This is a genomic window from Micromonospora sp. BQ11 (assembly GCF_052068135.1).
In the GTDB taxonomy this organism is placed as follows: Bacteria; Actinomycetota; Actinomycetes; order Mycobacteriales; family Micromonosporaceae; genus Micromonospora.
Genome location: NZ_JBQHDB010000006.1, coordinates 164,889 through 219,644, shown reverse-complemented (window position 1 = coordinate 219,644; position 54,756 = coordinate 164,889). Strand labels below are relative to the sequence as shown.

Annotated in this window: 59 protein-coding genes and 1 pseudogene (2 of these 60 running past the window's edge); 31 read left to right on the top strand and 29 right to left on the bottom strand. The window is 73.1% G+C overall.

Translation table 11 applies throughout. The annotated features are described in order from the left end of the window. Positions 1-375, bottom strand: the beginning of a protein-coding gene (locus ACTMSW_RS15315; RefSeq protein WP_441181277.1) for a redox-sensing transcriptional repressor Rex. Its footprint begins 396 nt before the window's first position; the window shows 375 of its 771 coding nt (coding positions 1-375); its start codon is at positions 373-375; the stop codon falls past the left edge of the window. A 358-nt stretch (positions 376-733) separates the two neighbouring features. On the opposite strand from ACTMSW_RS15315, the gene ACTMSW_RS15310 reads away from it, so the two are divergent. Next, the gene (locus ACTMSW_RS15310; protein WP_441181276.1) at positions 734-2,038 is read left to right on the top strand and encodes a sensor histidine kinase; all 1,305 of its coding nucleotides are present in this window, start codon (positions 734-736) and stop codon (positions 2,036-2,038) included. Between the two features lie 22 nt (positions 2,039-2,060). Beyond that, entirely contained in the window at positions 2,061-2,714 is a 654-nt protein-coding gene (locus ACTMSW_RS15305) for a response regulator transcription factor (protein WP_441181275.1), read from the top strand. Positions 2,715-2,721: 7 nt separating this feature from the next. Here the strand turns inward: ACTMSW_RS15305 and ACTMSW_RS15300 are convergent, their stop codons facing one another. The 3 genes from ACTMSW_RS15300 to ACTMSW_RS15290 form a co-directional block, all read right to left on the bottom strand. Next, the gene (locus ACTMSW_RS15300) at positions 2,722-3,372 is read right to left on the bottom strand and encodes an HAD family hydrolase (protein ID WP_441181274.1); all 651 of its coding nucleotides are present in this window, start codon (positions 3,370-3,372) and stop codon (positions 2,722-2,724) included. A gap of 62 nt (positions 3,373-3,434) precedes the next feature. Continuing rightward, a complete protein-coding gene (locus ACTMSW_RS15295) occupies positions 3,435-3,686 on the bottom strand; it encodes a glutaredoxin family protein (RefSeq protein WP_441181273.1) in 252 nt (83 codons plus the stop codon). A gap of 87 nt (positions 3,687-3,773) precedes the next feature. Further along, positions 3,774-5,369, bottom strand: coding sequence for an AMP-binding protein (locus ACTMSW_RS15290; protein ID WP_441181272.1), 1,596 nt, complete (start codon positions 5,367-5,369; stop codon positions 3,774-3,776). A 577-nt stretch (positions 5,370-5,946) separates the two neighbouring features. Between ACTMSW_RS15290 and ACTMSW_RS15285 the strand changes: the two genes are divergently transcribed. From ACTMSW_RS15285 to ACTMSW_RS15275, 3 genes are all read left to right on the top strand, one after another. After that, positions 5,947-6,906 (top strand): ECF subfamily RNA polymerase sigma factor, BldN family, encoded by a 960-nt coding sequence (locus tag ACTMSW_RS15285; protein WP_441181271.1) that lies wholly within the window; start codon positions 5,947-5,949, stop codon positions 6,904-6,906. 286 nt (positions 6,907-7,192) lie between these two features. After that, positions 7,193-8,071 carry a DUF5667 domain-containing protein gene (locus ACTMSW_RS15280; RefSeq protein ID WP_441181270.1) on the top strand — a complete coding sequence of 293 codons (879 nt, stop codon included), beginning with the start codon at positions 7,193-7,195 and terminating at the stop codon, positions 8,069-8,071. Between the two features lie 123 nt (positions 8,072-8,194). Next, positions 8,195-9,064 (top strand): HAD family hydrolase, encoded by an 870-nt coding sequence (locus ACTMSW_RS15275; protein ID WP_441181269.1) that lies wholly within the window; start codon positions 8,195-8,197, stop codon positions 9,062-9,064. Between the two features lie 15 nt (positions 9,065-9,079). Here ACTMSW_RS15275 and ACTMSW_RS15270 read toward each other — a convergent pair whose 3' ends face one another. The 8 genes from ACTMSW_RS15270 to ACTMSW_RS15235 all read right to left on the bottom strand — a co-directional run bounded on the left by ACTMSW_RS15270 (position 9,080) and on the right by ACTMSW_RS15235 (position 16,979). After that, the gene (locus ACTMSW_RS15270) at positions 9,080-9,937 is read right to left on the bottom strand and encodes a lysophospholipid acyltransferase family protein (protein WP_441181450.1); all 858 of its coding nucleotides are present in this window, start codon (positions 9,935-9,937) and stop codon (positions 9,080-9,082) included. A gap of 266 nt (positions 9,938-10,203) precedes the next feature. Then, the gene (locus tag ACTMSW_RS15265; RefSeq protein WP_441181268.1) at positions 10,204-11,277 is read right to left on the bottom strand and encodes an NAD-dependent epimerase/dehydratase family protein; all 1,074 of its coding nucleotides are present in this window, start codon (positions 11,275-11,277) and stop codon (positions 10,204-10,206) included. A gap of 119 nt (positions 11,278-11,396) precedes the next feature. After that, a complete protein-coding gene (locus ACTMSW_RS15260) occupies positions 11,397-11,498 on the bottom strand; it encodes a 30S ribosomal protein bS22 (protein WP_007465623.1) in 102 nt (33 codons plus the stop codon). A 215-nt stretch (positions 11,499-11,713) separates the two neighbouring features. After that, positions 11,714-11,923 (bottom strand): helix-turn-helix domain-containing protein, encoded by a 210-nt coding sequence (locus ACTMSW_RS15255; protein ID WP_091079691.1) that lies wholly within the window; start codon positions 11,921-11,923, stop codon positions 11,714-11,716. 227 nt (positions 11,924-12,150) lie between these two features. Continuing rightward, positions 12,151-13,335 carry an ABC transporter permease gene (locus tag ACTMSW_RS15250; protein ID WP_441181267.1) on the bottom strand — a complete coding sequence of 395 codons (1,185 nt, stop codon included), beginning with the start codon at positions 13,333-13,335 and terminating at the stop codon, positions 12,151-12,153. After that, the gene (locus ACTMSW_RS15245; RefSeq protein WP_441181266.1) at positions 13,332-14,219 is read right to left on the bottom strand and encodes an ABC transporter ATP-binding protein; all 888 of its coding nucleotides are present in this window, start codon (positions 14,217-14,219) and stop codon (positions 13,332-13,334) included. Before ACTMSW_RS15245 ends, ACTMSW_RS15250 begins: the two co-directional genes overlap by 4 nt. Beyond that, positions 14,216-15,607 carry an efflux RND transporter periplasmic adaptor subunit gene (locus tag ACTMSW_RS15240; protein WP_441181265.1) on the bottom strand — a complete coding sequence of 464 codons (1,392 nt, stop codon included), beginning with the start codon at positions 15,605-15,607 and terminating at the stop codon, positions 14,216-14,218. Before ACTMSW_RS15240 ends, ACTMSW_RS15245 begins: the two co-directional genes overlap by 4 nt. Positions 15,608-15,650: 43 nt before the next feature. Next, a complete protein-coding gene (locus ACTMSW_RS15235; protein ID WP_441181264.1) occupies positions 15,651-16,979 on the bottom strand; it encodes a hypothetical protein in 1,329 nt (442 codons plus the stop codon). A gap of 25 nt (positions 16,980-17,004) precedes the next feature. Between ACTMSW_RS15235 and ACTMSW_RS15230 the strand changes: the two genes are divergently transcribed. Beyond that, positions 17,005-17,133, top strand: a complete 129-nt coding sequence (locus ACTMSW_RS15230) for a hypothetical protein (RefSeq protein ID WP_441181263.1) — start codon at positions 17,005-17,007, stop codon at positions 17,131-17,133. 1,015 nt (positions 17,134-18,148) lie between these two features. On the opposite strand, the gene ACTMSW_RS15225 is transcribed toward ACTMSW_RS15230, so the two are convergent. Continuing rightward, positions 18,149-18,721 (bottom strand): TetR/AcrR family transcriptional regulator, encoded by a 573-nt coding sequence (locus ACTMSW_RS15225; RefSeq protein WP_441181262.1) that lies wholly within the window; start codon positions 18,719-18,721, stop codon positions 18,149-18,151. Then, entirely contained in the window at positions 18,714-19,514 is an 801-nt protein-coding gene (locus tag ACTMSW_RS15220; RefSeq protein ID WP_441181261.1) for an alpha/beta fold hydrolase, read from the bottom strand. The genes ACTMSW_RS15225 and ACTMSW_RS15220 overlap by 8 nt, the downstream gene beginning before the upstream one ends. Positions 19,515-19,595: 81 nt before the next feature. On the opposite strand from ACTMSW_RS15220, the pseudogene ACTMSW_RS15215 reads away from it, so the two are divergent. Next, positions 19,596-19,694 (top strand): annotated as a pseudogene (locus tag ACTMSW_RS15215) (VOC family protein); the annotation flags it as partial. A gap of 34 nt (positions 19,695-19,728) precedes the next feature. Here the strand turns inward: ACTMSW_RS15215 and ACTMSW_RS15210 are convergent. Beyond that, positions 19,729-20,649: a proline dehydrogenase family protein gene (locus tag ACTMSW_RS15210; RefSeq protein ID WP_441181260.1), complete on the bottom strand. Its 921-nt coding sequence runs from the start codon at positions 20,647-20,649 to the stop codon at positions 19,729-19,731. A gap of 173 nt (positions 20,650-20,822) precedes the next feature. On the opposite strand from ACTMSW_RS15210, the gene ACTMSW_RS15205 reads away from it, so the two are divergent. From ACTMSW_RS15205 to ACTMSW_RS15195, 3 genes are read left to right on the top strand one after another with little or no spacing between them, the layout of a single operon-like run. Further along, positions 20,823-21,095 (top strand): hypothetical protein, encoded by a 273-nt coding sequence (locus tag ACTMSW_RS15205; protein ID WP_441181259.1) that lies wholly within the window; start codon positions 20,823-20,825, stop codon positions 21,093-21,095. A 1-nt stretch (position 21,096) separates the two neighbouring features. After that, positions 21,097-22,263, top strand: a complete 1,167-nt coding sequence (locus ACTMSW_RS15200) for a glutathionylspermidine synthase family protein (protein WP_441181258.1) — start codon at positions 21,097-21,099, stop codon at positions 22,261-22,263. A gap of 19 nt (positions 22,264-22,282) precedes the next feature. Beyond that, positions 22,283-22,864 carry a CGNR zinc finger domain-containing protein gene (locus ACTMSW_RS15195; RefSeq protein ID WP_441181257.1) on the top strand — a complete coding sequence of 194 codons (582 nt, stop codon included), beginning with the start codon at positions 22,283-22,285 and terminating at the stop codon, positions 22,862-22,864. A gap of 51 nt (positions 22,865-22,915) precedes the next feature. On the opposite strand, the gene ACTMSW_RS15190 is transcribed toward ACTMSW_RS15195, so the two are convergent. Together ACTMSW_RS15190 and ACTMSW_RS15185 are read right to left on the bottom strand one after the other, a co-directional pair. Further along, on the bottom strand, positions 22,916-23,722 hold the full coding sequence (locus ACTMSW_RS15190; RefSeq protein ID WP_441181256.1) for a sugar phosphate isomerase/epimerase family protein: 807 nt from the start codon (positions 23,720-23,722) through the stop codon (positions 22,916-22,918). Between the two features lie 74 nt (positions 23,723-23,796). Further along, positions 23,797-24,741: a Ppx/GppA phosphatase family protein gene (locus ACTMSW_RS15185; RefSeq protein ID WP_441181255.1), complete on the bottom strand. Its 945-nt coding sequence runs from the start codon at positions 24,739-24,741 to the stop codon at positions 23,797-23,799. A 73-nt stretch (positions 24,742-24,814) separates the two neighbouring features. Here ACTMSW_RS15185 and ACTMSW_RS15180 point away from each other — a divergent pair, with 73 nt between their 5' ends. Continuing rightward, the gene (locus ACTMSW_RS15180; protein WP_441181254.1) at positions 24,815-25,624 is read left to right on the top strand and encodes a hypothetical protein; all 810 of its coding nucleotides are present in this window, start codon (positions 24,815-24,817) and stop codon (positions 25,622-25,624) included. A 512-nt stretch (positions 25,625-26,136) separates the two neighbouring features. On the opposite strand, the gene ACTMSW_RS15175 is transcribed toward ACTMSW_RS15180, so the two are convergent. Next, the gene (locus ACTMSW_RS15175; protein ID WP_441181253.1) at positions 26,137-26,820 is read right to left on the bottom strand and encodes a response regulator; all 684 of its coding nucleotides are present in this window, start codon (positions 26,818-26,820) and stop codon (positions 26,137-26,139) included. A gap of 22 nt (positions 26,821-26,842) precedes the next feature. Continuing rightward, positions 26,843-28,132 (bottom strand): sensor histidine kinase, encoded by a 1,290-nt coding sequence (locus tag ACTMSW_RS15170; protein WP_441181252.1) that lies wholly within the window; start codon positions 28,130-28,132, stop codon positions 26,843-26,845. A gap of 202 nt (positions 28,133-28,334) precedes the next feature. Here ACTMSW_RS15170 and phoU point away from each other — a divergent pair, with 202 nt between their 5' ends. Next, on the top strand, positions 28,335-28,982 hold the full coding sequence (gene phoU, locus ACTMSW_RS15165; RefSeq protein WP_441181251.1) for a phosphate signaling complex protein PhoU: 648 nt from the start codon (positions 28,335-28,337) through the stop codon (positions 28,980-28,982). A gap of 69 nt (positions 28,983-29,051) precedes the next feature. Here the strand turns inward: phoU and ACTMSW_RS15160 are convergent, their stop codons facing one another. Next, positions 29,052-29,819, bottom strand: a complete 768-nt coding sequence (locus tag ACTMSW_RS15160) for a phosphoglyceromutase (protein WP_441181250.1) — start codon at positions 29,817-29,819, stop codon at positions 29,052-29,054. 152 nt (positions 29,820-29,971) lie between these two features. Between ACTMSW_RS15160 and ACTMSW_RS15155 the strand changes: the two genes are divergently transcribed. Both ACTMSW_RS15155 and ACTMSW_RS15150 read left to right on the top strand, forming a co-directional pair. Then, complete coding sequence (locus tag ACTMSW_RS15155; RefSeq protein ID WP_441181249.1) at positions 29,972-31,321, top strand: MDR family MFS transporter; 1,350 nt, start codon at positions 29,972-29,974, stop codon at positions 31,319-31,321. 96 nt (positions 31,322-31,417) lie between these two features. Next, complete coding sequence (locus ACTMSW_RS15150; protein ID WP_441181248.1) at positions 31,418-32,710, top strand: MFS transporter; 1,293 nt, start codon at positions 31,418-31,420, stop codon at positions 32,708-32,710. A gap of 386 nt (positions 32,711-33,096) precedes the next feature. Here ACTMSW_RS15150 and ACTMSW_RS15145 read toward each other — a convergent pair whose 3' ends face one another. The 3 genes from ACTMSW_RS15145 to mshA all read right to left on the bottom strand — a co-directional run bounded on the left by ACTMSW_RS15145 (position 33,097) and on the right by mshA (position 36,123). Beyond that, positions 33,097-34,035 carry a hypothetical protein gene (locus ACTMSW_RS15145; protein WP_441181247.1) on the bottom strand — a complete coding sequence of 313 codons (939 nt, stop codon included), beginning with the start codon at positions 34,033-34,035 and terminating at the stop codon, positions 33,097-33,099. Between the two features lie 79 nt (positions 34,036-34,114). Then, on the bottom strand, positions 34,115-34,642 hold the full coding sequence (locus tag ACTMSW_RS15140; protein ID WP_441181246.1) for a YbjN domain-containing protein: 528 nt from the start codon (positions 34,640-34,642) through the stop codon (positions 34,115-34,117). Between the two features lie 131 nt (positions 34,643-34,773). Further along, on the bottom strand, positions 34,774-36,123 hold the full coding sequence (mshA, locus tag ACTMSW_RS15135; protein ID WP_441181245.1) for a D-inositol-3-phosphate glycosyltransferase: 1,350 nt from the start codon (positions 36,121-36,123) through the stop codon (positions 34,774-34,776). Between the two features lie 170 nt (positions 36,124-36,293). Here mshA and ACTMSW_RS15130 point away from each other — a divergent pair, with 170 nt between their 5' ends. Both ACTMSW_RS15130 and ACTMSW_RS15125 read left to right on the top strand, forming a co-directional pair. Next, positions 36,294-37,058 carry an SDR family NAD(P)-dependent oxidoreductase gene (locus ACTMSW_RS15130; RefSeq protein WP_441181244.1) on the top strand — a complete coding sequence of 255 codons (765 nt, stop codon included), beginning with the start codon at positions 36,294-36,296 and terminating at the stop codon, positions 37,056-37,058. Between the two features lie 25 nt (positions 37,059-37,083). After that, positions 37,084-37,884, top strand: coding sequence for a class I SAM-dependent methyltransferase (locus tag ACTMSW_RS15125; RefSeq protein WP_441181243.1), 801 nt, complete (start codon positions 37,084-37,086; stop codon positions 37,882-37,884). Positions 37,885-37,924: 40 nt separating this feature from the next. Here the strand turns inward: ACTMSW_RS15125 and ACTMSW_RS15120 are convergent, their stop codons facing one another. Beyond that, complete coding sequence (locus ACTMSW_RS15120; protein ID WP_441181242.1) at positions 37,925-38,374, bottom strand: hypothetical protein; 450 nt, start codon at positions 38,372-38,374, stop codon at positions 37,925-37,927. A gap of 19 nt (positions 38,375-38,393) precedes the next feature. On the opposite strand from ACTMSW_RS15120, the gene ACTMSW_RS15115 reads away from it, so the two are divergent. After that, positions 38,394-38,942: a MarR family winged helix-turn-helix transcriptional regulator gene (locus ACTMSW_RS15115; RefSeq protein WP_441181241.1), complete on the top strand. Its 549-nt coding sequence runs from the start codon at positions 38,394-38,396 to the stop codon at positions 38,940-38,942. A gap of 61 nt (positions 38,943-39,003) precedes the next feature. Here the strand turns inward: ACTMSW_RS15115 and ACTMSW_RS15110 are convergent, their stop codons facing one another. Next, on the bottom strand, positions 39,004-40,086 hold the full coding sequence (locus ACTMSW_RS15110; protein WP_441181240.1) for a UDP-N-acetylmuramate dehydrogenase: 1,083 nt from the start codon (positions 40,084-40,086) through the stop codon (positions 39,004-39,006). Between the two features lie 71 nt (positions 40,087-40,157). Here ACTMSW_RS15110 and ACTMSW_RS15105 point away from each other — a divergent pair, with 71 nt between their 5' ends. From ACTMSW_RS15105 to ACTMSW_RS15070, 8 genes are all read left to right on the top strand, one after another. Beyond that, positions 40,158-40,919, top strand: a complete 762-nt coding sequence (locus tag ACTMSW_RS15105) for a maleylpyruvate isomerase family mycothiol-dependent enzyme (protein ID WP_441181239.1) — start codon at positions 40,158-40,160, stop codon at positions 40,917-40,919. A 222-nt stretch (positions 40,920-41,141) separates the two neighbouring features. Beyond that, positions 41,142-42,452 carry an ABC transporter substrate-binding protein gene (locus ACTMSW_RS15100; protein WP_441181238.1) on the top strand — a complete coding sequence of 437 codons (1,311 nt, stop codon included), beginning with the start codon at positions 41,142-41,144 and terminating at the stop codon, positions 42,450-42,452. 91 nt (positions 42,453-42,543) lie between these two features. Next, positions 42,544-43,524 carry a carbohydrate ABC transporter permease gene (locus ACTMSW_RS15095; RefSeq protein WP_441181237.1) on the top strand — a complete coding sequence of 327 codons (981 nt, stop codon included), beginning with the start codon at positions 42,544-42,546 and terminating at the stop codon, positions 43,522-43,524. Next, positions 43,521-44,354: a carbohydrate ABC transporter permease gene (locus ACTMSW_RS15090; protein ID WP_441181236.1), complete on the top strand. Its 834-nt coding sequence runs from the start codon at positions 43,521-43,523 to the stop codon at positions 44,352-44,354. Before ACTMSW_RS15095 ends, ACTMSW_RS15090 begins: the two co-directional genes overlap by 4 nt. Further along, positions 44,351-45,724 carry a GH1 family beta-glucosidase gene (locus tag ACTMSW_RS15085; RefSeq protein ID WP_441181235.1) on the top strand — a complete coding sequence of 458 codons (1,374 nt, stop codon included), beginning with the start codon at positions 44,351-44,353 and terminating at the stop codon, positions 45,722-45,724. The genes ACTMSW_RS15090 and ACTMSW_RS15085 overlap by 4 nt, the downstream gene beginning before the upstream one ends. A gap of 19 nt (positions 45,725-45,743) precedes the next feature. After that, a complete protein-coding gene (locus ACTMSW_RS15080; RefSeq protein ID WP_441181449.1) occupies positions 45,744-46,751 on the top strand; it encodes a LacI family DNA-binding transcriptional regulator in 1,008 nt (335 codons plus the stop codon). A gap of 105 nt (positions 46,752-46,856) precedes the next feature. Next, positions 46,857-47,255, top strand: coding sequence for a RidA family protein (locus ACTMSW_RS15075; RefSeq protein ID WP_441181234.1), 399 nt, complete (start codon positions 46,857-46,859; stop codon positions 47,253-47,255). After that, positions 47,252-48,145: a GNAT family N-acetyltransferase gene (locus ACTMSW_RS15070; RefSeq protein ID WP_441181233.1), complete on the top strand. Its 894-nt coding sequence runs from the start codon at positions 47,252-47,254 to the stop codon at positions 48,143-48,145. Before ACTMSW_RS15075 ends, ACTMSW_RS15070 begins: the two co-directional genes overlap by 4 nt. A 24-nt stretch (positions 48,146-48,169) precedes the next feature. Here the strand turns inward: ACTMSW_RS15070 and ACTMSW_RS15065 are convergent, their stop codons facing one another. Further along, positions 48,170-48,460 carry a hypothetical protein gene (locus ACTMSW_RS15065; protein ID WP_441181232.1) on the bottom strand — a complete coding sequence of 97 codons (291 nt, stop codon included), beginning with the start codon at positions 48,458-48,460 and terminating at the stop codon, positions 48,170-48,172. A 279-nt stretch (positions 48,461-48,739) separates the two neighbouring features. Between ACTMSW_RS15065 and ACTMSW_RS15060 the strand changes: the two genes are divergently transcribed. Continuing rightward, the gene (locus tag ACTMSW_RS15060; RefSeq protein WP_441181231.1) at positions 48,740-49,507 is read left to right on the top strand and encodes a DUF5753 domain-containing protein; all 768 of its coding nucleotides are present in this window, start codon (positions 48,740-48,742) and stop codon (positions 49,505-49,507) included. Continuing rightward, positions 49,498-49,692: a DUF397 domain-containing protein gene (locus tag ACTMSW_RS15055; protein ID WP_441181230.1), complete on the top strand. Its 195-nt coding sequence runs from the start codon at positions 49,498-49,500 to the stop codon at positions 49,690-49,692. Before ACTMSW_RS15060 ends, ACTMSW_RS15055 begins: the two co-directional genes overlap by 10 nt. A 78-nt stretch (positions 49,693-49,770) precedes the next feature. On the opposite strand, the gene ACTMSW_RS15050 is transcribed toward ACTMSW_RS15055, so the two are convergent. Further along, positions 49,771-50,283: an O-acetyl-ADP-ribose deacetylase gene (locus ACTMSW_RS15050; RefSeq protein ID WP_441181229.1), complete on the bottom strand. Its 513-nt coding sequence runs from the start codon at positions 50,281-50,283 to the stop codon at positions 49,771-49,773. Between the two features lies 1 nt (position 50,284). Beyond that, a complete protein-coding gene (locus ACTMSW_RS15045) occupies positions 50,285-51,067 on the bottom strand; it encodes an EI24 domain-containing protein (RefSeq protein WP_441181228.1) in 783 nt (260 codons plus the stop codon). Between the two features lie 188 nt (positions 51,068-51,255). Between ACTMSW_RS15045 and ACTMSW_RS15040 the strand changes: the two genes are divergently transcribed. From ACTMSW_RS15040 to ACTMSW_RS15025, 4 genes are all read left to right on the top strand, one after another. Beyond that, positions 51,256-51,708 carry an ATP-binding cassette domain-containing protein gene (locus ACTMSW_RS15040; protein WP_441181227.1) on the top strand — a complete coding sequence of 151 codons (453 nt, stop codon included), beginning with the start codon at positions 51,256-51,258 and terminating at the stop codon, positions 51,706-51,708. Beyond that, on the top strand, positions 51,705-52,979 hold the full coding sequence (locus tag ACTMSW_RS15035; protein WP_441181226.1) for a sensor histidine kinase: 1,275 nt from the start codon (positions 51,705-51,707) through the stop codon (positions 52,977-52,979). Before ACTMSW_RS15040 ends, ACTMSW_RS15035 begins: the two co-directional genes overlap by 4 nt. After that, on the top strand, positions 52,976-53,617 hold the full coding sequence (locus ACTMSW_RS15030) for a response regulator (protein ID WP_441181225.1): 642 nt from the start codon (positions 52,976-52,978) through the stop codon (positions 53,615-53,617). The genes ACTMSW_RS15035 and ACTMSW_RS15030 overlap by 4 nt, the downstream gene beginning before the upstream one ends. An 89-nt stretch (positions 53,618-53,706) precedes the next feature. Then, positions 53,707-54,708, top strand: coding sequence for a helix-turn-helix transcriptional regulator (locus ACTMSW_RS15025; RefSeq protein ID WP_441181224.1), 1,002 nt, complete (start codon positions 53,707-53,709; stop codon positions 54,706-54,708). Between the two features lie 29 nt (positions 54,709-54,737). Here the strand turns inward: ACTMSW_RS15025 and ACTMSW_RS15020 are convergent, their stop codons facing one another. Then, positions 54,738-54,756, bottom strand: the 3' portion of a protein-coding gene (locus ACTMSW_RS15020; protein ID WP_441181223.1) for an SDR family oxidoreductase. It continues 899 nt past the right edge of the window; the window shows 19 of its 918 coding nt (coding positions 900-918); the start codon falls outside the window, past its right edge — the gene reads right to left on this strand; the stop codon is at positions 54,738-54,740.

Sequence of the window (54,756 nt, the reverse complement as noted above, 5' to 3'; positions counted from 1 at the left end):
GAAGCCGCGGCTGGCGAACCCGTCGTAGCCGGCCAGGGCGTGACCGAGATTACCCACGCCGACCAGGGCGACCGCCCGGCGCTGGGTGAGCCCGAGCACGTACTCGATCTGCTCGATCAGCAGCGCCAGGTCGTACCCGACGCCCCGGGTGCCGTAGGACCCGAGCTGGGAGAGGTCCTTGCGGAGCTTGGCGGAGTTCACCCCGGCGGCACTGGCCAGACCCTCGCTGGACACGGTCTCGTGGCCGCTCTCGGCCAGGTTGTGCAGGGCACGGAGGTACTCGGGGAGACGCGCGACGGTCGCCTCGGGCAGGTCCGGGAGCGCCGGTACGGCACCGGCGCGGCCGGGCGCGCCTGGGTGACGGTGCTGACTCATGAGACTCCGTGCGGTGCGATCCTCGGCCAACTCCGCTGGTCGGCCGCTTAGGGACTCCCGCTGGCGACCGAGATTGCCGGCTGTGCTAGCAGGGCGCGTCGGAACTACAGAGTAGGCGCTTGTGAAGACGTGCACAAATCGCGATCTTGCTGGCCCGCGACGCGGCTCCACCAGGCCCTCCATTCCGCAAGATCGATCGGACACCTCGGGCGGCGCCGCTCGGCAATTATTGCTCAATTAAGACTTCTCTGACCAATCGCGCGACGCGGCTCGCCGAGGAGGGCAGGGCCAGCCCTACGCCGGAGAGACCGGCCGACGGGATGGGTACGGCGGCCGGTGCTTGCCTAGCCTCGTGAACATGACCGCAGTTCCCGCCGCCGAGCCCCTGGGCGAGTCCGACCGGCGGCCCAGCGCCTTCGGGCAACTCCTCGTCGACTCCGGGTACGTGGTGCTCAGCCTCCCCCTCGCGATCGTGTCGTTCGTGATCCTGGTGACCGGGGTCGCACTCGGTCTCGGGCTGCTGGTGGGCGTGGTGGGCCTGCCGATCCTCACCGGCACCCTGTACGCGGCCCGCGGGATCGCCGACATCGAACGCCTGCGCCTGCCGGCGATCCTGCGCCGGCCCCGGATCCGTCCGCGGTACCTGGTCCCCGAGGCCGGCGCGGGGGGCTGGCGGCGGATCTTCCTGCCGATGCGCGACGCCCAGTCCTGGCTGGATCTTGCCCACGGCATCTTCCGGCTGGTGGTGGCCGTGGTCGCCTTCGTGGTCACGCTCACCTGGTGGGCGGTCGCGCTCGCCGGTGTCCTCTACGTCACCTACGACTGGGCGATCCCCTACGGACCGGAGGACGCCGGCCTCAACGACCTCCTCGGCCTCGGTGACTCGCCGGCCGCCCGGATCGCGGTGAACACCGCCATCGGGCTGCTCTTCCTGTTCACGCTGCCGAACGTGGTGCGCGCGTGTGCCCTGCTGGAGGCCTCCCTCGGCCGGGCACTGCTGACCGGGGTGGCCGAGATGCGCAACCGGATCACGGTGCTGGAGGAGCAGAAGCGAGCCGCCGTGTCGGCGGAGGCGACCGCGCTGCGCCGCCTGGAACGGGACATCCACGACGGCCCCCAGCAGCGCCTGGTCCGGCTCGCGATGGACCTGAGCCGGGCCCGGCAGCAACTGGCCACCGACCCGGAGGCGGCCGGCCGGACCCTCGACGAGGCCGTCGGTCAGACCCGGGAGGCCCTCGCCGAGCTACGCGCCCTCTCCCGGGGCATCGCACCGCCGATCCTGGTGGACCGGGGCCTGCCCAGCGCTCTGGCGGCCCTCGCCGGCCGGGGCCTCATCCCGATCGAACTGCGGGTCGACGCGGACCTCGGCGATCCCGCGGGACGGCTCGATCCGGTGACCGAGAACACGGCGTACTTCGTCGTCGCCGAGGCGCTCACCAACGTCGCCAAGCACAGCCGGGCCACCACGTGCCGGGTGAGTGTCTCCCGGGAGGGAGGACGGCTGCGGGTCGTCGTCGACGACGACGGTCAGGGCGGCGCCAACGTCGCCAAGGGCCACGGCCTCGCCGGCATCGCCGACCGCGTCCGGGCGGTCGGGGGCCGGCTCACGGTGGCGAGCCCGACCGGCGGCCCCACCGAGATCGGCGCCGACCTACCGCTCTGAGCCCGGCGTGGTAGACAGCGGCATGCGCATCGTGATCGCGGACGACGCCGTGCTCCTGCGGGAGGGCCTGGTCCGGCTGCTCTCCGAGCAGGGGCATCGGGTGGTGGCCGCCGTCGGGGACGGCGACGCGCTGGTGGAGGCGGTGGTGACGCACCGGCCGGACGTGTCGATCGTGGACGTGCGGATGCCGCCGTCGCACACCGACGAGGGGCTGCGGGCGGCCGTGGAGGCACGGCGGCTGGTGCCCCGTACGCCGATCCTGGTGCTGTCGCAGTACGTGGAGGTGTCCTACGCCGACGACCTCCTGGACACGACCGGGGGCGGCGGGGGCGGGATCGGCTACCTGCTCAAGGACCGGGTGGCCGCCATCGACGAGTTCCTCGACGCGCTGACCCGGGTGGCCGGGGGCGGCACCGTGCTCGACCCGGAGGTGGTGGGGCAGCTCTTCGCCCGCCGGCGCCGCGACGACCCGCTGCGCCACCTGACCCCCCGCGAACGCGAGGTGCTCGCCCTGATGGCCGAGGGCCACTCGAACACGGCCATCGCCCGCACCCTGGTGGTGAGCGACGGCGCGGTCGAGAAGCACGTACGCAACATCTTCACCAAGCTCGACCTCCCGCCGGACACCGAGCAGCACCGGCGGGTGCGCGCCGTCCTGGCCTACCTGCGCGACTGACCCACGGTCAGGGCAGGGTGCGGGCCAGGGTCACCGCCTCGGTCAGGGTGTCGGCGACCGGGTGGCCGGAGGCCCGGAGGCGGACCGGGTCGGTGAAGCCGCCGGTGTAGAGCACGGCGCGCCCGCCGACCTCCACTGCCGCGTCGGCGTCGTCGAGGGAGTCGCCGATCAGCACCACGTCCCGACCGTCGACGTCCAGCTCGGCAAGGTGCCGCCGCAGCGACTCGGCCTTGCGGTCACCGCCGACCGTGGCCCGCAGCCCGTCCACCCGGACGAAACGGCCGGTCAGGCCGTACGTGTGCACGGTCGGGACCAGCTCGGAGTGGAACCACATGGACAGCAGGGACTGGCTGCCCGGCCAGGAGGCCATCGCCACCTGCGCGTCGTGGGCGAGCCGGCAGGTGGTCAGCCCCTCCCGGTACGCGCTGTGGAAGATCGTGTCCAGCCGGCCGAACTCCTCGTCGTCGACCGCCTGACCGAGTACCTCGGCGTAGTAGTCGGCGATCGGACGGCGGAACCGCACCCGGTGCTCGTCGGCGGTGACGGCGGGACCGCCGACGGTGGCGAAGACGGCGTTGGTCGAGGCGACGACCAGATCGAGGTCGTTGAGCAGCGTGCCGTTCCAGTCCCAGACCAGGTGGGGTCGTGCAGCGTCCATCGCCGCACCCTACCGAAGGCGGCCGGACCGGCGCCGTCCCGGCGATCCGGGGCCGGCCCCCCTCAGAGCTGCGGGGTGGTCAGGTCCTTCAGCAGCCGCTCCTCCTCCACCCGCCAGTAGCCGTGCTCCTTGCCGTCGAGCAGGACCACCGGCAGCCGCTCGCCGTACTCGCGCTCCAGTTCGATGTCGCCGGTGACGTCCTTGGAGATCCAGCGGTCCCCGGTGACCGCGACCACCCGGTCTAGGGCCTCCTTCGCGTCCTCGCAGAGGTGGCAGCCGGGCCGGGTGATCAGGGTGATGCGGGGCTCACGCATCGGTGTCCTCCGTGGTGCGGGCGTCGGCCGGGGCCGACGGTCGGGTGGCCGGTGCCGCGTCGGGGCGGCACCGCGGGCGGCGCCGCCTCACGACGACTCCGGCCGGAGCAGGGTCTTACGTACCTTGCCGATCGCCGAGTGCGGCAACTCGTCGACGAACTCGACGGCGGTCGGGCACTTGAACCGGGCCAGGTTCCGGGTGCAGTGGGCGAGCAGGTCCGCACCGGTGACCGGCCGCCCCGGCGCCGGCACCACGTACGCCCGGACAGTCTCTCCGGTCCGGGGGTGCGGCACACCCAGTACCGCCGACTCGGCCACGCCCGGGTGCGCGGAGAGCACCAACTCGACCTCGTGCGGGTACACGTTGAAGCCGTTGACCAGGATCAGCTCGCCGATCCGGTCGACCAGGAAGAGGTCGCCGGAGTCGTCGGCGTACGCGACGTCGCCGGTCGCCCACCAGCCCTCGGCGTCCGGGCCGCCCCGACCGTCCGGCCAGTAACCGGAGAAGAGGTTCGCCCCGCGCACCACGATCTCCCCCGGGTCGCCGCCGAGCGCCGCGTCGGACAGGTCCGGCCCGTCCGGGTCGTCGTCCGGCGCGGTCCCGCCGTCCGGCCACACGTCCGTGCCGTCCGGCCCGACCAGACGCAGCTCGACGCCGGGCAGCGGCCGGCCGATCGAGCCCGCCTTCGGCTCGCCGCCGACCAGGGTGGACGTGAGCACCGGCGCGGTCTCGGTCAGGCCGTACCCGACGTGCACGGGCCGTCCGGCGACCTCGGTGAAGCGCGCCGCGACGGCCGGCTCCAGTGGCGCCGCGCCGCACACCACCACGCGGACCGACGCCAGCGCCGTGGCGACCGTGTCGGCGTCCGTGTCGGACCAGGCCGCGACCATCGACGGTACGCCCACCAGCACGGTGACCCGGCGCCGTGCGATCTCGGCGAGCCCGGCGTCGTCGCCGAGGTCGTCGACGAGCACCCCGGTCGCGCCGTGGTGGACCACCGCGCCGAGCCCCGAGTTGAGCCCGTACGCGTGGAAGAGCGGCAGCGCCAGCAGCAGGGTGTCGTCGGGACCGACCACCGGCGGGTCGATGGCGTCGACCTGGTCGTGGTTGGCGGCCAGCGCCCGGTGCGACAGCATCGCGCCCTTGGGCCGCCCCTCGGTGCCCGACGTGTAGAGCAGTACGGCCAGGTCCTCGCCACCGCGGGCGGGAAAGGCGTCGGTGCCGTCGGCGGCCGGTGGCGCGGTGTGCACCGCGCCGAGCGCGGGCAGCTCGTCGGTGACCGTGGCGATCCGGTCCCGGACCGGCTCGGTGCAGATCAGCACGCCGGCGCCCGAGTCGGCGAGGACGTGCCGGAGCTCCGGCCCCGTGAAGCCGGGGTTGACCGGGACGGCGACCAGTCCGGCGCGCAGCACGCCGAGGTAGCTGACCACGAAGTCCGGCGTGTTGCCCAGGGCGATCGCCACCCGGGGCGGATGCCGGTCCGGCCCGGCGGCCGGCGTCGGCACGGCGGCCGGCGTCGGCACGGCGAGGGCCCGGGCGGTGGCACTCACCGCGGCGTCCAGCTCGGACCACGTCAAAGTCTGCTCGCGCCAGTGCAGCGCGGGAAGGTCGGGGTGGGCGGCGGCCACCCGACGGAGCCGGTCGGCCAGTGTCGACCCGCCGCTTGTGGTTGCGTCCTGCACGGTGGCTGAGTCTGGCACAGCAGAACCCGTGCCGACAGTGGACACCGTCGAGGCCAGCACCCGGGAGAGTCCCGACGACGGGACTGCGTGGCGGCGCGGGCGGCTACGGAGCGCACGCCCACCCGCGACGGACCGGACGGCCGCCGACACACCGGCGACGGCGTCGGCCGACCCGGCCGACTTTCGCCGGCGCACGTGCCGACCAACCCCGCTGACCTGGAAATCCACTCGCGACCAGCGAGTCGCGGCGAAGTCAATCGCACACGACGGACAACCGGTCCGCCATCGGTGCGACGCGCGGGGAAATACTTCGGCCCTGTGTAACGGACTTGCCACGCGCGGGTGACGTTGGCCCTATCATCACTCGGGTCGGGTCACCCCATTTGCCGTGAGTCGACACCCCTCAGCCCGAGGAGGCCCCCGTGCCCGTGAGCGCATTGGACCAGCACCTCAGGGGGATCTGCCGCCCGTCGGCAGACCCCCGACCCGCCCCATCCGGCCACGCCGTACCCGGCCGGGACGCGGTGGCGACACGCCGAACGGCGTACGTCGCCGCCAGCGGGACGGAGGCGGTCCGATGACCACCTTCGGATTCGCCGAACGCCCGACCGGCCTGACCCGCCCGGCGATCCGCGCCACGGTCAACGAGCGCTCCGCCGCCCGGGCCTCCGCCGAGGACACCGGCAACCTCGTCGTCCAGGGCGACGGGTCGAGCCGCACCCGGAACCGGCCGCCGCACCACAACGAGCCTCCTCCCCGTCCCGCCACACCGGGCGGCAACGCCAAGCCGATCGGCGGCCGGGTCGCGTCCCCGGCCCGACCGACGATGCCGGTCCAGGGGCGCCGGTCCGCGGACCCGCCCACGGCGGTCGAGGAGTCGACGACCGAGACGGCGGTGCTGCCGGCGGTGGCCCCGACGCCCGCACCCGCCACGACCTCCACCGGATATCCCAGCAGGCCCGACCCGTCCGACCCGGCCACCGAGGTGTGGAGCCTGGTCGAGCGCGCGCAGGCCGGTGAGGCCGAGGCGTTCGGCCTCATCTACGACCGGTACGTGGACACCGTCTTCCGCTTCGTCTACTTCCGCGTCGGCAACCGTCAGCTCGCCGAGGACCTGACCTCCGACACCTTTCTGCGCGCGTTGAAGCGGATCGGCAGCTTCACCTGGCAGGGCCGGGACCTCGGTGCCTGGCTGGTGACGATCGCCCGCAACCTGGTGGCCGACCACTTCAAGTCCGGCCGGTACCGGCTGGAGGTCACCACCGGCGACGTGCTCGACGCCGACCGGGAGGACCGGGGCCCGGAGGGCAGCCCGGAAGCGGCGGTGGTCGAGCACATCACCAACGTCGCCCTGCTCAGCGCGGTCAAACAGCTCAACCCGGAGCAGCAGGAGTGCATCGTGCTCCGTTTCCTCCAGGGTTTCTCGGTGGCCGAGACCGCGCGCGCGATGGGCAAGAACGAGGGGGCGATCAAGGCTCTCCAGTACCGCGCGGTGCGGGCACTGGCCCGGCTGCTGCCCGACGGTTTCCAACCGTAGTCCCGTCCCGGTGGTGGCCGGCCCGGCCTGCGGACGTACCCGCAGGTCATGGCCGTGCCCCCGGTGACGGCGATCACTTTGCGTGAGTTCGCCCCCGCCGGGCCCGTAACCCATGGCATGCGCGAAGCGTTTCTCCGGGTGCGACCGTTGGCAGCCCCGGCATCCCCCGGGCCCCAGGTCCGGCAGCGTGGCCGGCCACGACCTCCGTCCGTGGTGTGCCGCCGTCACCGGTCGCTGGCGACGACAGCGGCCGACCGGCCGCGACCAGCGAGAGGAGGTGCCTGCGGTGGACAGCGACCTCTTCTCCCGCCGGCGCGCCGAGCGCTTCGCGCAGCTTCTCGACGAGGCCAACGGTGGCCGACGGCACCACGTCCGTTCCCGGGCCGACGACCAGCTCGCCGCGCTCGTCGCGGTCGGACAGCGCCTCCGCGCGGGGGTGCCGAACGTCGACGTGGAGCCGGACTTCCGCACCGGCCTGCGGGCGATGCTGGTCGCCACCGCCGAACGCGAGGGCATCGGCGCTCCGGCGGCCACGCCCGAGCCGGCGGCGCGACGCCTCGCCGGGGCCGTCACCCGGAGCCGGCTGCTGCCGGCGGTCACCGGCCGGCGGGCCCGCGCCCGGGGTGCGATCCTCGTCGGCATCGCGGCCGGCGCCGTCGCCGTCTCCGGGATCTCCGCAGCGAGCGAGAACGCGGTCCCGGGCGACGCCCTGTACGGGATGAAGCGCTCGACGGAACGGGCGCAGCTCGCCCTCGCCAGCTCCGACGTGAGCCGGGGGCAGCTCTTCCTCGACTTCGCCCGTACCCGCCTGGACGAGGCGGCGTCCGTGCGGGGCGACCGGGCCGGCTTCAGCGGCGTCCTCGACGACATGGACGCCGACACCCGGCAGGGCGTACGGCTGCTGACCACCGCCTCGGCGCAGCGCTCCGACCCGGCGGCGCTGGACACGGTCAACACCTTCGTCAGCGGCCAGCGGCGGGCGGTGAGCGGCCTGCTCGACGACGCCACCCGCGCGGAGCAGGACCGCACGCGGCGGTCGCTGGCGCTGCTGGACGCGATCCGGAAGCGGTCCGACGCGCTGCGCGCCGCCATCGCCTGCGACCTACCGGTGCCGACGGTCAGCGACGCCCTCGGCCCGACACCGGTCCGCTGCCCCGGCGACTGACCGGAGCACCACCGGACGAGCCGTCCGCGTCACACGTGACGTGAGTAGCCGGTCCCGCCGCTCCTGGGCGGGCTACCCTCGCTCAGGGACGTACGCCGCGCCGGTCGAGTGGAGGGAGGTCGGGTGGCCCGCAACCGCAAGGTGACGGTCAGCACCGACGTCCACGGCCACACCACCGGTTGGGCGGAGGTCGAGCCGTCGACCCCCGTACGGCCCGACCCGGCCGTGGCGGCCTTCTTCGACGTGGACAACACGATGATGCAGGGCGCCTCGATCTACTGGTTCGCCCGGGGCCTCGCGGCGCGCAACTACTTCACCACCTCGGACCTGGCCCGCTTCGCCTGGCAGCAGCTGCGGTTCCGGGTGCTGGCGACCGAGCACGCGGGCGACATGTCGCAGGCCAAGGAGGCCGCCCTCGCCTTCGTGGAGGGCTGGCGGGTGGACGACGTGGAGCGCCTCGCCGAGGAGATCTTCGACGAGCTGATGGCACCCCGCATCTGGGGCGGCACCCGCCGCCTGGCCCAGCGGCACCTCGATGCCGGCGAGCGGGTGTGGCTGGTCAGCGCCGCCCCCGTGGAGATCGGCCGGGTGATCGCCGCGCGCCTCGGCCTCACCGGTGCGATCGGGACGGTCGCCGAGGTCGTCGACGGCGCCTACACCGGGCGGCTGGTCGGTGACCTGATGCACGGCCCCGCGAAGGCGGACGCGGTCCACCAGCTCGCCGCCGTGGAAGGGCTGAACCTGGCCCGCTGTTCGGCCTACAGCGACTCCGCCAACGACCTGCCGATGCTGAGCGCGGTGGGCCGGGGCGTCGCGGTCAACCCGGACGGCACACTGCTGCGCGAGGCCCGGCAGCGCGGGTGGGAGGTCCGGGACTTCCGTACCGGCCGACGCGCGGTGAAGATCGCCGTACCGTCGACGGCCGCGGCGGGCCTGGTCGCCGGTGCCGTGACCGCCGGCCTGGCGTTGCAGCGGCGCCGTCGCGCCGACTGAGGCCCCGGCCGCCCGCTACGGCCCGAACGGGTCCGGACGGCGTTCCAGCAGCTTGTGCAGGGTCTGTTGGATGGTCTCCCGCACCTGGTCGGCGAGGTTGAACACCACCAGCGGATCGTCGGCGGAGTCGGTCAGGTGCGCGGTGGGGATCGGCGGGCAGAACTCGATCAGCCACTTGCTCGGCAGCGGCACCATTCCGAGCGGACCGAGCCACGGGAAGGTCGGCGTCACCGGGAAGTAGGGCAGCTTCAGCAGCCGCGCCAGCGGCTTGACGTCGGCCAGCATCGGGTACGTCTCCTCGCCGCCGACGATGGCCACCGGCACGATCGGCGTACCGGTGCGCAGGGCCGCCGACACGAAGCCGCCTCGACCGAAGCGCTGCAACTTGTAGCGCTCCGAGTAGAGCTTGCCGATGCCCTTGAAGCCCTCGGGGAAGACGCCGACCACCTCACCGTTGGAGAGCAGCCGCTCCGCGTCCGGGTTGCAGGCGACCGTGCCGCCGGTCTTCCGGGCGATCTCGCTGACCACGGGCATCCGGAAGACCAGGTCGGCACCGAGCAGCCGCAGGAAGCGGTGCGCCGGGTGCCGGTCGTGCAGGACGGCCGAGAGGATCAACGCGTCCAGAGCCACGGTGCCGGAGTGGTTGCCCACCACCAGCCCGGCCCCGTCGGTCGGTACGTGCTCCAGCCCGGAGACCTCGGTGCGGAACCAGTCGCGGTAGAGCAGCCGCAGCAACGGGTGGAAGACCGTCTCGGTGATCTGCGGGTCGAAGCCGAACTCGTCGACCTCGTAGTCGCCGGCGAGCCGGCGGCGCAGGAACGCCAGGCCGTTCGCGACGGTGCGGTCCCAGTGGTCGCCCGGCCGGTCCGGCACCGCCGGCCCGGTCGCCGCCGGGTCCGGCCGGCGGGTCGCGGCCGGCGCGTCCACCACGGCGGGCTCGTCGGTGCGGGCCGGCTCGTCGGTCGCGGCGGTGTCGATCTCGTCGACCGTCGGCCCGACCGTCGCCGGGCCCCGTTGCGCGGCCGTCGCGGTCGGCCGGTGTCCGTTGGACCGCGCCGGCTGTGCGTCCGACTCCGGCACGGTCAGCGGTACGTCGTACCGGCCGCCGCCCTGGGCGCCGTCACGGGGGTGCGGACCGGTCACGACCGCTCCCCGACGGCGGAGCGGACCTGCCGGATGCTCTCCCGGACCAGCCGCTCGGCGGCGGCCAACTGGTCCCGGGTCACCACGGCACCACCGTGGTGGGCGCGGATGAACTCCTCGAAGGCGATCGCCGTCGAGCGGGGCGTGAAGCCGAACTCCCGTTCCAGCCGGCCGGTGTCCACCACCCGGCCGTGCACGAAGAGGTCGACCTGGTCCAGGCCGACCCGCCCGAAGCCGAGGCTGCGGGCCAGTGCGGCGGCACCGGAGAGGCCCGGTTCGAGAACGGGCAGGGCGACCCGCCCGGCCCGCCGGATGGCCTGGGACAGCGCCAGTACGCCGGGACCGGCGACGTTGTAGGTGCCGGGATGGTCCTCGACGATCGAGCGGTGCAGCACCTCCAGCGCGTCGTCGAAGTGCAGGAACTGCAACCTGGGGTCGCGGCCGAAGACGGTGGGCACCACCGGCTGGGAGAAGTAGCGGGTCAGCGTGGTGTCGGCGGTCGACCCGATGAACGGCGCGAAGCGCAGCACGGTGACCGTCGTGTCGGGGCGACGGCGGCGGAAGCCTCGCACGTACCCCTCGATGTCCAGGATGTCGCGGCCGAAACCGCCGCGCGGCACCTCGCGCGGCTCGGTGTCCTCGGTGAAGACGGCCGGATCGCGGAAGGAGGCCCCGTACGCGGCCGTCGACGAACGGACGACCAGCTTGCGCAGCCGGGGCGCCCGCTGGCAGGCGGCGAGGAGCTGCATGGTGCCGATGACGTTCTGGTCCTTCATCCCCGACCGCCCGCCGTGCTGCGGGTCGGGGGCGCTGACCAGGGCGAGGTGCACCACCGCGTCGACGTCCAGGTCGGCGAGGAGGCCGCCGATCGAGCCGGCGTCCACCCGGATCCGCTCGACCCGGTCGAGCAGGTCGGTGAACTCGGCGCCGGGCTCCGGCGGGTCGACGCCGATGACCCGCTCGATGCGGGGGTCGGCGGCGAGCCGGGCGGCGACGTGCGCGCCGAGGTAACGGCTGACCCCGGTCACGACGACGACCCCCGGAGCACCTGGGGTGCCACCGGGGGTCATGTCGTGCACCTACCCTGGCAGGCGGGACCGAGCCGGGACGTCCGCGGCCTGATCACCTGAGCCTCCGAGGATCGACAGTTGGCATGTGACGAGGGGTGCCGGGCCAGGCCCGGCCCCGGTCACTTGCCGAGACGGCGACGCTGGACGCGGGTCTTGCGCAGCAGCTTGCGGTGCTTCTTCTTAGCCATGCGCTTGCGGCGCTTCTTGACCACCGAGCCCATACGACAGCCTTTCGATGCAACGTGCGGGGCGGACCGGAGAACGCCACGAATGGCGTCGGCGACCGCATGCGGACAACGGACCGGACCAGCGGGATGAGCGGCGGGGCGCTCCTGCGGTCACGGTCGGGGTCCAGGGTAGCCGGAGAGCGTCAGCAGGACCAACGCGGCCCCTCGATGCCCGTCACGGGGCCTCCGGCGGACTGCCGGAGGGAGGCTCAGGCGGTCTCCTGAAAGGCGCCGCGCAGGTACTCGTGCACGGCGTGCTCCGGGACGCGGAACGACCGCCCCACCCGCACGGCGGTCAGCTCACCGCTGTGCACCAGGCGGTAGACCGTCATCTTCGACACCCGCATCACCGTCGCCACCTCGGCGACGGTGAGGAATTTGACATCCGACAGCCGACCGTCGGACTGCGACCCGGCCATGGCTCACCGACCCATCCCATGCCCGGCGCGTCCCATCCCGACGGGCTGCTCCCCACCCGGGCCGGCGACGCGCGTGTTACCAGTACCGTAGCGGGGCCGCTGTGACCGGCGCGATCCCTTCGGCGCAACTGACCCCGAAATCGGCCCCGCCCCCACCGGCTTCGACCAGGGCCCTTTCCGACCGCTCGCGGCCTTTGCGACCGGCTGCGCCGGACGTCCGGTCGCGGTCACTCGGCGCGCAGCGCCACCACCGGGTCCAGCCGTCCGGCCCGCTGCGCCGGCACCACGCCGAAGACGATCCCCACCGCTGCCGAGACGCCGAACGCGAGCGCCAGTGACCACCAGGTGATCGCCGCCGGGATCGGTGAGAACGCGTCGACCAGCAGGGCGGTGCCGACGCCCAACGCCATCCCGGTGAGCCCGCCGATCGAGGTGAGCAGCACCGCCTCCAGCAGGAACTGCACGCCGATGTCCCGGGGCCGGGCGCCGACCGCCTTGCGCAGGCCGATCTCCCGGGTCCGTTCGCGGACCGAGACCAGCATGATGTTGGAGACTCCGACGCCGCCGACCAGCAGCGAGATGCCGGCGATCGCGGCGAGCACCCCGGTCAGGATGCCGAGGATGTCGCCGAGTACGCCGAGGATCTGCTCCTGCGTGACCGCGCTGAACTCGGTGCCCGGGTGCCGCCGGGTCAACTCGGCGACGATCCGCTCGCCCAGCTCGTCGATCCGCTCGCGGTCCGGTGCCTTGACCGCGATCCCATCCACGCGCTGGGTGCCGTAGAGGCGTTGGGCTGCGGTGACCGGCACGTGCACCTCGTCGTCGCGGTCCACGCCGAGACTCTGGCCGAGCGGCGCGAACACCCCGATGACCCGGAAACGCACGCCGGAGACGGTGATCTGCTGGCCGACCGGGTCCCGGTCCGGGAAGAGGGCGCGGGCCACCGACGCGCCGAGCACCGCCACCCGGCGGCTGGTGTCCACGTCGGAGCCGGTGAGGTAGCGCCCCCGGGCCAGGTCGCGAGCGAAGACGGTGGGGGTCGTCTCCAGGACGCCCTGCAGGGTACTGAAGTCCGACCGGTTGCCGGCCCGTACGGTCGCGCCGGAGGCCACCGTGACCGCCACCCGGTCCGGATCACCGACCACCCGCGACACGGCGTCCACGTCGTCCAGGGTCAGCGGGGAGACCGCCGGTGCGGCGCCCACGTCGAGCCGGCCGGGCACCACCAGCAGCAGGTTCGAGCCCAACCCCTCGACCTGCTGCTCCACCTGCTGCTTGGTGCCGGTGCCGATGGCCACCAGGATGACCACCGAGGCCACTCCGATGATCACGCCGAGCATGGTGAGCGCACTGCGCAGCCGGTTCGCGCGCAGCGCGTCGAGCGCCACCCGCCAGGCCTCGGCCACCCTCACGAGCCGGCCCCGTCCCGCGTACCCGACCGCGGAAGGCGCCCGGCGGCTCCGGCGGCGCCACCGGAGCCACCGGGCGGTTGCCCCGGTCCGCTTCCGGAAGCGGACCGGGGCTCCGCGCTGGGAGCGGACACCAGTGTCTCAGGTCCGGCAACGGCGCCCGAGGGCGGTCGATCATGAACCGCGCCGACCTGGTCGGAGGCGCTGTCGGCGACCACCACGCCGTCGCGCATCGCGATCCGCCGACGGGCCCGGGCCGCCACCTCCTGGTCGTGGGTGACCATCACCAGCGCCACCCCGGACTCGGCGTTCAGGTGTTCCAGGAGCTCCAAAACGGCCGCGCCGGTCACGCTGTCCAGGTTGCCGGTCGGCTCGTCGGCGAGCAGCACCGTCGGATCGGTGACCAGCGCCCGGGCGATCGCCACCCGCTGCTGCTCGCCGCCGGAGAGCTGGTTGGGCCGGTGGTCCAGCCGGTGTCCGAGGCCGACCCGGCCGAGCATCGCCGCCGCCCGCTCCCGCCGCTGTCGTGCGGACACGCCCCGGTAGACCAGCGGCAACGCGACGTTGTCCACCGCGGACGTCCGCGGCAGCAGGTGGAACGCCTGGAACACGAAGCCGATGGTCTCGTTGCGCAGGGACGCCAGCTCGGGCGCGGACAGCCTGGCCACCTCCCGACCGCCGATCACCAGCCGGCCGCCGGTCGGCCGGTCCAGCCCGCCCAGCAGGTGCATGAGGGTCGACTTGCCGGACCCGGACGGGCCGACCAGCGCCACGTAGTCACCGGGGGCCACGGTCAGCGTCACCCCTCGCAGGGCCGGCACCGAGACCCCGTCCAGCTCGTACGTCCGCGACACGTCGACCGCCTCGATCGCGGCCGGTACGGTCATCCGATCTCCTGGCCGTCGCGGACCTGGTCGGTGCCGCGCACCACGATCCGGTCCCCGGCCTGCACGCCGCTGGTGATCTGCACCAGGTCCTGCCCCTGCACGCCGACGACGACCGGCGCCCGGTCGACCCGCCCGTCCCGGACCACCCAGACCGTGTCCCGCCCGTCGGCCGAGAAGATCGCCGAGGCCGGCACGGTGACCGCGTCGGCGGCCTCCCGCACCCGCAGCCGCACCACCGCGTTCATCCCCGGCCGCGGGGCGGGTGCCGGCTCCGCCTCGCCGAGACGCCCCGGGCCGAGCGCCAGCCGCACCCGGTAGCCGACCCCACCCCGCGCGGAGCTCACCGGGAGCACGTCCACCGACCGGACGGTGGCGTCGTACGTGGCACCGGTCACCGCGTCCAGCTCGACGGTGGCCGTCTGACCGGCCCGCACCAGCAGCACGTCGGTCTCGTCGACCTCGGCGAGCAGCCCGAGCTGACTGGTGTCCACGATGGTCAGGACCGGGGTTCCGGCGGTCACCCGCCCGCCCACCGGTACCGCGACGTCCACGCCCGGCGGGGGGCCGGCCGGTGCCGCGCCGAACACGGACGGGTCGATCCCGGCCGCCGCGCCACCGTTCAGCACGCCGGCCAGCGCGTCGGGGGACACGCCGCCGGTGGCCGTCCCGCCGGGCTGCACGACGCCGGCGATCGGCGCGCGCAGGGTCAACGCGTCCACGGTCGCCTTCGCCAGGTCGTACGCCTGCCGGGCCTGGAGCCGCTGCGCCGTGGACAGCGCGCCGACCGCGGAGTTCAGGTTGCTCACGCCGCGCTGCACCGCGCGCAGCGCCTGGTCCGCGGCGCGGGCGGCGGCGTCGTACCGCTCCTGCGCCGTGCGGACCTGGAGCAGCAGGGCGTCGCGGAGCTGCGGGTCGCTGATCTTGCCGGCGGCGGCGCGGGCGGCCCGGTACGTCTCGTCGGCGGCCCGGTCCGTGCCGCGCAGGCCACCACGCAGGTCTCCCCCACCACCCCGACGTCCGGCCCGCTCGGCGGCTTCGAGCGCCTCCTCCGCCTGCCGGAGCCGGTCCTTCGCGGCCGGGGAGTCGAGCACGGCCAGCACCTGCCCCCGCTTCACCCGCTGCCCGGGTTGGACCCGGAGGCTGACCAGCGTGCCGTCGGTCGGGGCGGTGAGGGTGGCGGCGGAGCGGGCGACGACGGTGGCGGGGGCGTCGATCACCTCGGCGACCGCGGCGCGGGCGGCGGCGGCGAGGGACACCGGGGACTCGTCGTCTCCACAGGAGGCGGCGGTGGTGGCGGTCAGGACGGCGACGGCGATCAGGGCGGTGAGCAGACGGGGCCGCGGGGCTGCGCCCAGCCGCGGCGGGTCGGTGCGGGGCACGCGCCCCATGCTACGACGCGGGTCGACGACCGACGATGCCCCCGCGTGACGGTCAGGCGGCGACGGACCGGGCGTACGCGACGCAGTCGTCGTGCAGGCGCGACCACGGCTCGCCGAACGTCGCCTCGGCGGCCTCGTCCAGGGTCCGGCGCTCGTGCACGACGTCGGCGAAGAAGGCGATCAGCCGCTCCGGGCCGTACCGTTCGACGAGGTGCCGCACGGCGAGGTAGGAGATGCCGTAGCTGCCGCTCACCCGGTCCGCCGGGGCGTCGGCGGCGGGGGTCAGCGAGTCCAGCCGCCCGTTCCAGCCGTTGGCGAGCAGCCGCCGCACGTCGGTCAGCCCCTGGTAGCGACCGACCGGGCGGCCGTCGGCGCCCGCGTACTCGGCCAGCCCCTCCACCAGCCACCACGTCGACTCGCCCGGGTAGCCGCGCTCGGGCAGGGAGGCCGCGTGGGTCAGTTCGTGGCGGAGCAGGTCGTCCACGCCGCTGGTGGCGAGCCCGTCGGCGTTGAGCACCACCTCGTGGTGGCCGCCGCCGACCGTCACCGCGTACCCGCCCGTCCACTTCGGACGGCCACCGCCGTACCAGCGTCGCCACTCGTCGCGACCGGCGTAGAAGATCCGGTACCGGTCGGGGACGCGGCCGCCGACCGCCCAGGCGTCCGCGGTCCGCGCCGCCGCCTCGGCCTGCGCGAGCAGGGCGGGCAGCCTCTTGCGTTGCGCCGGGGTGGTGGCCACGACGGTGCGCTGCCCCACGGCGACCACCAGGTCGCTGATCTCCCACGGCCGGGTGCCGGTCTGCGCCGACCGGGACGGTTCCACCGCGGTCAGCCGGGGCTGCGGCCCGTCACGCCAGCGGGTGGCGGTCAGCACCGGGCTGGTCCGACAGTTCGGCGCCACGAAGCAGTACCGGAACTCGACCAGCAGCCGCCACTCGCCGGGCCGGCCGTCGACCGGGGTCGGCAGGCCGTTCGGCCGGGCCTCCCAGCCGGTCACCCGCAGGGCCCGCAGCGCGGCGAAACGCCGCCGCAGGTCGCCGTGCGCGGCCGGCTCGGCCACCGCGAGCCAGCCCGCGCGGTTGCCGCGCAGCAGGGCCGTCGACTGCCGGTCGAGCTGCGCGGCCATCCGGTCGCCCAGCGCCCGGGCGGCGGCGGTCGCCGGGTCGTCCGCCGGCACCGACGAGGGCCTCCCGGGCGCCTCCGCTCCGGCGTCGCGTACCGCGCCGACCAGCAGCGCCGTCGGCACCCCGCAGGCCAGCAGCGCCGCGACCGCCGCGAGCGCCGTCCACAGTGCCCAGCGCCGTCGTGGCGCACGCTCCGAAGACCCCGGCGGTACGCCCACCGCGTCCGGCCTGCCGTCAGGTACCCGGGGCACGAGCACGGTCGGCGCGTCACCATCGGGACGCGTGTCCCGCTCCACCCTCGGCATGAACGCCGTGGGCGCCTCCCGCGCCGGCCCGACCCTCGGCATGAGGACGGTGGGCGCCTCCTGGTCCGCGCCCCGCGCCGACGGTGCCGACGCGGGCGCGACCTGAGCAGGCGCGGGACCGGGGGGCGCGGGAGTCGTGGCGGGCTCGGGGGTCGCGGCCGGCCTGGAGGTCGGCGGGACCTCGGGGGTCGCGGCCGGCCCGGTGGTCGGTGGGGCCTGGGGCTTCGCGGCCGGTCCTGGGGGCGGCGAGGCCTCGGGCTTTACGGCCGGTCCGGAGGTCGGCGGGGCCGGGGGCTTCGCGGCCGGCCCGGGGGTCGGCGGGGGCTCGGGCTTCGCGACGGGCTCCGGAGTCGCTGCGAGCCCGGAGTGCGCCGTGGGCACGGGGGCCGCTTCCGGCTTGGGGCCGGCGGCCGGCCCGGGGGCGGACGGGGGCTCGGGTGTCGCGGTGGGCTCCGGGGTCACGGGGGCCGACGCGGGCTCGGCGGTCGCGGCCGGCGACGGGGGCGCGCAGGCGGGTGACGTCACCGCGGCCCGGGGCGGGACGGATGCGGCTGGCAGATCGGCAGGCGTGCCGCCCGGGTCGGACTCGGTCGACCCCGTCGGCGGCTCGGCGGATTCCACCGGCTCCGGCCCGACGCCGGTACCGGCCGGGGATACGGCGGTGGCGCGTACGACGGACGCGGCCTCGGGCTCGGCGGGCGGTGCGGCCGTGACGGGCGCGGCCTCGGCGGCCTGCTCGACCGCGGCGGGTGGCACGTCGGAGGTCGGCTCTGTCGTCGGCGTCGACGCGACCGGGGCCGCCGGAACTGTGGACGGTGGCGCCTCCGGGGCCGGGTCCATCGTGGCTTCCCCGGCGCTCGCCGACGGCCCCTCGGTCACCGTTGGGTCGTCCGCCTCGGGCGTGCCGTGTGTCACCCGGCGAAGGTTACGGTCATTCCGTCGATACGGCGAGCACCGCCCACCATCCCATCCCACCGCACGCCCCACCCCACCCACCCTTCGCGACGATCTTGCACTTTCCGTCCCCGCAAAAGGTGTCAATGCCGCGTACCGGCGACCGAAAGTGCAAGATCGCGGGGGCTGGGGCGGGGCGGGGGTGCGGGCCCGGCGGGGTGGGTGGGTCAGTTTTCGCGGGGCCAGGAGCGGTAGGCGGCGTCCAGCCCGTCGACCATACGGTCGAAGGAGCGGTCCACGTCCCGGGGCAGGCCGAACCCGCCCGCCGCCTCCAGCATCACGAAGCCGTGCACGGCTGCGCGGAAGCTACGTACCGCGTCGACGGCCGGCTCGCCGGTCACCCCGTACCCCCGCAGGATGGCGTAGACGACGGTGACCGCCCGCTCCCCCGCGGCCCGGTGCGCGGCGTCGGCCGGGTCCGGCGCGCGCTGGGTCGCCGGGTAGCGGCCGGGGTGCCGGCGGGCGTAGGCCCGGTAGGTGGCGGCGACGGACCGCAGCGCGTCGACGCCGGCCCGGCCGGTGGCGGCCGTGGTCATCTCGTCGGCGATCTCGGCGGTAGCGAGCGCGGAGAGCTGCTGGTGGAGGGCGTCGGCGCCGCGCACGTGCTTGTAGAGGCTGGGCAGCGCGACGCCGAGCCGGGCAGCCACGGCGGCGAGGGTGAGCCGGTCGAGGCCGACTTCGTCGGCGAGGTCGGCCGCCGCACGGACCACGGTCTGGGGGGTGAGGCCGGCCCTAGGCACCGGCGGTCACCGCCAGGAACTCACCGAGCACGGCGGCGGTGGCGGCCGGCTGGTCGGCGTGCGGGTAGTGGCCGGAGTCGGCGATCATGCGGGCCTCGGCGGTGGCGAAGAGGCGCCGCGCGGCACGGGCCTCGGCGCCGGGGTCGGGGAAGTCGGGGTCCTTCGCCCCCATCAGCACCAGCACCGGCTGTCGCACCGCGCGGGTCCGGGCGGTCCAGTGGGGTTCGACCGGCGCGATGACGCCCCGGGTCGCGGCCATCCGGCCGGGTTCGCGCAGCTTGGCGACCATCGCCTTCCGGTACGCGACGTCGTCGGCCGGGCGGGGTCCCGGGAACAGCGAGCGGTGGAACATCCCGAACAGCCGGGGACTGCGCAGCACCGCGAACTGGGCGAGCCGCATGGCCGGTTTCGGCTTCCCCCGCCCGACGAAGGCGCCGACCTGCACGATCCCGGCCACCAGGTCGGGCGCGTCGGCAGCGGCGAAGACCACGCCCGCCGCGCTGGACGAGCTGCCGACCAGGGTCGCCGGCCCGCCGCCGAGGTCGCGGACCACGGCGAGCAGGTCCGCACCGACCTCCGCCGGGGCGTACGACGGCCAACCGGCGCTGGACTCCCCGTGCCCCCGGACGTCCACCGAGGCGACCCGGTAGCCGGCCTCCACCAGCAGGGGAACGAGGTGCCGGAACGACCCCCGGTTCTCCCCCATGCCGTGCGACACGACCACCAGTGGGCCCTGCCCGTGCACCTCGTACGCGATCCGTCCGCCGTCGCGCCCCACGAAGCTAACCGTCATAGCCTTAAAGCTAATGCCATTAGCCGAAACCGTCAAGCGTCCCTTGGCCTGAAGGCGGCGTGAAGGTCCAGCTTCGGTCGCATGTCACTGTCCGGGGCTCACGTACGTATCGCGCGACCGTGCCGCGACCTGGCCGCGGCGGAACGCTTCTGGGTCGGCGGGCTCGGCCTCGACGTGCTTGGCGGGCCACCGCGGGGCTGGTCGAATTCCTGACCTACTTCTTGGAGATCAGGGCCCGACCGAAGAAGACGAGGTTGGCGGGGCGCTCGGCGAGGCGGCGCATGAGGTAGCCGTACCACTCGTCGCCGTACGGGACGTAGGTACGCACGGTGTAGCCCTCGCCCACCAGGCGGGCCTGCTCCTCGGGCCGGATGCCGTACAGCATCTGGAACTCGAAGCTGTCCGGCCCGCGGTCGAACCAGCGGGCCCGGTCCTCGCCGATGGCGATCAGGCGCGGGTCGTGGGTGGCCAGCATCGGGTAGCCCTCGCCGGACATCAGGATGTTCAGGCAACGGACGTACGACTTGTCCACCTCGCGGGCCGACTGGTACGCCACCGACTCGGGCTCCTTGTACGCGCCCTTGCACAGCCGCACGCGGGACCCGACCGTCGCCAGCTCGCGGCAGTCCGACTCGGTGCGCCGCAGGTACGCCTGGAGCACGGCACCGGTCGACGGGAAGTCCTTGCGCAGCTTGGCCAGGATGTCGAGGGTCGAGTCGGTGGTGGTGTGGTCCTCCATGTCCAGGGTGACCGTGGTACCCGCCTCGTCGGCCGCCGCGCAGATCGCCCGAGCGTTGTCGTACGCGAGCTGCTCGTCGAACATCTGCCCGAGCGCGGACAGCTTCACGCTCACCTCCGCGGCGGGGGTCAGACCCGCGCCGGAGAGCTTGGCCAGCAGCCGCAGGTACTCGTCGCGGATGGCGTTGGCCTGGTCAGGGGTGACGGTGTCCTCGCCGAGGTTGTCGAGGGTGACCGCGAGACCGTCGTCGACGAGTTCGCGGGTCGCGCGCAACGCGTCGTCGGTCTTGGCGCCGGCGACGAACCGGCGGACGACGTCCCGGGTGTACGGGGCCGTCGCGACGAGCCGCTCGACCTGGGATGACCGGGAGGCGGCGAGGATGACGGAACGGAGCATGAACCGAGCGTAACGCCCTCCCCGAGCGCTCCGCCGGGCGGCGGCCGGGTCCGGGCGGTGCCCCGGCCCAGTGTTAACAGGGGGCCCTTTCACCACTCCAGACGTTAAGAAGGGGCCCTTCCTTGCACGGGTGGGGGACGCGGGGAATGGCGTTCATCGGTTACAACCAAGTCGTGACCGCACATTCCCACCGCCGGCTCCGGTCGGCCTCCGTGCAGCTCGGCGCCCTCACCGCGCTGGCGCTGGCCCTCTCCGGCTGCAACATGTCCTCCGACGACGACGATGACGACTGCGCGCTCGGCCCGGTGGGGGGCGGCGACACCGTCGCCCTCGCGCTGCGCGAGCCCCCGGTCGCCGTCGCCGCCGGCGTGGACGACCGGTCCGCCGACGCGGCGCTGCCGGACCGTGGCGGCTTCGGGACCCACCTCGCCGCCTGCGGCGGCTGAGGTGCGCCGCGAGACGGTCGGCCCCCGCCCGGACTGGGACGCCACGATCCGCTCCCAGGGCCTGGTGTACGTGGACACCGAGCTGCCCGACGGCGGGATCATGTCGTACTGGGACGAGACCGCGGCGTACGTGTTCGACCTGGACGAGGTGCTCCGGCTCGAGGAGGCCACCGAGGAGCTGCACCGGATGTCGGTGGCCGCTGCCGAGCACGTGGTGGCCCGCGGCCGGTACGCGGAGTTCGGCATCCCGGCCTGGGCCGCCGAGGCGGTCGCCCGGTCGCTGCGGGAGGCGCCGCCGACCCTCTACGGCCGCTTCGACCTCTGGTACGACGGCACCTGGCCGCCGAAGATGCTGGAGTACAACGCCGACACCCCGACCGCGCTGGTCGAGGCGAGCATCGTGCAGTGGTACTGGCTGGAGGACACCCACCCCGAGGCGGACCAGTGGAACAGCATCCACGAGCGCCTGGTGGGCACCTGGGCCAAGATCGGGGCCGGCCTGCACGACCGGCGGGTGCACGTGGTCTGGTCGAGCGAGGAGGAGTCCGGCGAGGACCACATGACCGCCGGTTACCTGGCCGAGACCGCCCGCCAGGCCGGGCTGGACGTGGAGCTGCTGCCGATCCAGGAGGTCGGCTGGGACGGCCGGCGGTTCGTCGACGCGGCGGACGCGCCGGTCACCACCTGCTTCAAGCTCTACCCCTGGGAGTGGATGATCGCCGAGCCGTACGGACGGCCGGCACTGGACCCGGGCACCCCGACCACCTGGATCGAGCCGGCGTGGAAGCTGCTGCTGTCCAACAAGGCGCTGCTCGCGGTGCTCTGGGAGCTGTACCCGGGGCACGAGCTGCTGCTGCCGGCGTACCTGGACTCGCCCCGGGGAATGCCCGAGTACGTGGCCAAGCCGCTGCTCGGTCGGGAGGGCGGGTCGGTGCGGATCGTCACCGGCGGAACGGAGATCGTCAACCCGGGGATCTACGGCGACGAGGGCTGGTGCTACCAGGAGTTCCGGGCCCTGCCCGAGTTCGCCGGCAGCCGCATGGTGCTGGGCAGCTGGATCGTCGACGGTGAGTCGGCGGGTGCCGGGGTGCGGGAGAGCGAAAGCCTCATCACCGACGGCTACGCGCGGTTCCTGCCGCACTACATCGACGCGCCGCGTACGCCGTGAGTCGTCTACCGTTGGGGGCGTGAACTTCGACGCGTACGCCCGGACCGGCGTTGACCTCGTCAATGCCCGCCTGGACGACCTCGACGACCTGCGGGCCCTCTTCCCGGACGCCAGCGAGTGGATGCGGGACGAGGTGTCGGAGCGGGACCTGGCGATCTTCCGGCGGGCGCAGAAGCGCCTGCGTGACGTCTTCGAGTTCGGCACCTCCGGGCGGGACGGCCAGGCGGTGATCGAGCTCAATGCGCTGCTCGAGGCGTTCCCCGTGCAGCCGCGCATCTCCGGGCACGACTCCAGCGACTGGCACATGCACGTGACCAGCCGGGGGGCGTCGGTGAGCGCGGAGTACCTGGCCGGCGCGGTCTGGGGGCTGTCGGTGTGGCTCTGCGAGTACGGCAGCGCCCGGTTCGGCGTCTGCGCCGACGAGCGCTGCGGGAACGTCTACCTGGACACCTCGTCGAACTGCTGCCGCCGGTTCTGCTCGGAGCGCTGTGCCACCCGCTCCCACGTCGCCGCCCACCGCGCCCGCAAGCGGGCCGCCGTCGGCGAGCAGGTCGTCGCCGCGCAGGCCGCTCCGGCGGAGTCCCTCAGCCCGGTCAGCTGACGTCGGTCCCACCCGGTCGGCGCCGGCGGCGTCGACCGGGTCCGTCGTCGGTCAGGCGTCGACCGGGGACGGGGTGCCGAGGTGCTGGCGGGCGAACTCCAACGCCTCCCGCAGGTCCGCCTCGCGAACCGCGCGGCTCTTGGCGCCTCGGGTGGAGACCTCCACGGCGACCGAGCCGGTGAAGCCGCGCCCGGCCAGCGAGCGGAGCAGCTCGGCGCAGGGCTGGTTGCCCCGCCCCGGCACCAGGTGCTCGTCGCGCCCCTCCCCGGTGCCGTCACCGAGGTGCACGTGCGCGAGGCCGGCGCCCATCCGGTCGGCCATGACGATCGAGTCGGTGTGGGACGCCGCACAGTGCGACAGGTCCAGCGTGTACGAGGCGTAACCGGCCTCGGTCGGATCCCACCCGGGGACGTACGGCACGAACTGCCGGCCGGCCATCCGGACCGGGTACATGTTCTCCACCGGGAAGCGCAGCCCGTCGAAGCGTTCCTCGGCCTCCGCCAGCCCTTCCGAGAAGGTGCGGGCGTAGTCCCGCTGCCAGGTGAAGGGCGGATGCACCACGACGGTCGGGGCGCCCAGCGTCTCGGCCATCTCGGCCGAGCGGCGCAGCCGCTCCCAGGGGTCGGGGCTCCAGACCCGCTGGGTGACCAGCAAACAGGGGGCGTGGACAGAGAGCACCGGCACGCCGTAGTGCGCGGCGAGGCCCCGGAGGGCCCCGACGTCCTGGCTGACGGCGTCGGTCCAGACCATCACCTCGACGCCGTCGTAGCCGAGCGCCGCGGCCATCTGGAACGCCGCCGCGGTCCGTTCGGGAAAGACCGAGGACGTGGACAGGAGCACCGGGACGCGGGAAGTCACACCGTCGAGGGTAGCGGGCGCCGCGCGGAGGCATCAGGACGAGTACCCGCAAAGCGCCCACACGGCGCGTGAGGTCACACCGGGGCGAGCTGGTCCAGCCGGCTCAGGATCACGCCCTCCCGCAGTGCCCAGGGGCAGACGTCCACGGCGTCGATGTCGAGGCGGTTCATCACCGCCTCGGCGACGACCGCGCCGGCGAGCACCTGATGCGCGCGGCCGACGCTGACGCCCTCCAGCTCGGCCAGCTGCGCCGGAGGGATGTGCCGGATGAAGCCGAGCACCTGCCGCAGCCCGGCGCGGGTCAGCTGCCGCCGGGCCCAGAGCCCGGCGCTCGACGGTGCCGCCCCGGCCAGCCGGGCCAGCGTGCGGAACGTCTTGGAGGTGACGACCGGTCGCTCCCAGCCCACCTCGGTCAGCCGCGTGACGACCGGGTCGAGCAGGTCGTCCACGTACTCGCGCAGTTCCTCGACGGCCCGGGCCGACGGCGGCGTCGTGGTCTCCGGAGTCACCCGGAGCCGGTCCCGGGTCAGCCGGCCGGCGCCGAGCGGCAGCGACGCCGCGACGTCCGGGTACTCGTCGATCCCGGCCGCCAGCTCCAGCGAGCCGCCGCCGATGTCGAGCACCAGCAGCCTCCCGGCGGACCAGCCGAACCACCGTCGCACCGCGAGGAAGGTCATCCGCGCCTCGTCCGAGCCGGAGAGGACCTCCAGGCGTACGCCGGACTCCTCCCGCACCCGCGCGAGCACCTCGCCCGCGTTGGTGGCGTCGCGCACGGCGGACGTGGCGAACGCGAGCAGGTCGTCCGCCTCGAGGCCGGCGGCCGCCGCCCTGGCCATGCCCACCGCCTTGACCAGGCCGTCGGCACCCGCCTCGGTCAGCGCGCCGTCCGGGCCGATCTGCTCGGCGAGGCGCAGCACCACCTTCTCGGAGTGCGCCGGCCAGGGGTGCGCGCCCCGGTGGGCGTCGACCACCAGTAGGTGCACCGTGTTGGAACCGACGTCGAGGACTCCCAGTCGCATGCCGAAGACACTAGGGCCAACACGTTTCGTCGGCTCGTCAGCCCGGGAGGGACTCCGCGCGTACGCTGGCCGGGTGACAGGGCAGAGCGAACTTCGTGTGCTCGTGGACGACCCGGCGGACCCCCGCAGTCGCGAGGTCACGCTGGACTTCCCCCGGGAGTGGATCGAGTTCGCGGACCCGGCCGACGAGACGCACGTGGTCCGGGCCGACCTCACCTGGCTGCTGTCCCGCTGGACGTGCATCTTCGGCCGGGGCTGCCACGGCATCGTCGAGGGGCGTGCCGAGGACGGCTGCTGTTCGCACGGCGCCTTCTTCACGGACGCCGACGACGAGAAGCGGGTCCGCGCCGCGGCGCGGCGCCTGACCCCGGCCACCTGGCAGCACCACCGCCGGGGCTTCAAGAACTGGACCGAGGAGGACACGCTCGACGGCAAGACGTCGGCCCGGCGTACGGCGACGCAGGCCGACGACGGCCCGTGTGTCTTCCTCAACGACGCCGACTTCCCCGCCGGCGCCGGCTGCGCCCTGCACGCCCAGGCGCTGCGCGACGGGGTGCACCCGCTGGAGTACAAGCCGGACGTCTGCTGGCAGTTGCCCGTCCGCCGGGACCAGGAGTGGGTCAAGCGGCCGGACAATACGAAGGTGCTGGTGTCCACGCTGAGCGAGTTCGACCGCCGGGGCTGGGGTGCCGGCGGGCACGACCTGAACTGGTGGTGCACCTCGTCGACCGACGCGCACGTCGGCGCCGACCCGATGTACGTCTCCTACGGCCCGGAGCTGACGGCGCTCATCGGCGCCCCCGCGTACGCGAAGCTGGCCGAGATGTGCGGTGCGCGACTGCGGCAGGGCCTGGTCGCCCCACACCCCGCCGACCCCGCCTGACCGCCTGACCGCGCGCTGCCTGACCGCGCGCCGCCAGCCGCGGGATCTCCACGACTGATCGTCACGGGGAGTGACACCGCTGTCAGCGGGCCAATGTGCCCGCTGGCCGCTTTGCTCTGCTGCCCTATACGCGCCGGGCACGCTGCGTCACTTCCGCGCCGCCGATGCCAGCTCTTGCTCCTGAAGGAAATCCCTGTTCAGCTCACTGGTGCGTATAGATAAGCAGAGCAAAGGGCCGGAGCGAGCTCATGCGTCGCCGCAGCGCACGTCACCGAGCGTCACATCAATCCGGAGAACACTTCCGACTACCTTCGGTAGTCAGTCCAGCGGCGTCGAAAGGCCGCCCAGGCCAGGGCGGCGTCGACCAGGGCACGGGCGCTGCGCCTGGCGGCCTCCGGGATCGCCGTCCAGCACGCCGCCCGCCGGCAACGGCATGCGCAACGTCAGGATCGTTCGCTGAGACGACGGAGGGGCCCGCGCGACCGGCGCGGGCCCCTCTCGCGTACGTCAGGTCACGGCTCGAACTTGTAACCCAGACCACGGACGGTGACGATGAAGCGCGGCGCAGACGGCTCCGGCTCGATCTTGGAGCGCAGCCGCTTGACGTGCACGTCGAGGGTCTTGGTGTCGCCGACGTAGTCGGCGCCCCAGACCCGGTCGATGAGCTGACCCCGGGTGAGCACCCGGCCGGCGTTGCGCAGCAGCAGCTCCAGCAGCTCGAACTCCTTGAGCGGCAGCTGGACGGCGGCGCCGTCCACCGTCACCACGTGGCGCTCGATGTCCATCCGTACCGGGCCGGCGGCCAGGGTCGGCGCCCCGGACTCGGCCACGTCGGCAGTCTGCCGACGCAGCACCGCCCGGATCCGGGCGACCAGCTCACGCGGCGAGTAGGGCTTGGTGACGTAGTCGTCGGCACCGATCTCGAGGCCGACCACCTTGTCGATCTCGCTGTCCCGGGCGGTGACCATGATGATCGGCACGTGCGAGCGTTGCCGGAGCTGCCGGCACACCTCCGTGCCCGACATCTCGGGCAGCATCAGGTCGAGCAGCACGATGTCGGCGCCGGTCCGGTCGAACTCGGTGAGAGCGGAGGGACCCGTCGCGGCGACGGACACCTCGAAGCCCTCCTTGCGGAGCATGTACGACAGGGCGTCGGAGAACGACTCCTCGTCCTCGACCACCAGAACGCGGCTCAACGGGGTTTCCTTTCCATTGCTGTCAGACCTGCCGGAGCTCGGCCGGACCGGCCTCGATCCCAGCGGAGGGCAGTGTCGCCAGGAGGTCGTCCGGCGGACGCGCGGGCAGCCGGAGGGTGAACGTCGACCCACCACCAAGAGTGCTCGACACCTCCACCCTTCCGCCATGGTTGCTGGCGATGTGCTTGACGATGGCGAGGCCGAGGCCCGTACCGCCGGTGGATCGGGACCGCGCCTGGTCGGCGCGGTAGAAGCGCTCGAAGATCCGGTCCACGTCGGTCGGGGCGATGCCGATGCCCTGGTCGGTGACGGCGATCGTGACGTGCTCGCCCTCGGAGCGCGCGGTGATCCGGACCGTGGTGTCCTCGCCCGAGTAGTTGACGGCGTTCTCGACCAGATTCGCCACCGCCGTGGCGAGCTGGGTGTCGCTGCCGTACACGGTCAGCCCCCGCTCGACGTCCACGGCCACGTCGATCCGGCGGGCGCTGGCGCTGGTGCGCGTGCGGTCGACGACCTCGGCGAGCACCCAGTCGACCGCCACCGGCTCCGGGGCCGGCTGCGGCTCGGCCCCTTGGAGCCGGGTCAGCTCCAGCAACTCCTGCACCAGCCTCCCCAGGCGGGTCGACTCGTGCTGGATCCGCTCGGCGAACCGGCGGGCGGCGACCACGTCTTCGGAGAGGTCCGGCTGCCCCTCGCCGGCCGGCTCGGTAGCGTCCAGCAGTGCCTCGGCGAGCAGTTGCAGGGCGCCGATCGGGGTCTTCAGCTCGTGGCTGACGTTGGCCACGAAGTCGCGACGCACCCGGGCCAGCCGGTGCGACTCGGTCACGTCGGCCGCTTCCACCGCGATGTAGCCGGCGCCCAGCCCCATGGCACGCAGGTGCACCCCGAGCGGGTTCTCACCGGCGTTGTCGCGGCCCCGCGGCAGGTCCAGCTCGATCTCGCGGCGCACGCCGGTGCGGCGGACCTGCCCGGCGAGCGTACGGATCAACGGGTGGGCGATCATCGAGCCCGGTGTCGCACCGGTGCGGAGCAGGCCCATGGCCCGCGCGGCCGGGTTGACCACGAGGGGCACGTCGTCGGGGTCGAGCACGACGACACCCGCCCGGAGCGAGTCGATCGTCCGGCGACCCAGCCCGGACTGCGGATCCTCGGCGATCGCGCGCCTCCCTGCGTTCCAGAGGAAGCCGGACCGGCGGCTCCCCGTTGCGGTGGTGCGGCCACGCGGTGTCGAGAGGAACCGGGACAGCAGCACCCCGGCCGCCAGCCCGGCCACCACACCCACGGCCACAGCGACCGTCACCGCCCATTCCACCCGGCGATCGTAGGGTCATTGTTAACCTGGCTACCGCCCAGAACGGGACGAACCACTCTCGCTTCCGGGAATGTTCACTGTCACGTCCGGCGTCGTTCACCGTGGTTAATCTCGGGTCCGCCCACCCGACCTACCGTTGGCTGCGCACCTGCTCCCATCGTCGGCCTCCTCGGCCGGCGACCACCGACCACAGGACGTGACCATGCGCGACGAGTTCCGGGCCGATCTGCAGATCGTCAGCCAACTACTGGTGGACATGGCGGAGGGGGTCCGGGCCGCGATGCGGAACGCCACCCGCGCCCTGCTCGCCGCCGACCGGCAGGCGGCTGAGTCGGTCATCGAACGGGACGCCGAGATCGACGGCCTCTACCGGCACGTCGAAGAGCGGGTCTGCGACCTGCTCGCCCGTCAGGCCCCGGTCGCCTCCGACCTGCGCGCGATGATCACCGCTCTGCACGTCGCCGCCGATCTGGAGCGGATGGGCGACCTGGCCGACCACGTCGCGAAGACCGCGCTGCGGCGGCACCCCTCGCCGGCGGTGCCGGCCGAGCTGCGGCCGATCTTCACCGACATGGCGAACATCGCCGACCGGATGGGCGGCAAGATCGCGTCGGTCCTCGCCAAGCCCGACGCCGACCTCGCCGCCGAGCTGGACCGTGACGACGACACCATGGACGACCTACACAAGAGCCTGTTCGGGGTGCTGCTCGGCGACGACTGGCCGTACGGGGTGGAGACGGCGATCGACGGGACGCTGCTCGGCCGCTTCTACGAGCGCTTCGCCGACCACGCGGTGAACGCGGGCGAGCACGTCGTCTACCTGATCACCGGCGAGACCCCCGCCAACTGACGTGAAAGGAAGGGCCCCTTGTTAACGCCAGGCGTTAACAAGGGGCCCTTCCTTTCAGTTGGACGTCGCTCAGCGGCCCTGGTTGGCCACCGCGGCGGCGGCAGCCTTGGCGGCAGCCGGGTCGAGATAGGTGCCGCCCAGCGTGAGCGGACGCAGGTGCGGGTCCAGGTCGTAGCGCAGCGGAATGCCGGTCGGGATGTTCAGCTTGGCGATCGCCTCGTCGCTGATCTGGTCCAGGTGCTTGACCAGCGCCCGCAGCGAGTTGCCGTGGGCGGCCACCAGCACGGTCCGGCCGGCCAGGATGTCCGGCACGATCGAGTCGTACCAGTACGGCAGCATCCGCTCGACGACGTCCTTCAGGCACTCCGTCCGAGGCATCAGCTCGGACGGCAGCAGCGCGTACCGCGGGTCTCCGACCTGGGAGAACTCGTCGTTGTCGTCGATCGGCGGCGGCGGGGTGTCGTACGAGCGGCGCCAGAGCATGAACTGCTCCTCGCCGTACTCCTCCAGGGTCTGCTTCTTGTTCTTGCCCTGCAGCGCGCCGTAGTGCCGCTCGTTGAGCCGCCACGACCGGCGCACCGCGATCCAGTGGCGGTCGGCGGCGTTCAGCGCCAGCTCGGCGGTGCGGATCGCGCGCCGCATGACGCTGGTGTGCACGACGTCCGGCGTGAGGGCGTGCTCGCGGAGCAGTTCGCCGCCGCGCCGTGCCTCGTTCTCCCCCTTCTCGGTCAGGTCGACGTCGACCCAGCCGGTGAAGAGGTTCTTCGCGTTCCAGTCGCTCTCGCCGTGCCGCAGCAGGACCAGCGTCCCGACGGTGGGCCCTTCGCTCGCAGTCATGCCGATCATCCTGCCCCAACCCGGCACCGGGTACGCGGGAAGGGTCGTGACGACCACCACGTGGAAAACCCGATGACCACCGCTCCGGCCGTTCACTAGGTTGTAAGGCGCTGCAATCATGCCGGTCATTACGGGGAGCGGGGGGCGCCGACGTGCGGACGATGCGGGGTTGGTTCCGGGACACCACCGGAGGGTTACCGACGACCTTCTGGTACCTCTGGGCCGGCACCCTGATCAACCGCCTTGGCTCGTTCGTCCTGGTCTTCCTCGCGATCTACCTGACCCTGGAGCGCGGCTTCTCCGCCACCCAGGCCGGCCTGGTGCTCGGCCTGTGGGGCGTCGGCGGCGCCATCGGCACCACCGTCGGCGGCACCCTGACCGACCGGTGGGGCCGGCGGCCGACCCTGCTCACCGCCCATCTGGGCGCGGCCACCATGATGCTCGCCCTCGGCTTCGCCCGGCCGCTCTGGGCGGTGGCGCTCGGCGCGTTCCTGCTCGGCACGTTCGCCGAGGCGGCGCGGCCGGCGTTCGGGGCGATGATGATCGACGTCGTCCCGGAGAAGGACCGGCTGCGCGCGTTCTCGCTGAACTACTGGGCGATCAACCTCGGGTTCGCCTGCGCGGCGATCCTGGCCGGCCTGGCCGCCGAGGTCGGCTACCTGCTGCTCTTCGCGGTCGACGCGGCCACCACGCTCACCACCGCGCTGATCATCTTCTTCCGGGTCGGCGAGACCCGGCGGGCCACCGCCACCGCCGCCCGCAAGGGCGGCCCGGCACCCGCCGGAGCCCTGCGTACGATCCTGGCGGACCGGGTGTTCCTGGGCTTCGTCGTGCTCAACCTGTTCTCCGCGCTGGTGTTCCTCCAGCACATCTCGATGCTGCCGATCGCGATGGGCGAGTCCGGGCTCTCCCCGACCACCTACGGCTCGGTCATCGCGCTCAACGGCATCCTGATCGTGGCCGGCCAACTCTTCGTACCCCGGCTCATCCGCGGTCGCAGCCGATCCCACGTGCTCGCCCTGGCCGCGGTCGTCATGGGGGTCGGCTTCGGCCTCACCGCCTTCGCCGAGACCGCCTGGTTCTACGGCGTGACCGTGCTGATCTGGACCCTCGGCGAGATGCTCAACTCGCCCTCCAACGCGACCCTCATCGCCGAGCTGTCCCCCGCCGCGCTGCGCGGTCGCTACCAGGGCGTCTTCTCGCTGTCCTGGCAGGTCGCCGGCGCCACCGCTCCGGTCCTCGGCGGCCTGGTGCGCGAACAGAGCAGCAACGCCGCGCTCTGGCTGGGCTGCGCGGTGGTCGGCGGCCTGGTGGCGGTGGCGCACCTGGTCTCCGGGCCGGCCCGCGAACGACGGGCCATCGCCCTGCGTACGCCCACCGCGCCGGTCGTTCCGGCGGTCGCCCTCGATCCGCCGGCACCAGAGGCGGCCGAGGCGGCGGCCACCGCTCCGGCGGAGCCCCTGCCGGCCACCCGCCCCTCCCCGGCGACGACCGCGCACTGACCTCTCGAGTGACGCGGGACACCCTGGCGCTCGGAGGGTTGGGCTTCCTACCGTCGGGAATCGATCAGTTAGGAAACTGAACTGTCAGGGGGACGGGTGCGGAGCCTGCGGCACTGGTGGGACGACACCGCCGGCGGGTTGCCCGCCATCTTCTGGTACCTCTGGGCCGGCCTGCTGATCAACCGGGCCGGCGCGTTCGCCATGCTCTTCCTGTCGCTCTACCTGACCGAGGCGCGCGGAGCCTCCGAGTCGCTGGCCGGGACGGTGGTCGGGGCGTACGGGGTCGGCGGGGCGGCCGGGGTGCTGCTCGGGGGCGTACTCGCCGACCGATGGGGCCGGCGGGCCACACTGCTGGCCGCCCACCTGGTCACCGCCGTGTTGATGGTCGCGCTCGCGTTCAGCCGGCACCTGGTGGTGATCGCGGTCCTCGCCGCCCTGGTCGGGGTGGCCCACTCGATGCCGAGCCCCGCCTTCGTCGCGGCCATCGTCGACGTGGTGCCCGAGCGGCGCCGCTCCCGCGCCTTCAACCTCCAGTTCTGGGCGTTCAACCTGGGCATGGCGGTCGCCTCCCTGCTGGCCGGCGTGCTGGCCGAGGCGAGCTTCGTGGCCCTGTTCCTCGTGGACGCGGTGGCGACGCTGGCCGCCGCCGTGGTGATCGCCGTCAAGGTGCCCGAGACGCTGGCCGGGGGCCGTGGCCGCCTCAGGATCCGCGCCCGCGGCACGGTACGGGTCCGCAGGGCGGACGGTCCCCGACCACCGGGGCTGCGCACGGCGCTGACCGACCGCACCTTCCTGACCTTCGTCGGGCTGACCCTCGTGCTGGCGGTCCTGACCCTCCAGACGTCCACGATCATGCCGCTGGCGATGCGGGACGACGGGTTGCGCCCCTCGGCGTACGGGGCGGTGGTGGCGCTCGGCGGCGTGCTGATCGTGCTCGGGCAACTCTTCGTGCCCCGGCTGATCGACGGGCACCGCCGGGACCGGGTACTGGCCGTCTCCACGGCGCTGCTCGGCGTCGGCTTCACCGCCCTGGCGTTCGCCGACTCGCTGGTGGTCTACCTGGCCGCGGCGGTGGTGTGGACGGTCGGTCAGATGCTCGCCGCGCCGCCCAACGCGCAGATCAACGCCGACCTGGCACCGCCGGAGCTGCGTGCGCGGTACCAGTCGGTCTTCTACCTCGCCTTCCCGGTGGCGTCGTTCGTGGCGCCCACCCTGGGCGGCGTCAGCCTTCAGTACCTCGGTGAGCGGCACTGGCTCATCGTCGGCGGACTGGGGTTCCTCGCCGCCGTCGGCCACCTGGTCACCGGTCCCGCCCGCGAGCGCCGCGTGGCCGCGCTGCGCCGAGCCACGACGGAGGCTCGGGAGCCGGCCCTGGCCGGCGAGAACTGACGACGGCCGGACATGCGAAACGCCCATCACGACCGAGGTCGTGACGGGCGTCCGCACCGTATGACCGGCGGCGGCGGGCGGCACTCACCCCCGTAAGCGTCGCCCGCTCACGCCGCCGGTCCAAACAGGTGGCCACCGTCCCCCAACGGTGCTGGTCCACCCGTCCCCCGCACCCCGCTCGTGCACGGATCTGATCGATCCCCCGCTCCCCCGAACGGTTCCGAGCGTGGCGCGGTGCAATAAAGTTAGTTCGCCCGGGATTACGGATTCAACCTGGCCGGGTGTCTCGCCGGTCACAGCAACCGGTGGTCCGGGCACCTCTGTCGCCGTATGTCGGGCTCGTCTGTGGCCAACAGCGCTTACCCGTCGCCCATTCCCGCAAACACTCAGGCGTCCTCCCGGTCGGGTGACTCCGTCCGGAAGAAGTTGCTGGGCCGACCGTTGCGCAGCTGCTCCTGGTAGATCAGGTTCAGCTTCCGCTGGTCGAAGGTCCCGAACCACTCGTCCCAGGTGATCTCCCGGATCCGGCTGCTCTCGCGGTAACCGGGCATGTTGAAGGTGAGCACGCCGGCCCGGCCCTCCCGCTCGGTGCCGCTGATCGTCGCCGGCGTGGCACCCCGCTCCTGCGCCCAGCGCCGGATCACGTCGTGGTTGGTGGTGACGAGGCTGCGGCCGGGCCGCTCCGGACGGTCCTGCGGCGACGAGATGACCTGCGACGATCGGACCGAGCGGGACGAGCTCCGGCCGGCGCGCACACCGCCGGCTGTCGCCGTACCCCCGCCCGTGGAGCGGGCCCGCGACGGCGCCGCCTTCTTCGCGGGCGCCGCCTTGGCGGTGGTCGTCGCCGGCGCGGCCTTCCGGGCCGCCGTCGCCTTGGCGGGCCCGGCGGTCTTCTTCGCCGCCGCCTTCTTCGTGGCCTTCTTCGCCGGCGCGGTCTTGTTCGCGGGGGCCGCCTTCGCCCGGCTCGGCGCGGCGGCCTTCTTCTCGGCGGCCTTCTTCGTGGCCGCCTTCTTCGTCGTGGCGGCCCGACCGGCCGACGCACGGGTCCCCCCGGCACGTCCGGCGGGACCGGTGGCCTTCCGCCCCGCCCCGCCGCGCTGCTCCGCCCGCAGGGTTCGCACGAGCTGCTGCACCAGGTCCGGTTTGCGCAGGGCGGAGGTGCCGGAGACGCCGTGCCGGCGCAGCTGCCCCCGGATCTCGTCGACCTTCATCCGGGAGATCGCGGACTCGGAGATGTCCGGCGTGTTCGCCGTCTGGTTGCCCGCCTGCTGTTTCGTCCTGGTCGCAGTCCCGCCGCGACCTGAGCTGCTTCGCTGCTGAGCCATGGGACGCTCACGCTCCTCGACAGTCCGTCCTCGGCGCGCGGCGGGTCCCAGTGCCGCACCGCGCGGTGCGGCATACCCGTCAGGGCCGGTCCGAACCTCCGCCCGCCGACCCGGTCGACGGTTCGAAGAGATGAGCGAAGGCGGCGAGGTTGGCGGTGGACTCGCCGCGCTTGACCCGCCACTCCCACTCCCGGCGGATCGAGCTGCCGAAGCCGATCTCCAGCATCGTGTCGAACGACTCGTCGGCGTACGTGAGGACGGCACCGAGCAGGCGGTCCAGTTCCTCGGCGTCGACACCCGCCGGGTTCACCCGCCCGGTCAGGTAGACGTCACCCACCGCGTCGATGGAGAACGAGACCCCGTACATGCGGGCGTTGCGCTGGAGCAGCCACGCCCACAGCTCCTCACGCCGCTCGTCCGGCTGGCGCATCACGAACGCCTCGACCCGCAACGCGTGCTCGCCGACGATCAGGTTGCAGACCGTCTTGAGCTTGTGGGTGCCCGGCAGGGTGACCGCGTACGACCCCGGCCCGGTGGACTCCCAGGCCAGTTCCCGCTCGTCGCAGACCGACTCGATCAGGGCCGCAAGATCAGTCTTCCCGCTCATCGCACCCACTCTACGGCCGCCGCCGCCCGGACACCGGACGGCCGGGGCGGGCGCCGACCCGGGGTGCGGGCTTGTTAAGCGGGGGCCCTTCCTCTACCGCAGGCGTTAAGCGGGGGCCCTTCCTTACACCGTCACCAGGAGCAGCCGGCGAGTTCCGAGGCGAGTCGGGTGCGGTGCCCGGCGACCGCCTCGCCGTACACGGCGAGGAGACCGGAGACCGTACGGTCCCAGGAGAAGTGGCGGGCGTGCCGTTCCGCCCCCCGGGCCAGTTCGGCGCGGCGGGCCCGGTCGGGCAGCAGGCCGCCGAGCGTACGGGCCCAGTCGACCGGGTCGTGGCCGTCGACCAGGACGCCGCTGGCCCCGTCGCGTACGGCGGTCACCAGACCGCCCACGGCGGCGGCCACCACCGGCGTACCGCAGGCCTGGGCCTCCAGGGCGACCAGGCCGAAGCTCTCGTTGTACGACGGAACCGCGACCAGGTCCGCCGCCCGGTACAGGGCGGGCAGGTCGTCGCCGGTGAGCGGCGGCAGGAGACGCACCCGGTCGGCCACCCCCAGCGAGGAGGCGAGTTCCATCAGGGCGGTGGGCCGGTCGAGGCCGCTGCCGCTGGGGCCCCCGCACACGACCACCGTGAGGTCGTCGACGAGCGCCGGGGCCCGGTCGCGCAGCGCCGCGACCGCCCGGATCAGCACGTCGGGCGCCTTCAGGGGCTGGATCCGACCGACGAAGGCCACCACGTGGCCGGTCTCCGGCAGGCCGAGCCGGCGGCGCGCGACGACCCGGGCCCGGTCCCGGTCTCCGGGCGCGGGGCAGAAGCGGTCCAGGTCCACCCCGGGCTCGACCACGGCGACCCGGGTCGGGTCGGCGTCGTACCGCTCGATCAGGTCCCCGGCCTCCACCTTGGTGTTGGCGACCAGCCGGTCCGCCTCCGCGACGACCTGCTCCTCGCCGATGACGCGGGCCTTCGGCTCGGGCCGGTCGCCGGCCGCGAGCTGCGCGTTCTTCACCTTGGCGAGGGTGTGCGCGGTGTGCACCAGCGGTACGCCCCAGCGCTCCTTGGCCAGCCAGCCGACCTGGCCGGAGAGCCAGTAGTGGGAGTGGATCAGGTCGTAGTGGCCCGGCGGGCGGGACGCCTCGGCCCGCAGCACCCCGGCGGTGAACGCGCAGAGCTGGCCGGGCAGCTCCTCCTTGGTCAGCCCTTCGAGGGGACCGGAGGTGATGTGCCGGACCTGCACGCCGGGTGCCATCTCGACCACCGGGGGAAGGTCACCGGACGTGGCCCGGGTGAAGATGTCGACCTCCACGCCGGCCTGGGCGAGCCGGCGCGCGACCTCCAGGATGTAGACGTTCATCCCACCGGCGTCCCCGGTGCCCGGCTGGTGCAGGGGACTGGTGTGCACCGACAGGGTGGCGATGCGGCGGGGGCGGGGCCACGGCTGGGCACCTCGCTGACGACCGACACCGGTGTGCATCTCCGCCACGTCCGCTCCTTCTGTCACGGTTGTTGCCGTCCGCACGACCGGCGCTTCTCGGTCAACCTCCACGCCGGATCTCATCTTCCCCATCGGGCATCGGTAATACCGCGAGGCGGGTCCCCGGCGTGACGGACCTCATCACGCCGGCAGGTCCCGTCGCGGGTGAGAATGGCCGGATGACCTCTGTCGCCGTCGTCACCGGAGCGTCCAGCGGGATCGGTGCGGCCACCGCCCGTCGCCTCGCCGCCGAGGGTTTCCACGTGCTGGCCGCCGCCCGGCGTACCGGGAGACTGGCCGCGCTGGTCGCGGAGATCGAGGCCGCCGGTGGCGCGGCCACCGCGGTGGCCTGCGACGTCACCTCCGACGAGTCGGTGGCCGGGCTGGCGGCGGCGGCCCAGGCCGCGCCGGGGGAGGTCACGCTGCTGGTCAACAACGCCGGCGGCGCGCGCGGTCTCGACCCGGTGGAGACCGGGTCGGTCGGTGACTGGCAGTGGATGTACGACGTGAACGTGCTCGGCACCCTGCGCGTCACCCAGGCGCTGCTGCCCGCGCTGGAGGCGTCCGGCGCCGGCACCATCGTGGTCGTCTCCTCGACCGCCGGCTTCACCGTGTACGAGGGCGGGGGCGGCTACGCCGCCGCGAAGCACGCGCAGACGGCGGTGGCCGGCACGCTGCGGCTGGAGCTGTGCGGCCGCCCGGTCCGGGTGGTCGAGATCGATCCCGGCATGGTGCGGACCGACGAGTTCGCGCTGGTCCGCTTCGACGGCGACGCCGAGCGCGCGGCGGGCGTCTACGCCGGGGTGGCCGAGCCGCTGGTCGCCGACGACGTGGCCGACTGCATCGCCTGGTGCGCGACCCGACCGCACCACGTCAACGTGGACCGTCTGGTCGTCCGTCCCCTCGCGCAGGCCGCGCAGCACAAGGTCCATCGGGTCACGTGAGCCGCTCGGGCGGGTCGGTGGCACGGTGACGGGCGGGGCGGGCCGGCACCGGCCGGTCGGCGCGGTCACCCGGGGTACGACCAACCCGAACCGGCTCCGTCGGGTGGACAACTGGATCGTCGAGACCTGCGGTGACGCGCTGCGCGCCGCCGCCGACCCGCTGGTGGTCGACCTCGGTTACGGTGCCTCCCCGGTCACCGCCGTGGAGCTGCGCGCCCGGCTGGCCACCGCGGTCCGTGCCGACGTCCGGGTGGTCGGCCTGGAGATCGATCCAGTACGCGTCGCCGCCGCCGCACCCGCCGCCGACCCGCCCGGCCTCACCTTCGCCCGGGGCGGCTTCGAGCTGGCCGGGCTCCGCCCCGCCCTGGTCCGCGCCTTCAACGTGCTGCGGCAGTACGACGAGAGCGAGGCCGGGGCGGCCTGGCGGACCGTCACCGCCGGGCTCGCGCCGGGCGGGCTGCTGGTCGAGGGGACCTGCGACGAGCTGGGCCGCCTCGGCGGGTGGGTGCTGCTGGACACCGCGGGACCCCGCACGCTGACCCTCGCCGCGAAACTGACCACGTTCGAGAGCCCCGGACAGCTCGCGGAGCGGCTGCCGAAGGCGCTGATCCACCGCAACGTACCCGGGGAACGGATCCACGATCTCCTGCGCGCCCTGGACGACGCCTGGCACGCCGCCGCCGGCTACGCCCCCTTCGGCCCCCGCCAACGCTGGCTCCGTACGGTGACGGCGGTCCGCGAGTCCGGCTGGCCCGTCCTGGACGGCCCCCGCCGCTGGCGGCACGGCGAACTAACGGTCCCCTGGCAAGCGGTGAGCCCGACCTGACCTCTCCACGCAACGGCGGGGCGCAGCCCTCCGGGTGGGGCTAGCTGTCCGGGTGCCGTTGACCTGGACCCGACCCGGCGTGTCGTGCGACCGCCGAGGCGGTCGCCGCGAGAAGCCAGATCACCGGCCCGGACAGACCGCCGACAAGGTCCACGTGACCGGGGACGACGAGGACCACGACGAATGCAAGGTCGACCGCGCCGAGGGTGAGCAGGTTGAGCCAGTGCCCGAATCGGCTGTTCACCCGGTTCATCGCCAGCGCCACGGCGATGGCTTGAGCGCCGAAGACCACCGCACACACGAAGAACATCCGGCTCTCCGCCGCCAGCTCGGCCTGCGGCGGATCGGCGGGCGGGCTGCCCATCAGCATCACGACGCCGAGGCCCAGGTGCAGGACACCCCACAGCACGTACAGCGCCGTGGCGAGTCGCGCCGCCCGGCCGGCGAGTGGGCCGTCGTGCGTCAGGATGGCGGATCCAAGATGGTACACGGCGTGTAATATACACGCCGTGGAGCAACCTGACGTGACGACGGGTACCGGCCGGACGCGACCTGAGGTCACGGGTGCGCTGGCCGCGATGCGAGAGCTGCACTCGGCCACCGAGGTGCTGCTCGACGCCGTCGCCGCCCGGTACCGGATCAATCGCAACGACCTGCACTGCCTGGAGATCCTGCAGCGCGAAGGGGAGATGAACGCGCGCCGGCTCGCCGAGTTGAGCCAGCTCAGTCCCGCGGCCATCACCAAGATCACAGATCGCCTGGTGGCCGCCGGTTACGTGACCCGGGAGCCCAGCCGTGACGACCGACGCGCACATCTGATCCGGATCTCTGCTCAGCACGGCGAGTTACGGGAGGCGGTGTGGCGCCCGGTGGTAGAGGCCGCGAGTGCGCTGCTCGGCACGCTGCCCAGCACGGAGGTGCGTCGGATGACCACCATCGTGCGCGACCTGTCGCAGGTGAGCCGCGAGCACGCGCGGAATCTGCGACGGGAAGGCCCGTCGGTGCCCGACCGGAGCCGAGCCGGCACGGGCTCGCGGGCAGATGATCAGAGGCGCTGAGATCCACCCTCGAGGCGGCCCCGCTCATGACACAGGAGCCGGGAGGTTACCGGTGGGGCGGTCAGATGGCGCAGTTGACCAGGACGGGTTCGGGGTGGAGGGTCACGCCGAAGCGGGACTGGACGCCGTCGCGGATCTCGCGGGCCAGCGCCACCAGGGCGGCCGTGGTGGCGGTGCCACTGCGGTTGGTCAGCGCCAGGGTGTGCTTGGTGGAGATGGCGACGCCCCCGAGGCCCGGGTGGCCCTTGCCGAAGCCGGCCTTGTCGATCAACCACGCGGCGCTGACCTTCACCGTGTCTCCCGTGCTCGGCCAGGCCGGCGGCTCGCCGATGTCGGCGGCCCGCTCCCGCAGCCGCTCGTACGCCGCCCGGTCGAGCACCGGGTTGGTGAAGAACGAGCCGACCGACCACGTGTCCGGGTCGACGCCGTCCAGCACCATGCCCTTTCCGGCGCGCAGCCGCAGGACGGTGGCCCGCGCGTCGGCCAGCGGCACCCGGCCCCCCACCTCGACGCCGAGGGATCGGGCCAGTTCCGCGTACCGGATCGGGCCGCTGAGCGGGGATCTGCCGAGTCGGAAGTCGACCGAGAGGACCACCCAGCGGTCGCTGTACTTGAAGATGCTCGACCGGTACGCGAAGCCGCAGTCGGCGGCGGCGATCCGGTCGGTGGTGCCGGCCACCCGGTCGTAGACCTGCACGCCGGTGATGGTCTCGGCGACCTCCTGCCCGTACGCCCCGACGTTCTGGATCGGGGTGGCGCCGGTGGAGCCGGGGATGCCGGAGAGGCACTCCAACCCGGACCAGCCGTTGGCGACGGTACGGGCGACCAGGTCGTCCCACGGCTCGCCGGCCTCGACGCGTACGGTGACGGTGTCGTCGTCCTCGTCGAGCACGCGGACTCCGCGGGAGCGGACCAGGACCACGGTGCCGGCGAAGCCGGCGTCGCCGATCACCACGTTGCTGCCACCGGCGAGCACCAGGACCGGACCGTCGGCCTCCCGGACCGCTTGGACGATGTCGTCGGCGGTGGTGGCGGTGACGACCCGATCGGCCACGCCACCCAGGCGCAATGTCGTGTATGGCGCCAGATGGCACTCGCTGTCGGGTTTGGCTCCGGTCGTCGGCTGGGCGTAGACGTCTGACACGCCTTTCACCCTAGGCTGAGGGGTAGCCGCGGCACCCACTGGTGGCCCGGTCACCCCCGGGAGGATTGGCGATGAGCAGACTGCACGTGACGAAGGACTTCTGGATCGGGGCGCTGCGGGCGGAGGGCCCGACGTTCGCCGCCGCGGTGGCGGAGGCCCCGCCGGAGACCCCCGTCCTCTCGTGCCCCGGCTGGACGGTCGGCGATCTGACCCTGCATCTGGCCGGCATCTACCGCTGGGTCCACTCCTTCGCCGGTTCGCAGGTCGCCACCGCACCTCCGACCCGGGCGCAGCGCGCCGAGCTGGAGGCCGGCGCCACGGCGCTCCAGGTCTGGCAGCAGTCGTACGACCAGCTGATGACCCTCCTCGACGGGCTCGACCCGGAGGCGCCGGCGTGGAACTGGGCACCGCAGCCCAAGAAGGCGGGCTTCTGGGCCCGCCGGATGGCGCACGAGACGGCGGTGCACCGCTGGGACGCGCAGCTCGCCATCGCCGCCGGTGAGCCGATCGAGGCGAAGCTCGCGGCCGACGGGGTGAGCGAGGTGCTGGACACCTGGCTCCCGGCCGGCCGGCGGCTCCACCCCGGGCCGTGGCACGGGGTGGTGCATCTGACGGCGACGGACGCCGGGCAGGACTGGTTCCTGCGGCTGCGCGGCGAGGGCGTGGCCCTGCTGGACACCGCCACGATCTTCGACCACGACGACCACCACGCCCGGGTGCAGGTGGCGGGGACCGCCAGCGACCTGCTGCTGGCACTGTGGGGCCGGGTCAGCTTCGACACCCTGGGCGTAACAGGCGAACGCGCCCTCCTAAACGGCCTCCGCACAGGCTGAGCCCCCACCCCCCACCCCCCACCCCCCTACCCCGCACTTTCACGGAAAGAGTGGTCATTCCATCGGGAATGACCACTCTTTCCGTGTAACTGCACCCTTTTCTCGGTGCCTTGGAGAGCGCTCTCTTGACAGGCGGGGGGCGAGCGGACAGGCTGCGTGAGAGCGCTCTCTCAGAATCACCGACGACCACCACCCACCCGACCTGAGAGGGGTCCGAGACACATGGGTGCCAATACGCTCCGCCGCCGCGCGGCGGTCGCTCTCGCCGCCGCCACCGCCCTGCTCGCCACCGCCGCCTGCGGAGGGGGCGACGCGGAGGACGCCGCCGACGGCCCGATCACGTTGACCGTCGACGTCTTCGGCCAGTTCGGCTACGAAGAGCTGTACAAGGAGTACATGGCCAGCCACCCCGACGTGAAGATCGTCGAACGGGGCACCGGGGGCAACCTCGACGAGTACTCGCCCAAGCTGACCCAGTGGTTGGCCGCCGGCAAGGGGGCCGGCGACGTGGTCGCCATCGAGGAGGGCCTGCTGGTCGAGTACAAGGCCAACCCGGGCAACTTCGTCAACCTGCTCGATCACGGCGCGGCCGAGCTGAAGGGCAACTTCCTGGAGTGGAAGTGGAACGCCGGGCTCACCGCCGACGGCAAGCAGCTCATCGGCCTCGGCACCGACGTCGGTGGCATGGCCATGTGCTACCGCAAGGACCTGTTCGCCAAGGCCGGGCTGCCCACCGAACGGGACGCGGTCAGCAAGCTCTGGCCGACCTGGCAGGACTACATCGCGACCGGCGAGAAGTTCACCGCCGCGAAGACCGGGGCGTCCTTCCTCGACGCCGCCACGAACACGTTCAACACGATCGTGCTACAGACCGCCGGCAACGCGCAGGGCTACCACTACTACGACACGAGCGACAACCTCGTGGTCGACAGCAACCCGGCCGTGAAGCAGGCGTGGGACACCACCATGGACATCATCGACTCCGGCCTCTCCGGCAAGTACGGCTCCTGGTCGGAGGAGTGGGTCTCGGCGTTCAAGCAGGCGAAGTTCGCCACCATCGCCTGCCCGGCCTGGATGACCGGCGTCATCGAGGGCAATGCCGGCCCGGCCGGCAAGGGCAAGTGGGACATCGCCGACGTGCCCGGTGACGGCGGCAACTGGGGCGGCTCCTACCTGGCCGTGCCGAAGCAGAGCAAGCACCAGGCCGAGGCGATCGAGCTGGCGAAGTTCCTGACCAGCGCCAAGGGCCAGATCGGCGCGTTCAAGGCCAAGGGTCCGCTGCCCTCCTCGCCGCAGGCCCTGGACGACCCGGCGATCACCGGTTCCACCAACCCGTACTTTTCGGACGCCCCCGTCGGGCAGATCTTCGCCGCCGGCGCGAAGAACCTGAAGCCGGTCTACATGGGTCCGAAGAACCAGGCCGTCCGCACCGAGGTGGAGAACGCCGTCCGCACGGTCGAACTCGGCCAGCGCAGCCCCGACCAGGGCTGGACCGACGCGGTGAACAACGCGAAGAAGGCCGCCGCCAAGTAACCGCTCCCCGCCCGCCCACCGGTCCGGCCGCCGACGAGTCGTCGGCGGCCCGGCCGGTGGGGACGGGCGGCGTGGAAAGGAGTCCCGGGCCGTGAGCGTGCAGCTCGACGCGCGGCCGCCGGTCGTGGCGGCGTCACCCGTACGACCCGAACGGTCGCACCGGCTCAGCCGGTTCGACACGAAGTGGTCGCCCTACCTGTACATCGCCCCGTTCTTCGTGCTGTTCGCGATCTTCGGGGCCTACCCGCTGGCGTACACCTTCTGGGTGTCGCTGCACGACTGGGACCTGCTCGGCAGCAACCCGGCCTTCGTCGGCGCGGAGAACTACACCCGGCTGCTGGCCGACCCGGACTTCTGGCACGCGGTGGTCAACACGCTGGGCATCTTCGTCATCTCCACCGTCCCGCAGCTGCTGGCGGCGCTCTGGCTGGCCAACATGCTCAACCGGCAGCTACGGGCGCGCACCGGGTGGCGGATGGCGGTGCTGATCCCCAACGTGACCTCCACCGCCGCCGTGGCGATCGTGTTCGGGGTGCTGTTCGGGCGCGAGTTCGGCATGATCAACTGGCTGCTCGACCTGGTCGGTCTCGACGGGGTGGACTGGAAGTCCAACCGGGTGGCCTCCTGGGTGGCCATCTCGGCGATGGTCGACTGGCGGTGGACGGGCTACAACGCGCTGATCTTCCTGGCCGCCATGCAGGCCATCCCCCGCGACCTCTACGAGTCCGCCGCGATCGACGGTGCCAACCGGGTCCGGCAGTTCTGGTCGATCACCGTTCCGCTGCTCAAGCCGACGATCATCTTCGCGGTCATCATCTCCACGATCGGCGGGCTCCAGCTCTTCACCGAGCCCCGGCTCTTCCACTCCGGCACCAACGCGATCCGGGGTGGACCGATGCGGGAGTCGCAGACGATGACCATGTACATGTTCGAGAACGCCTTCGCGCCGTACTACAACTTCGGCTACGGCTCGGCGGTCGCCTGGCTGCTCTTCGTCCTCATCGCCGTCGTCGCGGCGATCAACGTGCTGATCATCCGGCGACTGGGCGCCGGGAAGGGAGACCGGTCATGAGCCGGCTGTGGCGGGCCAGCCCCCTGACGTACGGCGCGCTGATCGTGGCCACCTTCGCCTCGATCTTCCCGATCTGGTGGATGTTCGTGGTGGCCAGCCGGTCCAGCGACGCGATGGGGCAGCTGCCTCCGCCGGTCACCCCCGGCGGCAACCTGGGTGCCAACATCGCGCGCCTGTTCGCGAACACCGACGCGTACTTCCTGACCGGCCTGATCAACTCGGCGATCGTGGCGACCACGGTCACCGTCTCGGTGGTCTTCTTCTCCACCCTGGCCGGCTTCGCCTTCGCCAAGCTGCGGTTCCGGGGACGCAACGCGATGCTCATGGTGATCATCGCGACCATGATGGTGCCCACCCAGCTCGGAGTCATCCCGCTCTACCTGCTGATGACCAAGCTGAACTGGAACGACCGGCTGCCGGCGGTCATCGTCCCCGCCCTGGTGACCGGGTTCGGGGTGTTCATGATGCGGCAGTACGCGGGCCAGGCCGTCAGCACCGAGCTGATCGAGGCGGCCCGGGTGGACGGCTGCAACACCGCGCGCATCTACTGGAACGTGGTGCTTCCCGCCCTGCGCCCGGCCGCGGCCGTGCTCGGCCTGCTCACCTTCATGACCACCTGGAACGACTTCCTCTGGCCGTACGCCGTGCTCAACGACCCGGAGAACCCCACGGTCCAGTTGTCGCTGCGGGCCCTGTCGGACGGCTACTACCAGGACATGTCGCAGGTGTTCACCGGGACGGCCATCGCGACCCTGCCCCTCCTGCTGGTGTTCATCGTGTTCGGCCGCCAGATCATCGGCGGCATCATGGAAGGTGCGGTCAAGGCGTGAACGAGCTTCGATTTCCCGAGAACTTCCGCTGGGGCGCCGCCACCGCCGCGTACCAGATCGAGGGCGCGGCCCGCGACGACGGTCGCGGCCCGTCGATCTGGGACACCTTCAGCCGTACGCCGGGCAAGGTCCACCAGGGCCACACCGGCGACGTCGCCTGCGACCACTACCACCGGTACGCCGACGACGTGGCGTTGATGGCGGAGCTGGGACTGCACACGTACCGCTTCTCGATCGCCTGGCCCCGGATCCAGCCCGACGGCACCGGCCCGGTCAACCCGCGCGGCCTGGACTTCTACGACCGGCTGGTGGACACGCTGCTCGCTCGGGGGATCGACCCGATCGTCACCCTCTACCACTGGGACCTGCCGCAGGCCCTGGAGGACCGGGGCGGCTGGACGGCGCGGGAGACCGCCGAGCACTTCGCCACGTACGCGACGGCGGTGTACGCCCGGCTCGGCGACCGGGTGGGCACCTGGACCACGCTCAACGAGCCGTGGTGCTCGGCCTACCTCGGGTACGGCAACGGGGTGCACGCCCCCGGCGAGCGGAACGCGGGCGCGGCGTTCACCGCCGTACACCATCTGCTGCTCGGGCACGGCCTGGCGGCCCGCGCGCTGCGCGCGGCGGGCGCGGAGACCGTGGGGATCACCCTCAACCCGGCCGACGTGCGCGCGGCGGACCCGGACAGCGCCGCCGACGCCGCCGCGGTACGCCTCGTCGACGGCCTCCAGAACCGGATCTTCCTCGACCCGCTGCTGCGCGCCGCCTACCCGGAGGACATGCTGGAGCACGTCGCCCGGATCGTGGAGCCGACGTTCGTCCGCGACGGCGACGAGAAGCTGATCGCCGCCCCGATCGACCTGCTCGGCGTGAACTTCTACCAGCCCACCTACGTCGCCGGCCGGCCGGACGGCGCCGGGGGCGGCGGCGCGTACCCGGGCACCGACGGCGCGGTGGAGTTCCTGCCGCCCACCGGCCCGCTCACCGACATGGGCTGGATGATCGAGCCGGCCGGACTGACCCGGCTGCTGGAGCGGATCGCGACCGACTACCCGGGCGTGCCGCTGCTGGTCACCGAGAACGGCGCGGCATTTCCGGACAAGGCGGGGTCGGATCCGGCCGGCGAGGTGCAGGACACCGACCGCATCGCGTACCTGGACGGACACCTGCGGGCGGCGCACGAGGCCATCGCCCGGGGCGTGGATCTTCGCGGTTATCTCGTATGGTCGTTGCTGGACAACTTCGAGTGGGCCGAGGGTTACCGAAAGCGATTCGGGATCGTCCACGTGGACTACCTGACCCAGCGGCGCACACTCAAGTCCAGTGCCCGGTGGTACCAGGAGGTGATCTCCCGGAACGGGCTGTGACGAGGTGGTGATGCCAGCGATGACGACGGCGCAGCGGCCGACCCTGGAGGCGGTGGCCCGGCGCGCCGGGGTTTCCCGCGCCACGGTGTCCCGGGTGGTGAACGGGTCGACCACCGTCGCCGAGCCGATCCAGGAGGCGGTCCGCCGGGCGGTCGCCGAGCTGGGGTACGTGCCGAACCTGGCCGCCCGCAGCCTGGTCACCCAGCGGACCGACTCCATCGCCCTGGTCCTGCCCGAGGAGGCGACCCGGGTGTTCTCCGACGACCAGGTCTTCCCCGGGATCATCCGGGGCGCGGCGCAGGAGCTGGAGGCGGCCGACAAGCAGCTCGTGCTGATGCTGGCCGGCTCGCAGGCCGGGCACGATCGCGTGGAGCGGTACACCACCGGCCGGCACGTCGACGGCGTGCTGTTCGCCTCGCTGCACGGCGCCGACCCGTTGCCCGGCCGGCTGGCCCGGATGGGCATCCCGGTGGTGTGCAGCGGCCGGATGCTCGGCGACGTGCCGGTGCCGTACGTCGACGTCGACCACGTGGGCGGGGTGACCGCGGCCGTGCGCCACCTGATCGCCGGCGGACGCCGGCGGATCGCGACGATCGCCGGACCGCAGGACATGGTCGCCGGGGTGGAGCGGCTGGCCGGCTACCGCGCGGCGGTGAGCGCGGCGAGCCTGCCCGAGCTGGTCGCCGTCGGCGACTTCACCCGGGAGTCCGGCGGGGCGGCGATGCGCCAGTTGCTGTCCCGGCACCCCGACCTGGACGCGGTGTTCGCCGCCTCCGACCTGATGGCGCACGCCGCGATGCGGGCCCTGCGGGAGGCGGGACGGCGGGTGCCGGACGACGTGGCGGTGATCGGCTTCGACGACATCGAGACCGCCGCGTACACCGACCCGCCGTTGACCACGGTCCGCCAGCCGATACTGGAACTCGGCCGGCAGGGCACCCGGCAGCTGCTGCGGCTCGCCGCGGGCGACACCATCGAGCCGTCCATGGTCCTCCCCACCGAACTGGTGCTCCGCGACTCCGCATGAGGTGTAAGGAGGGGCACCCTATTAACGCCTCAGGTAGATGAAGGGCCCCTTCTTAACATCGAAAATCGGTCGAGCAGTGCCCGTGGCGAGGGCTAGCGTCGGCCCGTGCCCCACCTTCTTCACGTCCCCGCGCTCGCCCACACCGAGTACGCGTACGTCGCCACCGTCGAACCGCCCGCCCGTCTGGTCTTCGCCGCCGGTGCGTGCCCGCTCGACGCCGACGGCGCGACCGTCGCCCCGGGTGACCCGGTGGCGCAGGCCCGGCAGGTGATGGCCAACCTGGAGACCGCCCTCGCGGCGGCCGGCGCCCGGCTCGCCGACGTCGTCAAGACCACGGTGTACGTGGCCTCGCCGGAACGGGCCGACCTGGTCGCCGTCTGGCAGGTGGTCCGCGACGCGTTCGGCGACCACGATCCGCCGAGCACGCTGCTCGGGGTGACGGTCCTCGGCTACCCGGACCAGCTCGTCGAGGTCGAGGCCGTCGCGGCGGTGCCGGCCCCGTGATCCGTGACGCGTGTCCGGACGACGCGGCGGACGTGGTGGCGCTGCGCGCGGTCGTTTACCCCTATCTGGTACGCGGGGTCGACTCGACCCGGAAGATGATCGCCGAACCGCCAGCGGGCGAGGACTGGACGGCGTACGTGGCGGAGGTCGACGGACGGGTCGTCGGCTGGGTGTCCGCCTTCCGCAACATCGGAACCACGGAGCCGGACGTCGGGGAGATCGCCCTCCCGCACGTCCACCCGGCCCACCGGCGGCGGGGCCTGGGGCACGCGCTCGTGACGCGGGCGCTCGACCGTGTCACGGCGCTGGGCATACGCCGGATCCGCACCTGGGCGCAGCCGGAGTCGCTGTCGTTCGCGCGCCGGCACGGCTTCACCCCGAGCCGGGAGGTTCGCTACTCGGCGCTGGACCTGCGGTCGGCCCCGTCCGCCCCGACGCCGCCGCCCGGCGTCTCGCTGCATCCGCTGGCCGGGCTGGACCCGCGCCGGGTGCACCGGCTGGAGGCCGCCGCCGCAGCCGACGAGCCGGGCGACGTCCCGGTCGACGTGGTGACCTACGACCAGTGGCGGTACGACGTGTGGGACAACCTGGGACTGGACCGGGAGGCCAGCACGGCGGTCGAGGTCGACGGCGAGCTGGTGTCGTTCAGCGTCGTCAAGCGGGACGGCGACCGGATGTGGTCGGACTACACGGGAACCCTGCCCGAGCACCGGGGACGAGGGTTCGCCCTGCTGGCGAAGCGCGCCGCCCTGCACCGGGCCGCGGCCCGGGGCGTCCGGGTCGCGTACACGTCGAACGACGAGGCCAACGCGCCGATGCTGGCGGTCAACGCCCGGCTCGGCTACCGGGCGGTGGCGTCCCAGTGGTCCTGCCTGCGCGAGCAGCCCTGACCCCTGCGGCGTCCGGACCCGGCATCAGGACCGCACCGCCGTCCGAGCCGGGGACCGGCGGCGAACCGGGGCGGGGACCGCGGGGATCTCGTGCCGCGGGCCGGTGATCCGGCGTACGCCGGCGCGCAGCGCGTACAACTCGCGGCGACGGACCGCGTCTCCACGGACGTCCAGCTCGTACCCCTCGAACCAGAACCAGCCTTCGTACGGGTACCGGTCGGAAAGCTCGCGGATCACCCGAACCGTGATCGGCCGGGCGAACTGCGGGCTCGCCGCGCGGGTCAGCAGGACCACGTCGCCTGCCGTCAACGTCACCGGACCGACCTCCGGTCCCGCCCGCCGTCCCCCCGGCGGCATCGGCTTGGGAGCCGGCTTCGGCTTGTCCGGCAACGGTGGCTCCTTCGTCCGGTGGTCGGGGAGGGGGTCGCCGTGAGTCCTCGCCCCACGGCGACCCTGGTCAGCGCGACCGGCGGGCGTCCTCACCTCCACCGGCTCGCGCCGTCCACACAGCACCCTGCCGGACGGTTGCCGGACAATCACACAGCGTTGTGTAATCTCCTTCGGACAGTCACTTCGTTCCGGGGAGGGTCAGGCATGAACCACGCGTTTGTCGCAGCGCTCGCCCACACGGGTCACACCGCCGAGAGCCTCGCTGGTCACCTGGGTGTCCATCCAAAGACCGTGGCCCGGTGGGCAAACCCGGGGCACATTCCGCAGAGCCGACATCGCGTCAAGGTCGCAGATCTGCTGGAGCAGGATGTCGACGCGCTCTGGCCGGACATCGTGAAGCGCCGCGAGCCGGTGTGGTTCCGGCCGTGGGTGGACATCGAGCGGGAAGCGACCACCCTGCGCGCCTTCCAGCTCGCATGGGTACCCGGCCTCCTCCAGACCCCGGCCTACGCGCGGGCCACGCTCACCGGCGGGGTCCTGACCGCCGACGCCGCCGACGAACTCGCGGACGCCCGGATGAGCCGGCAGGCGATCCTCCGGCGGGAGCGGGGCCCGCTGCTGGTCGCGGTGCTGGACGAAGGAGTTCTCCGGCGCCGGGTCGGCGACAGCCGTGCGCTCATGGCGGACCAGCTCATTCACCTGCTGGCCTGCGCCGACCTGCCGAGCGTGCAACTGCACGTCGTGCCGCTGGATGCGCCCAGCTACCCCGGGCTCGACGGGCCGTTCACCATCGCCGACATGCCGGACGGCACCCGAGTGGCGCATGTGGACAGCCCCGCGCAGGCGCAGATCCTGGATCAGGCATCCGAGCTTGTTAGCCTGGAACGCCGTTGGGAGCGCATTCGTGGCGAGGCACTTCCACGCGGACGAACCCTGGATCTCCTGAGAGAAGCGGCCAGATCATGGACCTGATCGACGCACGGTGGCGCAAGAGCACCAAGAGCGGCGGTAACGGCGGCGACTGCGTGGAGGTGGCCGACAACCTTGCCGGCGTCGTCGGCATCCGGGACTCCAAGGACCCGACCGGCCCGGCGCTCACCTTCACCCCGACCGCGTGGCGCGGTTTCGTCGCCGAGGTGAAGCGCACCGCCCGCTGACCGGCACCGCACCGAGGGGCTTCCGGTCGGATCGCACCTGATCGACGAGGGATGCGAGCCGGCGCAACGCGGTCGGCGTCAGCCCGCGTACACCCGCTGGGCGACCGCGGCGGTGTCGGCGCCGAAGAGCACCAGCCGGGCCTCGGTGACGTGCGTCGGTTCGGCGGCCCGCAGCACCGACAGCGCCTGCCGGACGGCGTCCTCCACCGGCCAGCCGTAGATCCCCGCGGAGACCAGCGGGAATGCCACCGTCGTCGCGCCCAGGTCGTCGGCGACCCGGAGACTGTTCGCGTAGCAGTCGCGCAGCAGCGTCGACCGGTCCTCGCCGGCTGAGAACACCGGGCCGACCGTGTGCACCACCCACCGCGCCGGCAGGTCCCCGGCGGTGGTGGCGACCGCCTGTCCGGTCGGCAGGCCCCGTTCGTACGTCGAGGCCCGCAACGCGCGGCACTCGGCAAGGATCGCCGGCCCGCCCCTGCGGTGGATCGCCCCGTCCACTCCCCCGCCGCCCAGCAGCGACGAGTTGGCGGCGTTCACGACCACGTCCACCCGTTGGGTGGTGATGTCCCCCTCGACCAGCACGATGTCCACGTCAGCGCTCCTCGATGGGCAGGCCGAGCGACCGGCGGGCGAGCAGGGTCGCCCCGGCGACCGCGGCGGGCATGAGCAGCACCGCCCCGAACGGGATCAGGAAGCAGACGAACACGGCGACGCCGAAGCCGAGCGCCATCGGGCGGTCGGAGCGCAGTGCGGCCCGCCGGTCCGGCAGCCGCCGCCCGCGCCGCGAGAAGGCCGCGCCGGTCAGTTCCAGGGCGAGCAGCCAGCCGCCGACCGCCGCACCGATCACCGGTACGACGGTCTGCCCGACCACCGGCACGAATCCGGCGACGAAGAGCGGGATGCCGACCAGCACCGACAGGCCGACCAGCTTCAGCGAGTCCACCGCGCTGCGCCGGAGGGAGGGCCAGAAGGAGAGTTCGACCCCGCCGGGCGTACCGCCGAGACGCTCCTCGACCCGTTCGGAGATCTTCTCGTAGAACGGGTCGCCAATCACCAGGGTGACCGCCGTGAAGCCGACGACCGCGAGCAGGCCGCCGAGCCCGAGGAACGCCAGGCCCGCGATCACCCGGACCAGGCTCCGCGCGGTGCTGGACCAGTCGTCCGCGAACGGTGTGACGAGCGCCGCCAGGTCGTCCACGACGTACGCGAGGAGGACGAACGCGGTCACGAAGAGCACGGCGGAGATCAGCGCCGGCAGTACGCCGAGCAGCATCAGGCCGGGGCTGCGGACGTACAGGCCGAGGCCGCGCAGGAGCAGCCCGACGCCGGAGAGGAACCGGCCGACGGCGGAGGTGGATCTCGGGCGTGCGGTCACGACCGGTGAGCCTAGTGGCCCGGCGCGGGCGGGGCACGGCAGCACGAACCAGCCGCCGGGCGCATCAACCGGTCGGTGGACCGCCGGGATCCACCACCGCCGCCGGTGATCACCGCCGCCTGGTCGATCCGCCGCCGTCCCCACCCGGCGATCCTTGACCCGTACGACGCCGACGGAAGGGCGACGGGATGCCGGTCATCGAGGTGACCAACCTGCACGAGCGCTACCGGGACCAGGCGGCCGTGCGCGACGTCTCCCTGACCGTGCGGGCCGGGGAGGTCTTCGACATCCTCGGGCCGAGCGGGGTTGGCAGGACCACCACGGTGGTGTGCGTAGCCGGCCTCCGCGTCCCTGACGGGGGCGGGGTGTCGGTCCTCGGACTCGACCCACGCCGGGACGCTGGCCGGCTACGCGAGCAGGTGGGGGTGCGGCTCCAGGAGAGCCGGTTGCCCGACCGGGTCCGGGTCGGTGACGACACGCCACCGGCCGTGCAGGCGCTGCTTCACGCTCGGACCCGCACCCCGACCCCGGCCGTCGCACCTGGCGATAATGGTGTTGGTCGCGGTGCTCGCGGGCGTCGCCGCGGCCGAGCTGTTCCGCTGGGAGTGACCGAGCTGCCCACACGCCGGAGGGCGCGATGACCGCCAGCTCCGTCGAGCAGGTGAACCGGCTGGCCGCCTGGGAGACCCGGCAGGCCGCCCTGTACCGGGTGCTGCCGTACGCCGGGCTGGCCCTCGGCACGATGCTCGCCGCCGTCGCCCCGGCCCCCGGGGGAATCTCGGTGTTGCCGGACCCGCTCGCCGCAGGGTTGGCCGGATGCTGGGTGGCCTGGTTCGTGACCCTGCACCCGACGTGGGTCAGCCGGCGACCGTTGATGGGGGTGTACTACACCGGACTGATGGGTCTCGCCGCCCTCCTGGTGCTCAGCAGCCCGTGGTTCGGCTTCTTCGCCTGGATCGGCTTCCTGCACGCGTTCCTCGTGCTGCGCGGTCGGTGGCGCCTGGCCGGGGTGGCCACCACCGGCGTGCTGGTGGCCACCGCGCAGAGCGCGGGACCGCCGTCGTCGCCCGGACACTGGTTGCTCTGGTCCCTGCTGGTGCTGTTCAACGTGGGCGTGGCCGGTGGGTTGAGCTGGTTCGGCATGGTCGGCGAGCGGCAGAACACCAACCGTAAGCGGCTGGTCGAGGAGCTGGCCGAGGCGAACGGCCGGCTGGCCGAGACGATGCGGGAGAACGAGGCGCTGCACGCCCAGCTGCTCAGCCGGGCACGGGAGGCGGGGGTGACCGACGAACGGCAGCGGATGGCCCGCGAGATCCACGACACCCTGGCCCAGGGCCTCACCGGCATCATCACCCAACTTGAGGCGGCCGGCCAGGCTCGGGACCGGCGGGCCGACTGGCAGCGGCACGTGGACACGGCAGTCGCCCTCGCCCGGGAGAGCCTCACCGAGGCGCGTCGGTCGGTCCGGGCGGTACGCCCGGAGGCGCTGGAAAGCGCCCGGCTGCCCGACGCGCTCGCCGAACTGACCCGCCGCTGGGCGACGATCAACGAGCTGCGCGCCGACGTGAGTGTCACCGGTGAGCCCCACCCACTGCACCCGGAGGTCGAGGTGACACTGCTGCGCGCCGCCCAGGAATCGCTGGCGAATGTGGCCCGACACGCCGGGGCGTCCCGGGTCGGGCTGACCCTGTCGTACATGGGCGACGTGGTCACCCTGGACGTGCGGGACGACGGGAAGGGCTTCGCGGTCACCGACCTGCCCGCCGTCCGCAGGTCCGACGGAGGCTACGGGTTGCTGGCCATGCGGCAGCGGGTGTCCCGCGTCGGCGGCGAGCTGACCGTGGAGAGCGAGCCGGGCGTCGGCACCGCTGTTTCCGCGTCCGTGCCCGCGCTCGTCGAGGGTCCCCGGTGAGCCCGCCGGTCCGGTTGCTGATCGTCGACGACCACCCGGTGGTCCGGGACGGGCTGCGTGGCATGTTCACCGGCGACCCGGGCTTCGAGGTGGTCGGCGAGGCGCGCGACGGTGCGGAGGCGCTCGCGCTGGCCACGCAGAGCCGACCGGACGTGGTGCTGATGGACCTACGGATGCCGGGGATGGACGGGGTGACCGCCATAAACCGCCTGATCGGCTCAGGCAGCCCGGCGAAGGTGCTGGTGCTGACCACGTACGACACGGACGCCGACGTACTGCCGGCGATCGAGGCCGGCGCGACAGGTTACCTGCTCAAGGACGCACCTCGGGAGGATCTGGTCCGCGCCGTGCGGGCTGCCGCCCGCGGCGAGTCGATTCTGTCGCCGAGCGTCGCCGGCCGGCTGATGGGCCGACTGCGGACCACGGCCGAGGAGCCGCTGAGCCAGCGGGAGCTGGAGGTGCTGACCCTGGTGGCGCGCGGCTCGTCCAACCGGGAGGCCGCCGCGCGGCTGTTCATCAGCGAGGCGACGGTCAAGACCCACCTGCTGCACGTCTACGCCAAGCTCGGGGTCAACGACCGCGCCGCCGCCGTCGCCACCGCGTACGACCGGGGCCTGCTCACCCCCGGCGGACGCTGAACCGTTCGGTCGAGGGCGCGGGGTGTTAGGAAGGGGCCCTTCCTCTACCGCAGGCGTTAAGCGGGGGCCCTTCCTTACACAATGGGGGGATGCGGGCTGCGCGGTTGATCTCCCTGGTGCTTCTGCTCCAGGCGCGGGAGACGATGACCGCCGCCGAGCTGGCACGGGAGCTGGAGGTGTCCGAGCGAACGGTCTACCGGGACGTGCTGGCGCTCTCCGCCGCCGGGGTGCCGGTCTATGCCGACCGGGGACGGGCCGGTGGTTACCGGCTGCTGGGCGGCTACCGGACCCGCCTGACCGGGCTGAGCCGGGACGAGGCGGAGGCGCTCTTCCTCGCCGGACTGCCCGGTCCGGCCGGTGACATGGGACTCGCCGACGCGGTCGCCTCGGCCGAGCTGAAGGTCCTGGCGGCGCTTCCGCCCGCGCTGCGCGACGCACCGGCACGTACCGGGCAACGGTTCCACCTCGACGTGCCGGGCTGGTTCCGGGAGTCCAGGCCGCCGCCCCTGCTGACCGAGCTGGCCGGCGCGGTCTGGCGGGACCGGGTGGTGCGGCTGCGCTACCGGCGCGGCGAGCGGGAGGTCACCCGCGAGCTGTGCCCGTACGGCCTGGTGCTCAAGAACGGTGTCTGGTACCTGGTCGGGCGTGTCGGCGACGACGTGCGGACGTACCGGGTGGACCGGGTCACCGGGGTCCAGGTGGGCGACGCGACCTTCAGCCGGGACGAGGGGTTCGACCTGGGCGCGTACTGGCGCGGGCAGGCCGAGGCGTTCCTGCGGGACATGCTGCGGGCCCAGGTGACGCTCCGGTTGAGCGCCGCCGGCCTGCGCCGGCTCCGCTTCGCCGCCGACGCCCCCTTCGTGTACGACGAGGCGCTCGCCACCGCCGACGGACCGGACGGACAGGGGTGGACGACCGTCCGCCTGCCCGTCGAGTCCGTCGAGGTGGCGTACGCGCAGGTGCTGGGGCTGGGACCGGAGGCCGAGGTGCTCGACCCGCCCGAGCTGCGGGCGCGGCTGGCCGAGGCGGCGGCCCGCTCGGCGGCGCTCTACGGCGTACCAGTGTTAGGAAGGGACCCTTTTACTACCTGAGGCGTTAAGCGGGGGCCCTTCCTTACCGCTCAGCGGTAGCCGGCGACG

Excerpts from the sequence above, each read along its gene's own strand:
- ACTMSW_RS15310 (WP_441181276.1), top strand. The coding sequence starts at position 734 with ATGACCGCAGTTCCCGCCGCCGAGCCCCTGGGCGAGTCCGACCGGCGG.
- ACTMSW_RS15305 (WP_441181275.1), top strand. The coding sequence starts at position 2,061 with ATGCGCATCGTGATCGCGGACGACGCCGTGCTCCTGCGGGAGGGCCTG.
- ACTMSW_RS15300 (WP_441181274.1), bottom strand. The coding sequence starts at position 3,372 with ATGGACGCTGCACGACCCCACCTGGTCTGGGACTGGAACGGCACGCTG.
- ACTMSW_RS15295 (WP_441181273.1), bottom strand. The coding sequence starts at position 3,686 with ATGCGTGAGCCCCGCATCACCCTGATCACCCGGCCCGGCTGCCACCTC.
- ACTMSW_RS15285 (WP_441181271.1), top strand. The coding sequence starts at position 5,947 with ATGACCACCTTCGGATTCGCCGAACGCCCGACCGGCCTGACCCGCCCG.
- ACTMSW_RS15265 (WP_441181268.1), bottom strand. The coding sequence starts at position 11,277 with ATGACCCCCGGTGGCACCCCAGGTGCTCCGGGGGTCGTCGTCGTGACC.
- ACTMSW_RS15260 (WP_007465623.1), bottom strand. The coding sequence starts at position 11,498 with ATGGGCTCGGTGGTCAAGAAGCGCCGCAAGCGCATGGCTAAGAAGAAG.
- ACTMSW_RS15255 (WP_091079691.1), bottom strand. The coding sequence starts at position 11,923 with ATGGCCGGGTCGCAGTCCGACGGTCGGCTGTCGGATGTCAAATTCCTC.
- ACTMSW_RS15245 (WP_441181266.1), bottom strand. The coding sequence starts at position 14,219 with ATGACCGTACCGGCCGCGATCGAGGCGGTCGACGTGTCGCGGACGTAC.
- ACTMSW_RS15240 (WP_441181265.1), bottom strand. The coding sequence starts at position 15,607 with ATGGGGCGCGTGCCCCGCACCGACCCGCCGCGGCTGGGCGCAGCCCCG.
- ACTMSW_RS15220 (WP_441181261.1), bottom strand. The coding sequence starts at position 19,514 with ATGACGGTTAGCTTCGTGGGGCGCGACGGCGGACGGATCGCGTACGAG.
- ACTMSW_RS15210 (WP_441181260.1), bottom strand. The coding sequence starts at position 20,649 with ATGCTCCGTTCCGTCATCCTCGCCGCCTCCCGGTCATCCCAGGTCGAG.
- ACTMSW_RS15185 (WP_441181255.1), bottom strand. The coding sequence starts at position 24,741 with ATGCGACTGGGAGTCCTCGACGTCGGTTCCAACACGGTGCACCTACTG.
- phoU (WP_441181251.1), top strand. The coding sequence starts at position 28,335 with ATGCGCGACGAGTTCCGGGCCGATCTGCAGATCGTCAGCCAACTACTG.
- ACTMSW_RS15160 (WP_441181250.1), bottom strand. The coding sequence starts at position 29,819 with ATGACTGCGAGCGAAGGGCCCACCGTCGGGACGCTGGTCCTGCTGCGG.
- ACTMSW_RS15145 (WP_441181247.1), bottom strand. The coding sequence starts at position 34,035 with ATGGCTCAGCAGCGAAGCAGCTCAGGTCGCGGCGGGACTGCGACCAGG.
- ACTMSW_RS15140 (WP_441181246.1), bottom strand. The coding sequence starts at position 34,642 with ATGAGCGGGAAGACTGATCTTGCGGCCCTGATCGAGTCGGTCTGCGAC.
- ACTMSW_RS15130 (WP_441181244.1), top strand. The coding sequence starts at position 36,294 with ATGACCTCTGTCGCCGTCGTCACCGGAGCGTCCAGCGGGATCGGTGCG.
- ACTMSW_RS15105 (WP_441181239.1), top strand. The coding sequence starts at position 40,158 with ATGAGCAGACTGCACGTGACGAAGGACTTCTGGATCGGGGCGCTGCGG.
- ACTMSW_RS15100 (WP_441181238.1), top strand. The coding sequence starts at position 41,142 with ATGGGTGCCAATACGCTCCGCCGCCGCGCGGCGGTCGCTCTCGCCGCC.
- ACTMSW_RS15090 (WP_441181236.1), top strand. The coding sequence starts at position 43,521 with ATGAGCCGGCTGTGGCGGGCCAGCCCCCTGACGTACGGCGCGCTGATC.
- ACTMSW_RS15080 (WP_441181449.1), top strand. The coding sequence starts at position 45,744 with ATGACGACGGCGCAGCGGCCGACCCTGGAGGCGGTGGCCCGGCGCGCC.
- ACTMSW_RS15060 (WP_441181231.1), top strand. The coding sequence starts at position 48,740 with ATGAACCACGCGTTTGTCGCAGCGCTCGCCCACACGGGTCACACCGCC.
- ACTMSW_RS15055 (WP_441181230.1), top strand. The coding sequence starts at position 49,498 with ATGGACCTGATCGACGCACGGTGGCGCAAGAGCACCAAGAGCGGCGGT.
- ACTMSW_RS15040 (WP_441181227.1), top strand. The coding sequence starts at position 51,256 with ATGCCGGTCATCGAGGTGACCAACCTGCACGAGCGCTACCGGGACCAG.
- ACTMSW_RS15035 (WP_441181226.1), top strand. The coding sequence starts at position 51,705 with ATGACCGCCAGCTCCGTCGAGCAGGTGAACCGGCTGGCCGCCTGGGAG.
- ACTMSW_RS15025 (WP_441181224.1), top strand. The coding sequence starts at position 53,707 with ATGCGGGCTGCGCGGTTGATCTCCCTGGTGCTTCTGCTCCAGGCGCGG.